37 protein-coding genes (1 of these 37 running past the window's edge) are annotated in these 57,671 nt (G+C 62.8%); 12 read left to right on the plus strand and 25 right to left on the minus strand.

The window, feature by feature from the left end:
• Positions 1 to 305 precede the first annotated feature (305 nt).
• Complete coding sequence (locus P5205_15680; GenBank protein HSA11801.1) at positions 306 to 1,610, minus strand: hypothetical protein; 1,305 nt, start codon at positions 1,608 to 1,610, stop codon at positions 306 to 308.
• A 49-nt stretch (positions 1,611 to 1,659) separates the two neighbouring features.
• Entirely contained in the window at positions 1,660 to 4,140 is a 2,481-nt protein-coding gene (locus P5205_15685; protein HSA11802.1) for an alpha-galactosidase, read from the minus strand.
• Between the two features lie 356 nt (positions 4,141 to 4,496).
• On the opposite strand from P5205_15685, the gene P5205_15690 reads away from it, so the two are divergent.
• The 4 genes from P5205_15690 (at position 4,497) to P5205_15705 (ending at position 11,453) form a co-directional block, all read left to right on the plus strand.
• Complete coding sequence (locus P5205_15690) at positions 4,497 to 5,528, plus strand: peptidoglycan recognition family protein (GenBank protein ID HSA11803.1); 1,032 nt, start codon at positions 4,497 to 4,499, stop codon at positions 5,526 to 5,528.
• Positions 5,529 to 5,614: 86 nt separating this feature from the next.
• Complete coding sequence (locus P5205_15695; protein HSA11804.1) at positions 5,615 to 7,219, plus strand: hypothetical protein; 1,605 nt, start codon at positions 5,615 to 5,617, stop codon at positions 7,217 to 7,219.
• Between the two features lie 310 nt (positions 7,220 to 7,529).
• The gene (locus P5205_15700; GenBank protein ID HSA11805.1) at positions 7,530 to 8,303 is read left to right on the plus strand and encodes a hypothetical protein; all 774 of its coding nucleotides are present in this window, start codon (positions 7,530 to 7,532) and stop codon (positions 8,301 to 8,303) included.
• Positions 8,304 to 8,351: 48 nt separating this feature from the next.
• Positions 8,352 to 11,453, plus strand: coding sequence for an N-acetylmuramoyl-L-alanine amidase (locus P5205_15705; GenBank protein HSA11806.1), 3,102 nt, complete (start codon positions 8,352 to 8,354; stop codon positions 11,451 to 11,453).
• 548 nt (positions 11,454 to 12,001) lie between these two features.
• Here P5205_15705 and P5205_15710 read toward each other — a convergent pair.
• Entirely contained in the window at positions 12,002 to 13,504 is a 1,503-nt protein-coding gene (locus P5205_15710; GenBank protein ID HSA11807.1) for a sulfatase-like hydrolase/transferase, read from the minus strand.
• A gap of 191 nt (positions 13,505 to 13,695) precedes the next feature.
• On the opposite strand from P5205_15710, the gene P5205_15715 reads away from it, so the two are divergent.
• Entirely contained in the window at positions 13,696 to 16,947 is a 3,252-nt protein-coding gene (locus P5205_15715) for a family 10 glycosylhydrolase (protein ID HSA11808.1), read from the plus strand.
• Positions 16,948 to 17,039: 92 nt separating this feature from the next.
• Here P5205_15715 and P5205_15720 read toward each other — a convergent pair whose 3' ends face one another.
• Together P5205_15720 and P5205_15725 are read right to left on the minus strand one after the other, a co-directional pair.
• A complete protein-coding gene (locus tag P5205_15720) occupies positions 17,040 to 17,363 on the minus strand; it encodes an isoamylase early set domain-containing protein (GenBank protein HSA11809.1) in 324 nt (107 codons plus the stop codon).
• 13 nt (positions 17,364 to 17,376) lie between these two features.
• The gene (locus tag P5205_15725) at positions 17,377 to 17,661 is read right to left on the minus strand and encodes a hypothetical protein (protein ID HSA11810.1); all 285 of its coding nucleotides are present in this window, start codon (positions 17,659 to 17,661) and stop codon (positions 17,377 to 17,379) included.
• 126 nt (positions 17,662 to 17,787) lie between these two features.
• Here P5205_15725 and P5205_15730 point away from each other — a divergent pair, with 126 nt between their 5' ends.
• Positions 17,788 to 18,318, plus strand: a complete 531-nt coding sequence (locus P5205_15730; GenBank protein HSA11811.1) for a nitroreductase family protein — start codon at positions 17,788 to 17,790, stop codon at positions 18,316 to 18,318.
• 6 nt (positions 18,319 to 18,324) lie between these two features.
• Here the strand turns inward: P5205_15730 and P5205_15735 are convergent, their stop codons facing one another.
• From P5205_15735 to P5205_15765, 7 genes are all read right to left on the minus strand, one after another.
• Positions 18,325 to 20,493 carry a prolyl oligopeptidase family serine peptidase gene (locus P5205_15735; GenBank protein ID HSA11812.1) on the minus strand — a complete coding sequence of 723 codons (2,169 nt, stop codon included), beginning with the start codon at positions 20,491 to 20,493 and terminating at the stop codon, positions 18,325 to 18,327.
• Between the two features lie 138 nt (positions 20,494 to 20,631).
• A complete protein-coding gene (gene dgoD / locus P5205_15740; GenBank protein HSA11813.1) occupies positions 20,632 to 21,819 on the minus strand; it encodes a galactonate dehydratase in 1,188 nt (395 codons plus the stop codon).
• Positions 21,820 to 21,845: 26 nt separating this feature from the next.
• Complete coding sequence (locus tag P5205_15745) at positions 21,846 to 22,736, minus strand: hypothetical protein (protein HSA11814.1); 891 nt, start codon at positions 22,734 to 22,736, stop codon at positions 21,846 to 21,848.
• 18 nt (positions 22,737 to 22,754) lie between these two features.
• Positions 22,755 to 24,938, minus strand: coding sequence for a beta-galactosidase (locus tag P5205_15750; GenBank protein ID HSA11815.1), 2,184 nt, complete (start codon positions 24,936 to 24,938; stop codon positions 22,755 to 22,757).
• A gap of 2 nt (positions 24,939 to 24,940) precedes the next feature.
• Positions 24,941 to 27,103: a DUF6259 domain-containing protein gene (locus tag P5205_15755; protein ID HSA11816.1), complete on the minus strand. Its 2,163-nt coding sequence runs from the start codon at positions 27,101 to 27,103 to the stop codon at positions 24,941 to 24,943.
• 53 nt (positions 27,104 to 27,156) lie between these two features.
• A complete protein-coding gene (locus tag P5205_15760) occupies positions 27,157 to 28,434 on the minus strand; it encodes an MFS transporter (protein ID HSA11817.1) in 1,278 nt (425 codons plus the stop codon).
• Positions 28,431 to 29,204, minus strand: a complete 774-nt coding sequence (locus P5205_15765; GenBank protein ID HSA11818.1) for an SDR family oxidoreductase — start codon at positions 29,202 to 29,204, stop codon at positions 28,431 to 28,433. Before P5205_15765 ends, P5205_15760 begins: the two co-directional genes overlap by 4 nt.
• Positions 29,205 to 29,301: 97 nt before the next feature.
• Here P5205_15765 and P5205_15770 point away from each other — a divergent pair, with 97 nt between their 5' ends.
• Positions 29,302 to 30,441: a DNA-binding transcriptional regulator gene (locus P5205_15770; GenBank protein HSA11819.1), complete on the plus strand. Its 1,140-nt coding sequence runs from the start codon at positions 29,302 to 29,304 to the stop codon at positions 30,439 to 30,441.
• A 44-nt stretch (positions 30,442 to 30,485) separates the two neighbouring features.
• On the opposite strand, the gene P5205_15775 is transcribed toward P5205_15770, so the two are convergent.
• Complete coding sequence (locus P5205_15775; GenBank protein ID HSA11820.1) at positions 30,486 to 32,369, minus strand: glycoside hydrolase family 97 catalytic domain-containing protein; 1,884 nt, start codon at positions 32,367 to 32,369, stop codon at positions 30,486 to 30,488.
• Positions 32,370 to 32,549: 180 nt separating this feature from the next.
• Here P5205_15775 and P5205_15780 point away from each other — a divergent pair, with 180 nt between their 5' ends.
• Complete coding sequence (locus P5205_15780; protein ID HSA11821.1) at positions 32,550 to 34,715, plus strand: DUF6259 domain-containing protein; 2,166 nt, start codon at positions 32,550 to 32,552, stop codon at positions 34,713 to 34,715.
• 91 nt (positions 34,716 to 34,806) lie between these two features.
• Here P5205_15780 and P5205_15785 read toward each other — a convergent pair whose 3' ends face one another.
• The 7 genes from P5205_15785 to P5205_15815 form a co-directional block, all read right to left on the minus strand.
• Complete coding sequence (locus tag P5205_15785; GenBank protein ID HSA11822.1) at positions 34,807 to 35,610, minus strand: alpha-galactosidase; 804 nt, start codon at positions 35,608 to 35,610, stop codon at positions 34,807 to 34,809.
• Between the two features lie 14 nt (positions 35,611 to 35,624).
• The gene (locus P5205_15790) at positions 35,625 to 37,103 is read right to left on the minus strand and encodes a beta-galactosidase (GenBank protein ID HSA11823.1); all 1,479 of its coding nucleotides are present in this window, start codon (positions 37,101 to 37,103) and stop codon (positions 35,625 to 35,627) included.
• A 38-nt stretch (positions 37,104 to 37,141) separates the two neighbouring features.
• Entirely contained in the window at positions 37,142 to 41,041 is a 3,900-nt protein-coding gene (locus P5205_15795; protein HSA11824.1) for a hypothetical protein, read from the minus strand.
• Positions 41,042 to 41,074: 33 nt separating this feature from the next.
• Positions 41,075 to 42,739: a hypothetical protein gene (locus tag P5205_15800; GenBank protein HSA11825.1), complete on the minus strand. Its 1,665-nt coding sequence runs from the start codon at positions 42,737 to 42,739 to the stop codon at positions 41,075 to 41,077.
• Between the two features lie 221 nt (positions 42,740 to 42,960).
• Positions 42,961 to 44,415 (minus strand): hypothetical protein, encoded by a 1,455-nt coding sequence (locus P5205_15805; GenBank protein HSA11826.1) that lies wholly within the window; start codon positions 44,413 to 44,415, stop codon positions 42,961 to 42,963.
• Positions 44,416 to 44,461: 46 nt separating this feature from the next.
• Complete coding sequence (locus P5205_15810) at positions 44,462 to 45,826, minus strand: endo-1,4-beta-xylanase (GenBank protein ID HSA11827.1); 1,365 nt, start codon at positions 45,824 to 45,826, stop codon at positions 44,462 to 44,464.
• Between the two features lie 239 nt (positions 45,827 to 46,065).
• On the minus strand, positions 46,066 to 46,785 hold the full coding sequence (locus tag P5205_15815) for a Crp/Fnr family transcriptional regulator (GenBank protein ID HSA11828.1): 720 nt from the start codon (positions 46,783 to 46,785) through the stop codon (positions 46,066 to 46,068).
• Positions 46,786 to 47,080: 295 nt separating this feature from the next.
• Here P5205_15815 and P5205_15820 point away from each other — a divergent pair, with 295 nt between their 5' ends.
• Positions 47,081 to 48,004 (plus strand): hypothetical protein, encoded by a 924-nt coding sequence (locus P5205_15820; protein ID HSA11829.1) that lies wholly within the window; start codon positions 47,081 to 47,083, stop codon positions 48,002 to 48,004.
• Between the two features lie 3 nt (positions 48,005 to 48,007).
• Here P5205_15820 and P5205_15825 read toward each other — a convergent pair whose 3' ends face one another.
• Both P5205_15825 and P5205_15830 read right to left on the minus strand, forming a co-directional pair.
• Positions 48,008 to 48,466 (minus strand): response regulator, encoded by a 459-nt coding sequence (locus P5205_15825; protein ID HSA11830.1) that lies wholly within the window; start codon positions 48,464 to 48,466, stop codon positions 48,008 to 48,010.
• A 66-nt stretch (positions 48,467 to 48,532) separates the two neighbouring features.
• Positions 48,533 to 50,173, minus strand: a complete 1,641-nt coding sequence (locus P5205_15830) for a formate--tetrahydrofolate ligase (GenBank protein ID HSA11831.1) — start codon at positions 50,171 to 50,173, stop codon at positions 48,533 to 48,535.
• A gap of 148 nt (positions 50,174 to 50,321) precedes the next feature.
• On the opposite strand from P5205_15830, the gene P5205_15835 reads away from it, so the two are divergent.
• Both P5205_15835 and mtnA read left to right on the plus strand, forming a co-directional pair.
• Positions 50,322 to 50,741 (plus strand): hypothetical protein, encoded by a 420-nt coding sequence (locus P5205_15835; GenBank protein HSA11832.1) that lies wholly within the window; start codon positions 50,322 to 50,324, stop codon positions 50,739 to 50,741.
• Positions 50,738 to 51,859, plus strand: coding sequence for an S-methyl-5-thioribose-1-phosphate isomerase (mtnA, locus tag P5205_15840; GenBank protein ID HSA11833.1), 1,122 nt, complete (start codon positions 50,738 to 50,740; stop codon positions 51,857 to 51,859). Before P5205_15835 ends, mtnA begins: the two co-directional genes overlap by 4 nt.
• A gap of 7 nt (positions 51,860 to 51,866) precedes the next feature.
• Here mtnA and P5205_15845 read toward each other — a convergent pair whose 3' ends face one another.
• Entirely contained in the window at positions 51,867 to 52,346 is a 480-nt protein-coding gene (locus P5205_15845; protein ID HSA11834.1) for a hypothetical protein, read from the minus strand.
• Between the two features lie 199 nt (positions 52,347 to 52,545).
• On the opposite strand from P5205_15845, the gene P5205_15850 reads away from it, so the two are divergent.
• Entirely contained in the window at positions 52,546 to 56,127 is a 3,582-nt protein-coding gene (locus P5205_15850; protein ID HSA11835.1) for an AsmA family protein, read from the plus strand.
• A gap of 32 nt (positions 56,128 to 56,159) precedes the next feature.
• On the opposite strand, the gene P5205_15855 is transcribed toward P5205_15850, so the two are convergent.
• Both P5205_15855 and P5205_15860 read right to left on the minus strand, forming a co-directional pair.
• Positions 56,160 to 57,134 carry a hypothetical protein gene (locus tag P5205_15855; protein ID HSA11836.1) on the minus strand — a complete coding sequence of 325 codons (975 nt, stop codon included), beginning with the start codon at positions 57,132 to 57,134 and terminating at the stop codon, positions 56,160 to 56,162.
• Between the two features lie 373 nt (positions 57,135 to 57,507).
• Positions 57,508 to 57,671: the 3' portion of a dihydroxy-acid dehydratase gene (locus P5205_15860; GenBank protein ID HSA11837.1), read on the minus strand. It continues 481 nt past the right edge of the window; the window shows 164 of its 645 coding nt (coding positions 482-645); its start codon lies beyond the right edge, outside the window — the gene reads right to left on this strand; the stop codon is at positions 57,508 to 57,510.

A 57,671-nucleotide genomic window follows, 5' to 3' on the forward strand; every position in this document is an offset into this window, starting at 1 on the left:
TGACTCCCAATACGACAATCTGGAACCCACCAAAACTCCCTGAGCTGAACTAAAGAAGGGTTCAGTGGAAAAACGCGTTTAACTTACCTACTTTGTGCTCTGAGTGCCACTGGACACCCAAAAGCACGAATTGACCGGCCGAACCGCCCGCTGGTGGCACCGCGCCATGCTTGGTGAGCCCCAAATGCATCTCTCCCTCACCCGCACAGCGCCCAGCACAGGCGGGCGCGAAAGAGGCAATTCGTGTCATTTTAAGGCTATCCTCCAGGGCTTTCGCCGTGGTGAATCCCTGCGAAGCCTCTTGATCATTCCCGGAGCAAACGCACCGCCGCATCCACCAACAATCGCCCGCACTCATCGGCGCCCAAGCTTCGTGCGCCCATCTCGTAACCGCCGCGGGCTCTTTCGCCCGGCATGCCCACATATTGCACGCCGTACCCGTTCGAGTAGCCGAGAACGATTGTGTGCGGAAGGGGAGACTGATCCAGAATTGCGGTCGAAAGCGCGCTCAGCGGCTCGCCAGGCAGCGAAACGATCGCAAGTTGACCGCATCTCAAGGCCTGAACCTCGCAGGACAGGTGTTCGCACCCGAGTTCGGCACGGATGCTTTCCTTAACCGGCGCTTGGACAATCGTGCTCGCCACCTGAAAGCTGTTCGTTACCGGCAGGGGATGGGTCACGCGCGCCGCCTTTAACGCGCGCTCGATTATCGTCTTCGATATCGCATCACGAGCATCCAGGCCCCGCCGAATGGGATTAATGTCACCCGCGCACCCCTGAAGAAAAATGGACTCGCCGCCAAGTTCCCTGGAGAGCGCAGACGACACCGGCCCGTGCCAGTCTCCGCATACACCGTCGTATTTCGGGTAGGCGACCACGGCATGACATGCGGTGTGATAAAGCGACGCCACCGTGCCACCCTGCTCATCCCGCAGCAGCAGAAGCGTGAGCGTGGGGTCCACCTTTCCATACCGCAGGCCTGAAGGCATGGCATACGGGTCCGTGGCACTGGTGAGGGATTGCACAGTCCCGTCCGGCTTGATCGGACGGCGGTTGAACATCACATCGCCGATGTACGCGCGGCTGATCGAAAGCGTCGCAGGTTTCAGCCTTCCGGCTGCCTCCGCGACCGCCCGGGCGGTGGCCCTGATGAGTCTGTCTGCCCACGCGGGGTATGCCGGGTCGGTTAAGAACGAGTTCAGCACCTTCTGTTCCGCGAGAGTTAAAGGCGTGCCTAAAATCGGCGACCACGGCGCGGAATGGTTATGAGTGGCTGTGATCATGACGTCACTCTTCGCAATCCCCGTCAGCTTGTGGATGGCTTCGCGCGCTTTGGCGACGGCGCCTTCCATCGGGTACAGAAGTTCCCAGCTTACGATTGCAAAGCGTTTGCCCGAGTGCTCCAGGACCACTGCCCGGGTGTAAATGGGCTCCAGGATTTCTCCGTAGGGCTTATGCGTGATCCAATTGCTGAGGTTGGTGCCGGGAGTAATGTCCGCTCGCGCGGCGCCCGCGCTCAAGCCCGGCACCCCAAAGGCCGGTCGTTCACAAACGAACCATGCCAGGAAACCAGTCAGCAGAATGCAGTGAATTACGGCTCGATGTTTCATTCTCGAGCATACTACAAGAAACCTCTACGATCGGCAGCAACCAACTCGTTCACTGGCGCTCGTAGACCAGCAGGGAGGAGCCGGGCTTGCGCGGGATTACCACCTCAAGGCCCTCGCGCGTCAGTTCGCTGCCGGGGCGGGTGAACTGCTGCTTGCTGTCGAGGTTGGTGATGCGGTAGGCGGCGCGCGCGTCCAGGCCGTGCAGGCTGAATCGGGCCGTGTGGTAGGGGCTGTCAGGTCGGCGCAGGGCGACGACCAGGCCCTTGCCGGGGGCGGGGCCGTCGAGTTGATAGGCCATCCAAACGTCGGTTGCCTGGGAATAGCCCGTCAGCGGGTAGTAGTCGCCGTAGTAGTAATCACGCAGTCCGATATACTGGTCCAGCGTTGCTTTGGCCCACGCAAACGGGAAGTCATCGGGGAACTTTTGGCAAGGTCCATCTCCTGAGTGGGCCCAGTTGATGCACAGCGCGCTGCACATGCTGCTGCGAAACTCGTAGTCATCCCCCTCGCGATCCTGGCTGGTGGAACTCAGGGGCACCCAGGGCATCAAGCCGTAAGTGTGGCATTGGTGCGCGATGGGATCGCGGGGGCCATCAGTGCGCCAGAAAGGAGTCGAGCGGCCGGTCATTTCGAGATCAATCCGGCGGCCGCCGGAGGCGCAGTTGTCAATTAAGAGGTTGGGATGGCGCTTGAGCAGCTCATCCCAGAACGCGTAGAGCCCCTCGATGTATTTGCTTTCCGCAATCCCCTGGCGGTCCGGAGCGTCGGCGGCATGCCAGAAGCCGAGAGGATCCATGTTGAAATCCTGCCGATAGCAGCCCAGGCCGAATTCGACGATCCTGTCCGAGACGAAGTCGGTGACGAATTGGCGCGCCTGCGGGTTGCCGAGGTTAAAGAGCGCGGTATCGCCGCCGGCGTGCAGCATCCAGTCGGGGTGCTGTTTGTGCCACTCGGTGCCTTTCATGACGCGCTCCGGCTCGAACCAGAGCATGAGCTCGCGACCGGAAGCCCGCAGCACGTCGCTGAGGGGCTTGAATCCGGCGGGGTAGAGTTCAGACTTAACCCCCCAGTTGCCGACGTTGGCCGCCCAATTGCCCTGGCCATACCATTCAGCGTCAATCCAGTAATACTCGATGGGCAACTGATGCCGGATGAACTTCTGGATGTTGTCCATGTGCACCTCGGCGGCGGTGCCGCCCCAGTTGCCGCAGGTGACAGGAGCCAGCAGAGGTTGGCCGCCGCGGCTGGGGCGGTGGTGCGCGAGGATGAACTGGCGCAGGAGGTTCTGGCCCCGCCAGCGATCTCCGGAGTAGAAGAGCAGCAGAATTTTCGGCGTGCGGATGGTCTCACCGGGGAGCAGGCGCAGGTGAGTCCGGGCCAGACCGGCCTTGAGGCTTACCCGGCCGCCTCTATCGCAGGCGAACTCAGCGGCCCATTCGCCGGTCCAACCCACGGCGGCAACCACCCCGCCCTCGGCACCTTGCAGGTTAAAGAAAGGCAGCACTGCATTCGAAGACCGCCCCCCGCCCGGCTGGAAGCGGTGTTTCTGGCCAACTTTCAAGGTGCTCGTTTCGGGCGCAAAGTCGTCAAAGGAAGCGACGCCGCCTTTGGCCCAGTGCAACGTAGGTTCGCCGATGGAGTGCACCGGCAGAACGTCGTCGAGCACTTGGAAGTTCGCGATGATGGGTGTGTTGGTGGCTTCCGTGTTGGCAAGAGACATTACCCACTCGATCACCGGAAAATCGGTGAACCGCTCGGTTTGGATACGGATTTGAAGTCCGCTAGCCGGGTCGCGATAGACGACATCGCGGCGAATCTTATTTCCGGTTGCCGCGGGCTCTTCGGTCTTTCTGGACCAGTTGCCCAGGAGATTTGCACTGTCGGCAACGTCATATTGAAACGAGAAGGCGAACGGGTTGCCCTCCCAGGGCAGCGCGTGCAGGGAAACCGAGGTGCCGTCCTCCAGCAACACAGTCGCCTCGGCCCACAGGGCCTGGTCCCAGCCGCGACCGTCGCCGCCGTCTTTGACCCGGATCTCAAATTCGCGCGCGCCGTTCAGAGGCACGTCGAGCGGCAGGGGGCCATCCTTGCGCCGGCGAACCGGGGAGGCGTAGGTTTCCTTGCCCCCTGCCAGCACATGGAAGGTAACCGAGCCCTGGCCTTGCATTTCACCCCGGCGAGTGTCGTCGTTGTTTTCGATCCCGACGTGGGCGGTGAGACGACGAGCCGGCTTGCTGAGGCGGACCAGGATGTGCTTGGTGGAGTTAAAGGCGAGCCCGTTGGTATAGGTCTTCTCGCCAAGCGCAAAAGGGGTGCCGCGCCAGGAGCGCACTCGCGCCACCGTATCGGCGGCATCCTCATAAACCACCTTTAGGCAGGAGCCCGACCGCGTCTTGTCGCCGGCGGGGAAGGCGTTATCGGACCAGGTTTGGCAGGCGAGGAACTCTTCCGGCTTGGGCGTGACAGCTCCGGCAGTCCAGAGCCAGCCGCTCAGAGCCAGGCCAAGCGATGATTGGTAGAGGTAGCGCATAAAGCAATATTGTCAATCTGCCGCACCTTACAATCCCAAAGGTGGCAACGCCCGCAAGATGAGCGCTCCGCGGGTGAGTTCTTAACAGGTGGTGCCATCTGGCCGAGCGTGAACATCGCATTCGTATTGGTCGCTTCCCGCGCCGGTTGCGAGGGTGCGGGCGACATAGTTGGACCAGTCGCCTTTACTTGCCGGATTTGGTTTCGGAAGGAAGCGAGTGAAACAACCCCCATATGCTTCCAATCGTGAGTTGAACTTGACGGATGGGCTTTCCGCGGGCAATTAGTCAGATTATTGGTATGCGAAGTCCTTGCCGTCACCTCTTCCCAATTCCTCAACCTCAATCGGTTTTCGGCATGGTCCTGGTCGCAGGCCTTGTTGTTGGCTGCAAGACCGCGCCCAAGCCCGGCACTTTCGCATCCCGGCAGGGCGACGAGATCGTGGTAGCCGGCCAGTTCGTGCACACGGGCGCGCGGGTGGTAACATGGATGGATCCGGGCGGCTATGACGCTTACCGGGTGGAGCGCCGCTTCAGCGCGATGGACAAGGCCGATTGGAAGACGTCGCAGGAAGAGGTCAAGGACCTGGACATGCCGAACCGCTACAACTTGCGGCGGCATGGACTGTCGGACGAGGAAATTGAACGGGTGCGGGGAGGCGGGTGGGACTTGCCGCTCTTGCAGCGCGTGGTGGACCAGTTTGTGATTCACTATGATGTTTGCGGCACCAGCCGGCAGTGCTTCAAGATTCTGCACGACATGCGCGACTTGAGCGTGCATTTCATGCTCGATCTGGACGGCACGATTTACCAGACGCTCGATGTCAAAGAGCGCGCGTGGCATGCGGGCTCCGCCAACAGCCGTTCGGTCGGGATCGAGATAGCGAATATGGGTGCGTATCCCATCAATGGGCAGAATCCCTTTGAGCAATGGTATGCCAAGGCTGAGAATGGGCAAACCCGCATCACCATCCCCCAGCAATTTGGTGACGGGGGCATCCGCACCAAAGACTTTGTGGGCTATTCCGCGCGGCCCGAGCCGGTCACCGGCATGGTTCAGCATCGGGAGTTGATCCAATACGATTACACGCCCGAGCAATATGAGGCGCTGATCAAGCTGACTGCGGCGCTCTGCAAGGCGCTGCCGAACATTAAATGCGAGTATCCAAGGGATGCTGAAGGCAAGCTGATTCTCCAGAAGCTGCCGGAGGCCGAACTGGACGCCTACCAGGGCATCCTGGGCCACTATCACATTCAGACCAACAAGGTGGACCCTGGCCCGGCGTTCCAGTGGGATTATGTGATTGGGAACGCGCGGCGTATCGTCCACCGAGGTTTGTCCGGGGGCGCATACGAAACCAGCAAGGGGCATCTCCGGCCGAGGTTCTAATTCTTTACAGCGAAAAGCGGCGTCGAGCCGATGCTCGTGGCCGCGGAGTTGCCTTGATGTGGGCGCTGGCTGGATTATCCTGGGGAATGAGCAATACTGGTTTCGGTCTTCAGGTATTCAAGCTGCGGCGCATTTTGCATCATTCGGCGGCAGTAGGGTTTATCGCGACACTGGCGGGTGGTTTGGCAGCCGCAGAGGTGGAACCGTTGAATATTGGCAGCGCGCGGCAGGTGTTTCTGGATGGACGCTTTATGGCGGAAGCCAGGAACGTGACACTGGAGGTGCACTCACCGCGCAAGACGGGCGAGTGGACGATCAAACCGGAGCATCCTTGGGAGCGGGGCGGCGTGGGGCCCTATAGCAATGTTCTGCACGACGGCCAGACGTATCACTTCTGGTATCACGTGATGGATGACGTGCAGTGGGACCAGGGTCACACCAATGGCTGCATCTGTTACGCGCGGTCGCAGGACGGGATTCACTGGGAGAAGCCCGCGCTCGGGTTGATCGCCTACGGCGGCTCCCGGAGCAACAACATCGTGGTGGGGCACGGGGCTTCAGGGCTGACACTGGGGCAGGACGGCGGCATGGTGTTCCTGGACCCGACCGCGGAGTCGGCGGAGCGATTTCGGCTGGTGTGCCGGTTTGGCTCACTGGGCAGAGGATTGCACATCTTGTCTTCGTCGGATGGGATTCACTGGCGGGTGACGCACAAGAGCATCGTGAGCTACCGGGCGGACGACAATCGTCATCACCTGGACTCGCAGAACATCATGTTCTGGGACGACCGGATAAGGAAATACGTGGTTTATGGGCGAAGGAACATGTTCGAGGGGGGAGTGCAAGGGCGAGCGGTGGCGCGGGCGGAGTCGGAGCAACTGGGAGCTTTTAGCGGAGTTCAGGAGATGCCGGTAGTGATCGGCCCCGAACCGGGCGACCGGTGGGTGGACTATTATTCCAGCTCGGCGTTGAAATACCCCTGGGCGCAAGATGCTTATTACATGTTCCCACAGGCTTATTTTCATTATCTGGGGGGTGAGATACCCGAGTTTCCGAAGCAGACGCCGGCCAACGCGGGGCCACTGCACACACAGTTCGCCGCGAGCCGGGACGGGATAAAGTGGAACCGCTACGACCGGCGGCCATTTGTGCGGCTGGGAATGCGTGGGGAGTTCGATTGGGCGTCGGTGCGAATGATGCATGGACTGGTGCCGGACACGACCGGGCGGGAGATGTACCTGTATTACCGCGCGAGCGATTGGCTGCATGGCTGGGACCGCAACGCAAACAACAAACGCCTGCTCACGGAAGCCGGGCTGGGTGCGGACAGGAACATCGCGGTGGTCAGCCGCGTAGTGCTCCGGCGGGATGGATTTGTTTCCGCTTATGCGCCCTGGACGGGCGGAGAGTTTACGACGGAACCCTTGTTGTTCGAGGGCCGCAAACTGGTCTTGAACGTGGATACCTCCGCCGAGGGAACCCTCCGGGTAGCGCTGCTGGACGGGGAAGGGAAGGCAATCGAGGGGCTGGGATTGAAGGACTGCGATTTCATCCACACGGCGAACGAGATCAACCGCGTCGTGAAGTGGAAAGGCAACGCCGACGTGAGCCGGCTTGCCGGCAAAGCCATTCGGCTGCGCTTTGCGCTGAAGAACACCCACCTCTACGCCTTCCAGTTTGCCAGGGAATAGCCGCAAAGTGGCGGCCCTGGCTTTTTAGGTTGACTGCAATATTGGATTTTGTCATAAAGTCCATGTAATGCTTCCGCTTAAGTCGTCAGCTCCGGGCTGTATCCTCCCAGGGGTAGCTGCTATCACGCTTGGGCTGGTTCTGTGCAGTCCAGGGACTATCTGCGCGGGCGTTGCGCTTTCTCCTGCCGAACCGGTTCGAGCTGCGGCACTGCAGGTTCGAAGGTTGGAGCTTCTGTCCGGCGACAGGACCGGATTTGCAGCGCCAGTCTGGTCGCCAGATGGCCGGTGGCTGGCGCTTGGACGCGCGGGCATGGCGGGCATCGAGCTTCTGCGCCGTGACGGGAAGGAATGGAAGACGCTGACCCGGGACCCCGGCTCCGGCTACAAGTTTGCCTGGTCACTCGATGGCCGCGAGATCGCTTATCGGAGCATGCGCTCCGAAAGCAACGCAACTTCGTATGTCATCAAGTCCGTGGAGATAGCTGGAGGACGAATCGTCGAACTGAGCAAGCCGGCCAACGAGGTCTCGCCCCCTGTATGGGTAGGGTCGAACGGGACCCAGCGCGTTTCCTTCATGGCTGGCACCAATCGCGTGGATACGCCGTGGGAAACCGTGCAGAGCAAGCAGGGTCCATCCCGGACCGCCAACCCTGGCGCGATTCTCTACACCGACCGAGGCCAAGTCTGGAGCAGCGGCCCGGCCCGTGGCGCCCGAAGGCCGCTCACCGACGCGGGCGGCATGGAGGCGGTTTGGTCGCCGGATCGAAGCAAGGTCGTTTACTCGCAAATGGGGACACTGATTGTCATGGAACCGGACGGCTCGAAGAAACGAGTCCTGGCGCGCGGCCACCATCCTTCATGGTCGCCTGACGGCACGATGCTGGTTTATGATGTCAGCCAGGACGACGGCCACCGGATTCTGAGTTCGGACCTTTATGTCATCAACGCTGACGGCACCGAGGCGACCCGTTTAACCAACACCCCTGGGATGCTGGAGTGCGAGCCGGCCTGGTCTCCCGACGGCAAGTGCATTGCCTGCCGCGCGGAGGATTCGGGTCAGGTTTATTTGCTTTGGCTGGAATAAAACCTGCAAACCCTGGCGACACCACAACACAAGAAGCAACCAAAACGTATGAGAACCAACCGCTTAAACCTAATGATCCTGGCATTGACCCTGACCTGTGCGACATCGCTGACGGCGCTCGAACTGAGCGGCCGCAAGGTAGTCATTGACCCCGGGCACGGCGGCGGCGACCCCGGCGCGCTGGGCTACAACGGGGCCACTTACCCGGATGAAGCCGACTTCAACCTGGCGGTAAGCTTAAAGGTGCGCGACTCGTTGCAGGCCGCGGGTTGCAGCGTGGTGATGACCCGCTCGACCGATGTGAATGTGGATCTCTACGCTCGCCGCGATATCGTCAACGCGAATAACCCCAACGCCTCGCTGTGCATCCACTGCAATTCGTTCTCGGATCCTGCCGCGCATGGCACGGAGACGTTTTGGTGTTCGTCCAACTGCAACGGCGATTCCGGCGCGGACCAGGATTTGGCCACGAAGGTGCAGAATCGGCTGATCCAGTTTCTGGGCCTGACCAGCCGCGGTGTGAAACAATACAACTTTGTCATGTGCTCGCCGACGCCGCCTTCGTGCCTGGCGGAGATGTTATTTGTGTCGAACGAGGCGGAGTTCAACCTGATCAACAGCACCGCCGGCCAGAACAGCGCGGCGGCGGCGTTTTTCTATGCGGTGTGCGACCGGGTCGGGGTTGTTGATCCTTCAACACCCAGCGGACTTTCGGCGACCGCGGTTTCGGCCAGCCAGATTAACCTGTCCTGGACTGATAATTCCGGCCTGGAGGACAGCTACAAGGTGGAGCGAGCCACCGCCAGCGGCGGGCCCTGGACGGAAATCGCCACCACGGCTGCCAACGCCACGACCTACGCCAGCACCGGGCTGAGCGGCGGCACCACCTATTACTACCGCGTCCGCGCCTACGACGGCCAGCTCGGCAACTCGGCCTATTCCGGCACGGCCAGCGCCACCACCGAAGTCAGCGGTGCGCCCTCCATCACCAGCCAGCCTGCCGGCAAGACCGTTGATCCCGGTGCCACCGTCACTTTCACGGTTGTCGCCACCGGCAACCCGACGCTGACCTACCAGTGGCGCAAGGACGCCGTCAATATCTCCGATGGCGAGAAATACTCAGGCGCGACCAGCGCCACGCTCACGATTGCGAATGTCCAGCAGACCGAAGTAGGCAATTACTCCGTAGTCGTCGCCAATGGTGTCGGCTCGGCCACCAGTTCCGGCGCCGCGCTGGCGGTCAATGCCGTGATCGCGTTCTACGATGATTTCGAGTATGATGCCATCAACTGGACCAACTTCGTCAGCCCAGCTACGGAACTGACTGTATCGACAGCGCAATCCGTAAGCCCGACCCGCAGCGCCTATGTGAATAGTTCCTGGGATCGCATGTACCGGAACCTGGGAGTCAGTGTAAATGGACGCCTACGGATTACGGCTTGGATCTATGACAGCACCCAACCCCGGTCTTTTGTGGATGTGCGTGGCTATACCGGAGGCGGCTACAACCAGGGCTCGCTCGTTCAACTGTTCTGCGCCGGCAAGTACAATACCGTAACGATGCCCGGGGAGGACAGTACCGTGAGCTACATCAACAGCCACTATCAAGGGAGAGTGGTGTCTGGCTCCAGCACCGGCTGGTTCAACCTGAATAATGCGGGCGCGCCGGGCCGCTCGACGGGCTGGCACAAGTTTGTCATCGAGCGCCGGGCGGATGGCACGACGGTGGATTTCTACGTGGACGACATCCTGAGCCGCACCGTCACCGGGACAACGCTCTCCAGCCTGGATTCGGCGGCGATTGGCTCGGTGGGGTCTGGCGGAACCGAGGTGCTCGGAGACTCGTGGATTGATAATGTGAAGGTCGAGTATTTTGACCTGCCGGTGATTACGACGCAGCCGGCAAATCAGACGGTTGCCGCTGGCGGCACCGCCACCTTCTTCGTTGAGACGGCCAATACCGTCACCGCCTACCAGTGGCAGAAGAACGGCACCAATATTGCCGGCGCTACCACATCGGCGCTGACGCTCAATAATGTTCAGGATAGCGACGTTGGCAGTTACGGCGTGACGGTGAGCAACGGGGCCGGGCCGGTTGTCAGCAGCACGGCCACCTTGTCCGTCTCACCAGCGATCGTGGTGCAGCCGCTGAACCAGACGAACAGCGCCGGCACCACCGCCAGCTTCACGGTGACCGCCGCCGGCCAGCTCCCGCTCACTTACCGGTGGCAGAAGAACGGCGCGGACCTGGCTGATGGCGACAACGTTTCCGGCGCCACGACTCCGGAACTCACGTTGAATGCCGTGAGCCAGGACGATGCCGGCACCTATACCGTGGCGGTGAGCAACGCGGTTGGCGGCGTGCTCAGCGCGCCGGCGTTACTGATCGTGGCAGACCCGCCGGGCATCGTGACCGCGCCCGTCGGCCAGGCGGTAGCGGCTGGGAGCACGGTGTCGTTCTCCGTGGTGGCCAACGGCACGCCGCCCTTGAGCTACCAGTGGCGCTTCAACGAGGTCGCCATCGCCGGCGCGACCGACAGCAGCTATTCCCGCGCTGACGTCCAGAGCGCGGACGCCGGGAACTATTCGGTCGAGGTCGGCAACGCCGCGGGTTCGGCTATCAGCCCCGATGCCGTTCTGGCGGTCAACACCCCGCCCGTCCTGTCTTCCATCAGCGACATTACGGTCCACGCGGGCGCAACGGCCACGGTTACGGCCTCGGCGTCCGACATTGATGCCGGCCAAGCCCTGGCCTACAGCCTGGGGACCGGCGCGCCGGCTGCGGCCGCTATCGGTGCCACTAGCGGCGTCTTTACTTGGCCGACCGGCAGCGACGACACCGGTGCCAGCCAGTCATTTACCGTCAATGTCGCCGACGATGGCACCCCGAGCCTGGGCGACTCCACCACGTTCACCGTCACGGTCGCGGCACCCCCGAGCATTGTTGGGATTGAGCTCGCGGGCACAAATGTCGTGCTGACCTGGACGGCGATTGAAGGCCACACGTATCGCGTCGAGTATAAGGACAATGTGGATGGCTTGAACTGGAGCATCCTGCTTCCAAACGTGACCGCTGACGCTTCGACTGCCTCGAAGGAGGATTCGTTTGAAGCCCCGCAGCGGTTTTATCGGATCCTGAGTCTGGATTAGCCGGCGCCTGGAAGCGCGAGGCCGTCGAGACCGGCCATACGACTGCCCCTGCGGAGGAATTCGCGGGCACGTGTTGATCTGCCCTCCCCATTAAGTGGGGAAAGGGTGGCGTCGGCCGGGCAATGGGCGCCGGCCGATCACCTCCACATACGGGTACTACAGCTGTTCATCCGTCATAAGTGCATCAACCGCAGGCAGTTCCAAAGGCCTTGTGCCTGGACTTAGGACTGGTGCCCCGGGTGAGCGGCACCATGGCCTGGCCGGTGCGGTCCCCGTGCTACAACGGCTATATCCCAGTGTGTATCCCATGGGGAGCGCTCCCCATGGGATACACACTGGGATAGCACCGCCCCGACGTCGTATTCTCACCCCTAAGAGGTTGCATTCCCTTCCGTTCCTCACGGAACCTGGCCGGGCTCCTATCCCATCGCAAACAGTGAGAAACCACTTCCACTAACCTGGCGGGGTCTTGCCAGCAGATTTGAGGTCAGCCCCAGCCGGGGCCGGCAGAAGCAGCCCTCCCTCGCGGAGGCCAGGCGGGATGTCGCCTATTGCTTGGCGTTACGCTTCTTCCTGGGCTTGGTCGCGTTCCCATAGCCTTTGGCGATGTCGGCGCGGCACCGTTTCTCCGTTAGCTCCGGGTCTTCGCCTATTTCCTTTACCATTGCCGTGTGCAACTTTTCCATCAGGGCTTTCTGTTCCGGCTGTCCAGCGAGGTTGTGCAACTCGCCTGGGTCGGCCTGCAAGTCGTAGAGTTCACGCTGGGCGGGGTGTTCTGCGTCGGGCGCGGTGTGATAGACGTATTTGTAAGGGCCCGATCGGATCATGGCGAAGCCCGAGGCGATGTGGTGCGCGTAATACTCGCTCACCGCGCGGTCTTTCCAGGGGGCGTCAGGGCGGTCCAGCCAGGGGATCAGGGAATCCCCGTTCCAGTCCGGCGGGGTTTTGGTTCCGCCCAGGTCCGCGATGGTCTGCACCAGGTCCGCCAGCGAGCAAGCCCCGGCACGCCGCTGGCCGCCCGGCCAGCGTGCCGGGTACGACACAATCAACGGCACGCGGGCCGCGTGGTCATACAGCGCATTCTTCCACCATAGTCCATGCTCGCCCATATTCTCGCCGTGGTCGCTGGTGTAGATGACCACCGTATTGCTGGCCGCCACGCTCGCCGCCAGCGCAGCCAGCACCTTGCCGGCTTCCGCGTCCATCCACTCGGTCAACCCGTAATAAAGTTCGCGTCCTTTCTTGACCAGGTCCGGAGGCACGCTGTCGTAATGAAAGCCGACCCGCAGATGCTGGTAGTTCAGCGGCAGCGAATCGAGGTAACCCTCGGGAACGACCGGCATGGGTACTTTGTCCTTGTAGTGCGCCCAATATGATTCCGGCACGATCAGCGGGAAATGCGGCGTGAGGTAGCCCGCCAGCAGAAAGAACGGCTTGTCAGCCGGCTTGCGATTCTTGAGAAACTCCAGCACTCCAGCCGTTACTGCCCGGTCGTGGTTCATCGGTCCGGAGCTTTCTCCGGGGTAAAAGTCCATGAAACGGTCGGAGTAACCCTGCGTCCGTTGAAGTTTCCCGGCCGGTCGCCGATTGCCCACTCCGGTCATTCGGGACCGGTTCATATTGCCGCCGATCTCTGTGAAGCCGTAGCGGCAAGCCGCGTCGTAATGCATCTTGCCGCAGAGGAACGATTCGTAACCGGCGGCATTCATCACGCGCGGCAGCGAGGGGGAATCCGCCGGCAACCGGCAGTTGTTATTCCAGGCGCCGACGCGCGAGATGTACTTGCCCGCGGTGAAGGAGAGCCGCGAAGGCACGCACAACGGCGAATTGCAGTAGCAGTTCTCGAACACCACCCCCCGCGCGGCCAGGTTGTCAAGGGTCGGTGTCCGAATTATCCTGTTGCCGCAGCATCCGAGCACACCGGCGTTGTGCTCGTCGCTCATAATGAGCAGGATGTTTGGTTTGCTCGGAGGCACGTTCGTAGTGGCGTTGACCGGTGGTGCAATTGCCGGGGCCAAGCCGGCGGCGACGGTCAGCAGAGTTGGGAACAATTTGCTTCTGCGAATCGGAGTGCTCTTGAGGCTGCCAGCCCGGCTATGATCTTGCGTGGACCCGGTTCTGTTCATTGGTGCGGAAATGTGCCAGCGAGAGTCGGACAAGGCAATCGCGGGTTGCAGCTGAGCCGGGTAAAGCGGTTGTTTAGAATTGAAGATCAGGCAGATCCTGCTATCATCGGATCTTGATGAGCCGCAACGTTTCAGGCTGCGGGGCAATCCGCCTGTTGCCTCGCCTCTCCGCGCTGGCGGTTGGTCTGATGTCCGCCTTCCTGTGGCCGGCGGCATCGGCGGCGGAGTTTCGCGGACTCTGGGTGGATAGCTGGAGTTCAGGGCTGTATACTGCGGCGCAGATCTCGCAATTGGTGAGCGACGCCCGCGCAGGCCATTTCAATGCATTGGTGGTTGAAGTGAGGCGGCGGGGGGATGCGTTCTACAACTCCAATTACGAGCCCAAGAATGCGGGCGTGGCGGAGGATTTCGATCCGCTGGCCGATTTGATCGCCAAGGCACACGATACGAGCGCCGGACAGCGGCTGGAAGTTCACTGTTGGATCGTGGCCTATCCCATTTGGCCAGTGGCCGAGTTTCCACCGCCGCAAACCAACCACCCGCTTAACCTTCACCCGGAATGGCGGAACAGGACGAGCACCGGCGCGTTTACCGATGGAGGAACTTACTACTTTGACCCAGGGCATCCGGAGGTGCAGCAGCACACCTTCAATGTGGCGATGGACATAATCTCACGCTACGACGTGGATGGATTAAACTGGGATTACATCCGGTATCCGGGGACCAGTTGGGGCTACAGCGCTATCGCGGTGGCGCGCTTCAACTCCAAATTCAACCGCACGGGTCAGCCGTCCACCAGCGACCCGGATTGGAGAGCGTTTCGCCGCGACCAGGTCACGGCGCTGGTGCGCAAGGTTTACCTGTCGGCGATAGCCATCAAGCCGAATGTGGTGCTATCCGCCGATGTCTTCACCGGCTCGCCAGGCATCACCAGTGCGGCGGACTTTCCAACCACGAGCGCCTACAGCAGCGTGATGCAGGATTGGCTGGCGTGGATGCAGGAAGGGATCCTGGACCTGAACATCCCCATGACCTACTTCGATCAGTCCACCTCAGGGCTGGCCTATTCCAGGTGGAACAACTTCATCAAGAATCACCGTTACAATCGGCAGGCTGTGGTTGGCCCCAGCATCAACAGCAACACAATTTCCAACAGCGTGGTTCAGATACGCCTGACGCGCGAAGCAACACCCGAGGGCAACCGCGGGGATGGAGTCTGCTGTTATAGTTACGCCAGCAGCAACAATGAAGGCCTGCCGGTTTCGTCGTTCCTGAGCGCTCTGACGCAGCCAACAGGCCATGATCCGATATCGCCGCCAGTCTTCAGCGCACTGGATGTTCCGCCGGACAGGCCGTGGAAGAGCTCCCCGACCCGGGGATACCTGAAAGGCTTCGTTTACGACGATCTCGCCAATGGACTGGATGGGGCGGCGATTGCGCTGAGTGGCCCGGGGACGAACGAGCTGGCAAGTGATGCCACAGGCTTTTATGGGGCCGTGGATTTAGCGCCGGGCCTTTACACGGTGAGCGCGTCTTTCCCGGGGTATGCAATGGCGACGCAGACGGTGTCGGTCACGGCCGGGACGGTGGGGCATCTGGATTTTACGCTGACGCCAACGGGTGTGGCAATTGTGCTCCAGCCGCAGGATGGATCAGCCCTCGTCGAAAGCAATGCGGTGCTGAGCGTCAGCACGGCGGGAGTGAAGCCGCTGAGTTATCAATGGATGGTGGGCGGCGTGCCGCTCGCCGGGGCAACGGCCAGCAGCCTGGTCCTGACCAATATCCAGCTCACGAATGCGGGCGCCTATCAGGTGGTCGTCTCGAACACCACAGGTTCGGTCACATCGCTGGTCGCCAAGTTGACGGCGCTGCTGCCGATCAGGACTTCGGTAACCGGTAGCGGCGCGGTGCGTCTCATGCTCGACGCACCGGGCTACGCCCCCAACAGCACCGTGAGCCTGGCGGGCGTTCCGGCTGCCGGGTGGGTCTTCACGAATTGGTCGGGCGATATCTCCAGCACGCTGAACCCGCTCACCATACTCGTGACCAACAGCCTGTCGGTCACAGGTAATTTTGTCGCCTCCCCGCACGATTTGATTCTGGACAACGCTCAGGCTGTTTACACGGGCGGTTGGACCGCAGGCAGCTCGGCCCCGGGGTACTACGGGGCTGATTACCGCTACTCCGGCACAACTGGCGGGCCGGCCACCGCGACAGCTACCTATCGGCCCATGGTGAGCGTGGCGGGAACCTACGATGTGTACCTCTGGTATCCCCAAGGCTCGAATCGCGCGACCAACGCACCCTGGGTGGTGTCGTATTCGGGCGGTTCGGTGACGTCGCTGGTGAATCAAACGACCGGCGGCGGGGGCTGGGCTCAGATCGCCAGAGGGAAATACTTCGCAGCGGGAACCAACGGTTACGTTCAATTGGCGAATAATACGGGAACCAGCGGGAAGGTTGTCATGGCCGATGCTGTCCGCTTAATCCGCTCCAGCGCGCAAACCTATGTCCCGCTGAGCTTCGGGCCGTGGGACTGGGATAAGACGGGTTGCCTCAGGTTGCCAGTTCTAGGCAACCGAGATCAAACATGCCTGGTGGAAGGCACTACCGACTTCAAACAATGGCTGCCGGTGGCAAACGTGCGGGTGGGAGACAGTCCCGGGCAGGTGATGGATGCTGACAGTCATTTCTACCCGTATCGCTTCTATCGTGCGCGACAAATCAACGTGTTTCCGCTGGCTGATTTTGAGGCTAATCCTGTCGGTGCCGCGGTTTTGTTTCGCGCCCCGGGGACTTCCGGTACCACCTCCGAATTCGTGGATAAGAGCAGTCCGAACTTCACGCGGGTGACCAACACCTTTCCTGCGGGAAACGCGAGTTCGAAGGTGTTGCAGGCAAGCTGGAATTTCGTCTCAGGGTCAAGCGGCCAGAGCCCCTGGCTCCGTTTTACGACCCATGCGGCCGCCGTTTTGCCGAACCCAACAGTGAGCTTTCATCAAGGAATCGGTTTTGCCGTCTGGGCCGACCGGGACATCTACCTGGCGGCAGGGTTGCGGGAGACCTCTCCGACGGCAGCCATCGGGGCGGATGGCGGAACGACCGGGACACTTGAGTGGATCGGCGGCATCTCCGACAACACTACCGATCCACCCAAAGGCCGGTTCATTCCCGCCGGTCAGTGGGTGTGGGTGAGCTTCTGCATTCCCGCAGAGCCGGTGCGCGCCTTCAGGGATAATGGCAATGGAATTCTGGAATCAACTACCGGCAAAGGAGTTTTCGATGAGTTGGTTGTTGTTCCCGCAGATGGCCTTGGCCGCTACAACCTGTATCTCGACAATTTCCAGTTCCTCGCGTTTGACCCTTGATTAAGCCTGAAAAAGGTTCGCCGCTACTGAGATCAGTGCAATCGGCGGGGCGCGCCAGCTCCCTGGAAGGTTGTGGGTCGTGCCTCCGGGTATTAGCTAATCGCGATCAGGGAAACTTCCTCGTTCCGCTCGTTGTGGACCTTGCCCATCGCGTTGGGATCGAGCATCGGTTTGCCATCCACGATGAACTGATACTGGTGGTGGCCGTGGGGCAGTTCCAGGCGAATAATCCAGCCACCGTCCGGCATTCTGGTCATTGGATGGGCATTGGGGTCCCACTGATTGAAGTCGCCAACTAACGAGACGCTCTTGGCCAGTGGTGCCCGGTAGATGAAATCCACCAGGTGGAGCGGTCTGCGCCCCGGCTGCCCGGAAGACGGTGCAGCAGGAGCTGGTCTGAAAGAAGTGCTATCCATAATCGGGTCAGCCTCAGCAGGTCTCTCTGCCCTGTGCCAAAGTGTGGGGGCCCCACGGGAAGAAGTCAAAGAATTCGGCAAGCCCCTCCCTGGTGTTCGCGGGATTGCCGTTGCCGCGAACAGCAACCTTCATCTTATGAGGATCGCCCATCGCAAACCCCAGGTTGTCCCAAACAAATTCCGCGAGCCAGCGCCAGCGGTTGGCGGCTTGCCCCGTAGCGAGAGCCGTTATATCAATGACGGCTCCTGCCGCGTTCAGGATGCGGTTCTGGCGATCCGGTTCGGTCGGGTGGGGCATTGATGCATTGGCTCTTGTTAAACGCGCGTTAGAAACCGCGCACCAGCCGCGGGCGGCGTCAGACAAGGTTTGAATCTCGCGGGCGGACAGGCTACACACATTGGCTCTGATTTGCCTAACATATATATGAATACTACCACGAATCAGCAACTGGACCTTATATTTGGACGGCGCAGCATCCGCGCATATTCGCCGGGGGAGGTAAGCGAGGCAGCGGTGACGAGACTGCTGGAGGCGGCCATGGCCGCGCCTTCGGCCATGACCAGGGATCCCTGGCGCTTCGTCGTGGTGCGGGACAAGCAGACACTGGCGAAGTTAGCCGCGCTGCATCCAGGGGCGGCCATGCTCTCGACCGCCGCGATGGCGATCGTGGCATGCGGAGACCTTGACGCCGCTTTCCAACGCAACATCAGCTACCTGCTGCAGGACTGTGCGGCAGCCATCCAAAACCTATTGCTTGCCGCTCATGCACAGGGCCTGGGCGCTTGCTGGGTGGGTATCCACCCGGGCGAAGCGCTGATCAAGCGCGTAAAGGAACTCCTGGCCGTGCCGGCCTCAATTGTCCCGGTGGCCGTGGTTTCCCTCGGCCTACCGGGCGAGCAACAGCCTCCGCGCACACGTTACAACGAGGATTACGTTCACCGCGAGAAGTGGTGATTGTCCTTACTGAAACGACCACCTTGAGGCATCCACGCCGAGTTGATCGAAGAGAAAGGCCAGGATGTCTGCCTGCTCGGCGATCTTGTGCTTGAGGGCGGAACCGATCCCGTGGCCGGCGCTGGCAGTGCTGCGGAAGAGAATTGGCAGGTCGGAGGCCGTGGCAGCCTGGAGGCGAGCGGCCATCTTCCGGGACTGAGCCGGGTTGACGCGCCCGTCGTTTTCCCCAGTGGAGAGCAGCACCGCGGGGTAATTCACGCCGTCACGCACGTGGTGGAACGGGGAGTAGGCAAACAACGCCTTGAACTGTTCGGGGTTCTTCACGGTGCCGAACTCGGTGACGTTGAAAGCGCCGTTGGGGTCCAACTCCACGCGCAGCATGTCGAAGATGCCGACGCGGGCAACGACCGCGCGGGCCAGGTCGGGGCGCTGCGCAAGGAACGCGCCCATCAGCAAGCCGCCGTTACTGGCACCTTCGACTGCCAGTTTCGACGTGCTGGTGTAGCGGCGCTTAATGAGGTGTTCCGCCGCCGCGATGAAGTCGTCAAACACATGCTGCTTCTGCGTGAGATTCCCAGCTTTGTGCCATTGCTCGCCGTATTCACCGCCGCCACGCAAGTTGGCAACGACATACACGCCGCCCGCATCGAACCAAATGCGGCGGGTTACATCGAAACCGGGCGTGAGGCTGATCCCGTAGCCACCGTACCCGTAGAGCAACGTGGGATTCCCGCCGTCCCGCCGAAGCCCCTTCTTGCGCAGGATGTTCAGCGGCACTTTCGTTCCGTCCTTCGAGGTCGCGAATTCACGCACAACCTCGATATCGTCGAAGGCCACGGGTGAAGTCATGTAGAGCGCGGTGCGGCTGACCTTGTTGGCGGCTGGGTCGTAGGTGAACCAGGCGAAGGGTCTCAGGTAACTGACATTGCCGAAGACAAGGTCATTGCCATGCCAGGAATCGAGACCCGACGCAGTTGATATCGGGGGAACCGGGATGAGGCGTGCCCGGCTACTCCCGCGCGGATAATACAACAGCTCCGATGGGCCGCCGAGAATGCTGGCCACATACAGGCCGTCGTCGCTTGGCACGAAGCCTTCCACGACGCCCCGGCTCTCCGGGGCAGCCACGGTGGCCCTCGCCAGTTCAAGCCTTTCCAGAGGCAGACGCAGCACCTGTCCGCGCGGCGCGTTCTTGCGCGAGAGCAAGTAGAGCGCGCCATCGCGGCCAAACACCACGCGCTTGATGCCGTCTTCGAACCGTGTGAGTTGCTGCCATGTGCCCGATGTGTCGCGCAGGTAGTGGGCGTAGTCGCCCCCATCGCCATTGGCCACTGTGGCCAGCACCCAACGGCCGTCTGCGGTGGCTGCCAGCTCAATTTCGGCGATGCGGGGGAAGTCCTTGCCGATGACATATTGGTCGTCGGTGACCGGCGTGCCGAGCCGGTGAAACCAAACCTGCTGGTAGAAATTGATGTCTGCCTCTGGTCGCTCCCCCTGGTGCGGGTAGCGCGTGTAGAATACACCCGTGCTGTCCGCGGTCCACGCTGCGCTGCCGCCGCCCGTTGGGTATTGCACCCGGGGGATTTCGTCGCCCGGCATCTTGCCAGTATCCACCTCGACGAAGTGCAGCGCTCCCTGCTCGCTGCCGCCCTCGGAAAGGCAGACAGCCACCAACCGTCCATCCGGCGAGGGCACATACCAGTCAATCGCCGTCGTGCCGTTGGTGTTATAGGCATTGGGATCGAACACTGTCCGCCAGAGCGCGGGCGCGTCGAGGGAGGAAAGGCGGACGAGGATGGGTTGCTGTGCCGGCGGTTTGAAGCGGAGGGCAAATATACGGCCTTTGCGCTCCTGTAAGTCGTAATAGCGGGCTGACTCTTCCCCGCGCAATTGCGCCAACTGCTGGGCGATGCCATCGCGGTAGGGCAGCCGCGCGAAATAGACGCGGGTTCGCTCATTCTCCAGCCGTGTCCATTCACGCACGGCTGGGGCGGCGGCGTCTTCGAGCCACTGATATCCGTCCACGACCGCCACGCCCTGGTAGAAGTTGGTCACCGGTTGAGGCTGGGCGGGAACCGACGGAAGCGACTCGGCCAGTACAAGTCGCGGCAGCCAGGCAACGAGAAGCAGTGTCGTGGTTACACGGCGTGTCAGGCGGCAGATCGGCTCACTCATGCGGGCAAAGTAGGTTCGGCTGACGTCGGCGGCAAGGCCTTTGGCTCCCTCTAACCGATCTCGGTAATTCCAATTGAGCCTTGGGGAGACTCCGTCAGGCGGGTCATGTTTGAGGAGCGGCGGGCAGCTGCTCCTGCCCTATGCGCCTGCCAGGTCGCCCTTGGGCTGAAAGTAGTCCGTGGCGTCGGGCGGGCGTATATCAGTAAGCTTGCCGGTGTAGTGGCGCAGTTCGCGCGGTTGGAAAGGATGCACGGCAATGGCTTCCTCGTTAAGATCAATGCCCAGACCAGGCGCGTCAGGTATCCGCATCTGGGCCTGCTGAAAGTCAACGGTCTCCGTGCTGATAAGCCGGCGATGCGGCACATCGGCGCTCATGGTTTCGAGGACGGTGAAGTTGGGCACGCAAGCGGCAAGCTGAAGATTGGCGGCATTGGCCACCGGCCCGCTAGGGTTGTGCGGACAAATAGCGATGTGATTGGCCTCGGCTTGGGCGGCAATCTTTTTCACTTCCATGATGCCGCCAACATGGCTGACATCGGGCTGTGCAAAGTCCGCGCAGCGCAGCGCGAAGAAACGCTGGTAATCCCAGCGGCTATAGAGCCGCTCTCCGGCGGCGATGGGCACGCGCGAGCGGCGCTTGACCTCCGCCAACGCTTCCAGGTTGTCCGGCGGGACGGGTTCCTCGAACCAGTGGATGTCGAATTCTTCCAGCGCCCGGGCGATGCGCACAGCCGTCGCCACATTGAACCGCCCGTGACCTTCGATGAGAATATCCACCTCCGGTCCGACCGCTCCGACCACGGCCTCGATGCAGCTTAACGCGTCGCGCATGCCCCGCTTGTCTATTTCCAGATAGGCCGAGCCAAACGGATCCCACTTTAAGCCGCGGAAGCCAACTGCCACTGCCAAACGGGCCTTTTCCGCGAACTCAGCGGGTGTCTTGGCCGGGGCGAACCAGCCATTTGCGTAACAAGGAATCGCATCGCGCACCTTGCCGCCGAGCAGTTGATACACCGGAACGCCGAGTGCCTTGCCTTTGATGTCCCAGAGGGCCATCTCCACGCCGGACAGCGCGCTCATCAGGACCGGGCCGCCCCGCCAATAGACGTCGCGGTAGGCTTGATGCCATATAGCCTCAATGTTATGTGGATCGAGCCCGACAAGCGTGCGCTCCAGTTCCTTGACCGCCTGAGCGACACTCTGCTCGCGATATTCCAGGGTGGCCTCGCCAACGCCGTGCAGGCCGTCGTCAGTCAGTACTTTGACAAATACCCAGTTGGTCCGGTAAGCGTGGCAGAGGAAGGTCTTGATGCCGGTAATCTTCATAATTAAATGGTTCGGATTGGGGATGGTCAACAGGGGGAGGCGGGCGGGGCTGCGGGATCGCCGCCCAGGTGATACTCGATACCCCAGCTTGCTTCGGCGCCCCGGTTCAATGTGCGCTCGAAGTAGGGCTCGAACGAGAACGTTCGGTCATTGCCCCAAATCGGCAGGAAACTGGGCACAAAGTCGGTTGTCACGGTCAATTCGCCGAGCCGGGGATGCTTCTGAACCGCGAGCAGAGTCTTTCCCTGCGGGTCGAACTCGAGCTCCTGGCGACAGCCGCGCGGCCAATCGTGCGCGGGTTTGCGCGCCACGAATCCTTCCGCATTCAGGAAATAGCCCGGGCTGCCGGCTGGCAGACCGACTGGGAAGGAGAACCGGCATAGGACATTGTCGGAAGGGACGGGGAAGAACGGATGCGCAAACCAGCGCACCGGCAGCGGGGCGCTCCCCAGGCTGCGAATCCCGGTGCGGGAACGGATCACGCGGTCCTGGAGACTCACCGTGCGCGCCAAGTGGTAAGCCCAATCGCGGAAGGTGTGTTCTGTTCGCATGGCGATAGTATCGCCCGAGCAGTCTATTTCCCACTTCACGAACTCGATGACTTCAGGGTTGTAGCGCACATCGAACGGCTCGCGCGAGCTGGTCCGGCGCACACGGCCCACTCCAATGCAGGCCACCTCCCCGCCCACCGGCGCGGTCTCGGCTCCCAGGGACTGCAGGAACATGTCTGGGGCGCCCTGCCCATCAAAGGTGTTAGGTGCGTGCGGATATTCCGGACCGGCAAAAACCTCTCCGTGGCGTGGGTCCAACACCTGCCAAATGTAGCCCCCGGTGCAGTAGCGTGATCCCAGGCGCGCGATATCGGCCGCCGGATCGAGAATCAGGATGGTAAGGTTGGGATTGCTGAGCGCGTACATAATCGGGTGACCTGCTGATCAGGGCAGGGGAAATGCCCGGGCCCGAACTTCGTAGAGAGCGCGGCCGATCCGGCGGCAAGCGGCGATGCTCTCCGCGTATGGGGTGTCGCAAATATCGAGCAGGCCGGTCAGATAGTTCTCCCCGTCAAACCGCCCCGTCGCGGGCTGATCGTAGTACTGGAACCAGTGCGTGCCGATCACCGCCGGGTTCTCGAGGGCGCTCTTGACGTACGTCACATAGGCGCGGCCCCGATCCGCATGATCAGCCACCAGCACCAGCCCGGCTGGCTGCATGGGCGCGTCCACAGGCGCGAAATGGAATTCGCCGATGAGAACAGGGCGATCCAGCCCTGCCGGCAGCCGCAGGTCGGAGACTTCAGGCGCGTAGCGGTTGATGCTGACGATGTCGCAATGCTGCGCCGCAATCCGCATCACCAGCGCGTTGCCGGAGCCCGCAAAGCGGCAGCCGAGGTAGAGATGGTTGGGGGCGGCGGCCTTGATCGCCTCGCGGCAGCCGCGGAAATAGGCCGCCAGGTATTGCTCGCTGAACGCCTCAAGATCGGCGCGGACCGCCGGGCGCTCTCTATCCGGAGCAACGACATTCGTTCGCAGCGCCTCCCAACCCGCAAACGCCGTTCTCCAGGAGGCATTCAGTGCCTCCACTCGCTTGTATTGCTTCTCCAGGCCCGCCATCATCGCCCGCCGGGCCGGCTGCTCCGGCGGCGAGCGCAGCGTCGCCTCACCCAGATAACCCGTGTCACCCCAGTGCAGTTCATTATCCACAAAGAAACCCAGGCACCAGGGATCACGGAGCGATTCCTTCAATTCCGCCCGAAGCGTTCGGTCCATAAGCTGACGCCAGCCCGGATCAAAGGGGTCCGGCAGCTTTCCCCAGTTGCCCTCGGAACCCTGGAGACGGAACTCGGACGTGCCCAGCGGCGCCGAATACATAATCGCGGTGTAAGGCGTCTGCCGTTTGGAGTAGATGCCGGGGTCGGACGAATTGGCGATGGTATTCAACCCCCAACTGGCCAAGCGCCGCTGGGCCTGGGCTCCGTAAGTGAACGACCAATCCTGGCCGTACTTGCGAAAGAGATTGGCTTCGAGAAAGTCATAGACCGGGTGATTGTCTCTGCCCACGTAATAACGGCGCGTGGACTGCGGCTCCCGGCCGTAGAAGACCCCCAACGCCGACGCGGGATCCGGCAGCCGGAAGTAATTCTCGCGGTCCAGCAACGGCGTGCCGTGATAGACGGACCCGACCCGGATCCGCGTGCCGACTCGCACTACCCCGTGCGACCAGAATAACCTGCCCTCCGGGTCCACCATCCACCACGCCCCGTTCAGTTTCTGAGTTCGGAAATAGCCCGTGGCCGCGAGCTTTGGCCCGTCGGCCCACCCGCCGTAGCGGTTCCAGTCGGCAGGCCGCGCATGCGCGGACAGGTCGGCATCTTCACTCCTCCGCCTCTCGCCAAACTCCGCCGGCATATGAATCTTGTTCGGCCAATCCCGATGCGCGTATTGGCCAAACTCATCCACCAGCGGAAACACTCGATTGGCTGGCCAGTCGCGGAACGGCGCAGGCGTGCCGCGGGCAATCACCGGGCCGATGGCAAACGCGTGTTCCGCATCCGGGTCCGGCGTGAAAATCGAGATGGCCGTGACATTGGCGCCATTGATGCTCCCGCGGCGCGCAAAATCGGTCGGCTGTCCCACCATGGAGATAAACCGGCCACCCGGCGGGGAAGAATTCCTGTCGCCCAGCGGCACCACCAGCCACATGGGCTCCGGGCCGGGAGAAACCTGGATTTGGAAGATGCCCTTGCGAGTTTGCACGGTCGGCAGGCTCTCGGTTGAGTCGTCATCCACTCGCAATATGAGCCGCAGGTTGTTAGTCCCCCGGTTGCAGACCGGCACGGCAATTTCCGCAAAGGCCTCCAGGTCCCGGCTGACCGGCGCAAGCCTAACCTTCAGGCCAACGCGGCCGGTTTCCTTGCGAGTCTTGACCTCCAGCCAGCCGTTCGTGTCCGGAGATGCCGACGCTCCCTGCAGTTGCACGTTACCGGCCGGCCACGCCTTCCACTCAACTATTGTTCGCTGCGGTTGCGCAGCCGCAGCGATCGCGCCCCCTTGCGGACCTGCGGAGAACAACACCAGTTCTGCGAGCAGCACGCGCGGCAGGAAATGGCGTCGTCCGTCCATCCTTACCGTTCGTAAACCAATACGGCCACCGACTGCGCGGGCAGGCTATCGCCCGGCTGGAAATTGCCGTTCAGGGTGGCGCCTTCGACAAAGCGCAGCGGTTGGATGAGCTTGGGGGTGAAGGCTTTTGCGCGAGACGAATGGTTGCAGACAACAATCGCCGCGAGTTTGCCCGCCGTGTAGCCTTTGGCCAATACCCCCGAAGCAGGAGGCAGGCAGAAGTCTTGATCCACAAACCGGCCCGTCATCAGCAGGTCGGGCCAGCGATTGCGCAGGGCAATCAGTTTGGCCATGTAGGCGCCATACTTCGGCGCCTGGCGCAGGTCGCCCCGGCAGCGCCAGATCTCGACATCGAACCGCCAGCCGTAGAGGAACCCCCAGTTCATGCGCTTCTCGTGGTCGCGCTCATCCCGGATGCCGCGTGTGCTCAACAGAATCTCCGGAAAGGTGTAGCCGAACACTTCCGGCGCCGCCTCCGGAGTCTGTGCGGCGCCAAAGTCGGCGACATGCACAAAGTCCACGTGCCGGTCGAGGCAGTCGCTGACCTTTTCCGTGCCAAAGGCGCGCCCCGGGTGACCGGCAATCAACGCTTGTCGCATTGCCTTCAGAATCGCGTCCTTTCCCGGGCCTTGGGCCAGGCCCGGTCCCGCATGCGGATGCGACTTATCAAAGCACAGATAAGGCAACCGGCCGCCCATCTGGTCGAAGAACAGGCAATCGGGCCCGAACGATGCCATGTATTCCCCTATCTGGATCAGCTTCTCACGCCACTCAGGCGTGGACTGACACGCGGCGACAAAGTCCCGGGCGCCGAAGTTGCGCAGGTAAGTGCCATCTCCCGCGAACTTGTAGGCTTCGCGATACTCGCTTCCCTGGGCGGTCTTGAGGCAAATGCGCGAGCCGGTCGTTGTGTAATAATCAGATGCGGTGTCAATCAGGTGGCCGTTGGCATACAGTATCACCCGCCCGCCCCGGCGCTGGATCTCGGCAATCGCCTCGCGCAACCCCGCCGCCCCGCCCAGGTCCTCCGCCACTTCGTAGTTCGGATAATCATTGTCCATGCCGGCCTTGAACCAGCCAAAGACCATCAGCGTGGTGATCCCGTAGGGCCGGCCGCCTTCGAACACATCCACCAGGTCCTTGTAGCGCAGGAAGACCTCGCCATACTGGTGCTTCATGATGATGCGCTGCCAGCCGTGCATCTGGTTCACCCACTCGGGTCGGGGCGTCTGGCTCCACCAGCTTGAATCCGCCCACCGCCGGTAGGCGCGCGCGTCGGCGTGCCAGTCTTCATGATGCAGGCGCAGGACCGAGCGTGGCGCGATCCACCTTCCCCGGGCCAGGAATGGATAGCGAACAAACCCCGCGAACAGTCTCCCCGTGTCGCTTTCCCGCGCGAGATTCAAGCCTGTGGTCTGGAAACTCGGGTCCTCCGAAAGCAGGCCCAACCCCTTGCCGCCGCCGTAGAGCCCAAACCAGTCCATCGTCATGGTGCCGCCCGGGTAATGGGAGCAGGCCACAACGCGCTTCTGGTCGGGCGCCATGTAGAGGGTGTGCTGTTCTTCCACATAGGCCGCCGGGTTCTGTATGCGGCGGCCCAGCCCGTGCGGCAGAATAAGCGTGTCGCTTTCCTGGTCCGGCCCCAAGCTGCGGAATGGCCCCACCCAGGGAAACCAGAACTCCTCGATCACAATGTCGGATTGGTTGTTCAACTGCGCCTCGCAGACAACCTCGTTCCCGTCGAGCGTGAAGCGCAGCTCGAATTGTGCTTTGTGTTCCTTGCCGGCATGGCGGAGCGTGGCGTAGCGCGCCACCAGGGTCTTGTCTTCCCGGGTCACACGGGCGGACTGTTCTTCCGGCGCGATGCCGCATTCGCGGCGCTGGCCCACCCCGACCATCATGTCAAACAACCCCCGATCCCCAGCAATGGTTGGCGCTTCGTCGGCAAACCCCAGCTCGAACTTCCGCCCGTCGGGCGAGAGCGAAAAATAGATGCGCTCGTTGGCGATGCGTTCCAGGCCGCTGCTCCGGGCCGTTGCCGCAGGTTGCTCAGCGCCGAACAGGCCGCTCGCGCAGACCATGAAGACGGCAGTGAGACTCGCTGCCGGCTTGCGGACCGGGCGCATTTTCGAGCGGAAGAATCGCAGCAGGTGATTACTCTTCATAGTCAGTTGAGTGCTTCGGCGGACACTGGGCGGTTGATGGCTGTCATTCCAATTCAGGCTCCCGGCCCGCGGTAGTAGTCGCGCTGGAAGGTGAGCAGCACCGCAACCAGCAGTGCCAGGCCTCCCAGCAAATACGCGCCGGACAAAGCGGAGAAACCGTAGCCCAACCCGAGGCCCTCGGCGTACGATTCCCGCAGCCGCCCCAGCAGCCAGGGGGAAATCGAGCCGACCAGGAACGCCAGCATCGTCATGATCCCTACCGCCGAGGCACGATGTCGCGGGGCGATCACCTGGAACAGAGCCGCGTGAGTGTTGGCTTCATAAAGGCCGCGGAACAGGCCGAATCCCGCCATGGCCGCGCAAGCCCCGACCAGCGTCCCCGCCTGCCCCATCAGGAAGATCACCGGCACGGCCAGCAGCATGGTCGCGCCCATCATCTGGGGCCGGAACACCGGGCGCATCACCGCCACGCGATCCGAAAGCCAGCCGCCGATAAGAATACCCAGCAACGCCGCCAGGTGATGATAGAACATCGCGAATCCGCCGGCTTTGGTCAGCGAGAGATGGAACCGCTCCTGCAAGAACACCGGCGCCCAAACCACATAAGCGTTATTGACGAAGACGATCGCGGTAAAACCCGCCGTCAATAGCAGCGCGGTCGGCGAGCGAAACAGCACGCCCAGGGCCTGCCAAACCGAGTCGCGCGGTCCCGCGTCCGTGCAGGCCGCCGGAGCCGGGGCATCGAGCAGGCGCCACATCAATATCAGGCCGAGCACGATGCCGCCGCCGCCAAAGGTGAAGAAGGCCGAGCGCCAGCCCCAGCGTTCCGCGATGAACCCACCCAGAAACCCGCTGACCATCACGCCAATGTAGAGGGAAGATTGATGAATGGACAGCGCGATGGCGCGGGTCCGGGTGTGATATGTGGCCAGCAGCGGATAGGCCGCCGGAGCGTAGAAGGACTCGCCTCCGGCGGTGGCAACGCTGCGGAACGCAATCAGCGCGATCAGCCCGCCCGCCAGCCCGGTACACATCGTGGCCGCGCTCCAAAACAGCAGGCAGCCGATGATGATCTTCTTCCGGTTCCACACGTCCCCCAAGTAACCCGCCACCGGCATCATGATCGCCAGCGTGAAGAACAGCACCGAGCCCACCAACCCAAGCTGGCTGTCCGCCAGGTGCAGGTCGGCCTTGATGGCGGACAGGACGACGCCGAAGATGGCTCGGTCGCCCTGGTGAAAGAAGAAGGCGCAGAACAGCAGCGCCAGCAGCTCCCACTTGTAGCGCGGGCGGCGTCCGGCGCCCCCGGCATGATCAACCCCGCCGCTCACACGTCAACGTCGGCGGGCATGTGCTGCGCCGAACACCCGCCGTCCACCACCAGCCTGGCCCCGGTAATACTCGACGCTTGGTCGGAAGCCAGGAAAAGCACCGCCTGCGCTACCTCCTCCGCGCTGGCTTCCCGGCCCAAAGGCACGTTGGCCCGGCGCCGCCTGGCCTTGGCTGGGGCCAGCACCTCCCAGCGGTCGGTGTGGATGTAGCCCGGCGCCACGGTATTGACCCGGATCCCATAAGGCCCGAGATCCGTCGCCATCGAGAGCGTCAAAGCGTCCACACCGCCTTTGCTCGCCAGGTAGGCAGTACGCTTCCGGATGGCCCGCGTCGAAACGTTCGAGCCGATGTGGACGATCGCCCCGCCGCGCTGCCGTTTCATCATCCGCGCGGCGTGCTGCGAGACGTAGAATGCCCCCGTCAGGTTCACCCGCAGCACCGCCTCAAAGTACCCCAACTCCAGTTCCAGGAAGTCCGGCCCCACGCCCAGGTGCGCCGCGTTGTTGACCAGTACGTCCAACCGCTTGCTCCGCGTGGAGATTTCACGGAACATCGCGTCCACGTCGCTCGGCACCCCCACGTCGCCCGGCAAGCCCCGGACTTTCTTGAAACCGCGCCGGCGCAGCGCGTCCACGGCCTGATCCACCCCTTCCTGAGTTCGGCTGTTGAGATAGACGGTTGCTCCTTCCGCGGCGAAAGCCGCCGCAATGCCCACACCCGTATTCCGGGCCGCCCCCGTCACCAGGACTATCTTCTTGCTGAAGCGCATAGGATGACGCGGCCCAGTCTAGGCCCGCCGGTCATTTGCCGCAATTGCCTTATTTCGTCATTGTTATTGCAATTTTGGACAGGCAGCCTGCCGGTTTATGAAACGGGCACCACTGCCGCGCCGGGCGGTCGCCGTTTGCATTGACACGCGGGACGGTGCCGGGCGCAACCGGCTGCATGGCGTGGCGCAATACCTGCGCCGCCTGGGCTGGCGCATGATGCTGGTGCGGCACGGCGGCGAATCGGCGGCGGCTGAAGTGGCGCGCCTGGCCCCCGGCGGGATCATCGCCTACGTGGCCGACCGCTGGCTGCTCCAGATGGCGCGGAAGCTGGGCGTGCCCCTGGTGGATACCGCCCTCGGGGAGCTGGAGGTCGCCATGACCGTTAGCCTGGATAACCATGCCGTCGGCCGCCTGGCGGCCGAGCATCTGGCCCAGGCGGGGCTCAAGAACTTCGCCTATTGCGGTGTGCGGCAGCGGGCGGCGTCGGAGCAGCGCCGGGCAGGCTTCGCCGCGTGCCTGGAAAACCGTCCGCTGGCGGCCTTCTCCGAACGGGTCAGTGAAGGCGAGTCGCGCCTGGAGCCGCTGATGCGCTGGTTGAAGCAGTTGCCCAAACCGGTGGGGCTGCTGGTCTTTGACGATAAGTTGGGCGAGCGCGTATTGACCGCCTGCCGGTGGGCGCATCTGGCTGTTCCCCATGAAGTGGCGGTCCTGGGCATCGGCAATGATGAGCTCATGTGCGACGTGAGCTGGCCTACCTTGTCCAGCATCAGCCTGCCCACGCCCCGCCTCGGCTTCGAGGCGGCGCGGATGCTGGCAAACGCGATGGTCGGCAAAAAAATCCGGCAGCCGCATCTCAAGGTCCAACCCGCTGGCGTCGTGACGCGCGGCTCCACCGATCTGGTGGCCGTCGAAGACGCGCTGGTGAAATCCGCCGTCCAATTCATCCGCGCCCAGGCCGGCAAGCTCATCGGGGTGGAACAGGTTGCGCAAGCGGTTGCAGTCTCACGGCGCACGCTGGATCGCCGCTTCGCTGGGGTGCTGGGGCGGACCGTGCACGCCGAACTGGCCCGCGTGCGAATGCAAATGGCCCGCAGCTTGTTGGCCGACAGCTCGCGGGGGATTGCGGAGGTGGCTCGCGGATGCGGTTACGGGACCGCCGCCTCGTTCAGCCGCGCCTTCCGTCAACACTCCGGCCGCTGGCCCTCCGAATACCGAGACGACCTGAGGACGCTCTAACGCGCCTCCGATGGGCTGTTGAGCGTTGGTCCAAACGAGCGGGTTCAACGGCGGAGGCGGGCGACAAAGCCGCCACCCGGGCTGAGGGAGATGGCACGGGAGGTTCTGGCTTTAACTTCCACGTTTCTCTCAATGGCGAATTGCGAGCTACCGCCCGGCGCATCGGCGAAGTAGTCGGCCTTGAACGTGCCGCCGCCGAGGAACGAGAAGTCCAGCGTGCAAGTTCGCGCCGTCTCGCCGTTCACCATGCCCACATACCAGTCTTTGCCGCAGCGGCGGGCCAGGATGGCTACCTCGCCGATTTGGCTGCCGGGCAGCACTCGGGTCTCGTCCCAGACCGCCGGCATGGTCCGGATCACATCGACGACCGGGCTGGCTAAGTACAAATCCGGTTTGTCGGCCCAGCAGAGGATGGGCGAGGTGGTCACCACGGCGCAGGCGAGCTGCTGGACGACGGTGGTGCCTTTCTGGCATTTGGCCTGGAAGGTGGTGGGGGTGAAATCACCGTGACCGGCCACGAAACGAGTGAATGGCAGGGTGGCGTAGTGCCCCGGGGGCAAGGTGCTCCACTTGTTGTATTCCAGACCGCGGATGCCTTCGCGGGTCATTTCGTTGGGCCAAGTCCGAGCTTCGCCGGCAGGCTTGTTGGCGCCGTGGAAGTTAACCATTATCTCGTACTTCGCCGCCGTGCGCAGGCAGTCCTCGTAAAAGGCCAGTCGGTCGTGCGACTCGCTATCCATAAAATCAATCTTCGCCCCCTTCACTCCCGCCTCGGCGCAGCGGCGGAAGAAGTCCTCCCGCTTTTCCTGAGTCTCCAGCCCCGGCCACTGGCGTTTTTCTCTCCGGGTCCAGCCGCGCCAGACCCAGATGCCGACGCCTTTGACGGCGGCATAATCGCAAAGCTCTTTCATGCGTTGCCAGGCGGTCTTACCCTCGGCCACCCATTCCTGGTTCGTGTGCTCCCAGCCTTCATCCACGAGGTAGTATTGACAATTCAGGGCGGCCGCCTGGTCGACGAACCACTGTTGCTTGCTCCAGTGCGTGCCGGGATAGTCGTAGGCCCACCATTGCCACAGGCACCGGCCAGGTTTAAGATAATCCGTTCGGATTCCGCGCGGAAACAGCGCGCGGTCCGGAGGCGGGCACAGGGCCGGGACGACATCGCAATTGACTAATCCGTTAAGGTCCGCCGCCACCATCAGGACGCGCCAGGGCGTTCGAATCTCGCCGTTCATCGTCCAGCCCTTCGGGTCATCGCGAAACGAAGAGGTCAGACGCCAGGCGCCGGTCGGTTCGAGAGTCATGCCGCTGTAACCCATCACGTCGGCTTCCGTTATCGCGGCGAAGCCGCCTCCGGGCAACTCCAACGTGACCGGCATTGCGATGCCATTGGTAAACCGTCCCTTGGGGACCTTATTCACCGCCCAGCGCTCGTGAATGCCTTCGTAATTGGCGGTATCGGGATTGCACCAAGCCGCCGTTCCCTTCGGCAGGACCCAAGCGGTGGCCTCACCGGTCACCCGCCGCGCACCGCTGCCGGGCAGGGTAGCGCGCCAGGCCACCGCATTGTCAAAGCAGCGGAATTCAAGTTGCCAGCCGCCGGCACGGTTAAGCACCGCCACTTGCGCTTGTTTACCGCGCAGCTTGATCTCGGACTTGGCCCCGCGCCAATGGAATTTCTCTGTAACGGAGCGGGTTACCACTTTGCCCAGTTCATCCGCCAGGCCATACGTCGCGCCGTCCACCGTCACGCCGAGCGGAGACGGGGGCAGCACCTGCCGGCCGTTGAAATTGACCGACCACGTGAGCCGCCCGGCATCGGCCGCGACTGTGGTTTGGATCTGGCCGTTGGGGCTGTGCACGATAACCTGAGCATGCGCCGACACCACCAGGGTTGCGGCGAGCCAAAGAGCAAAATGATTTCGCATAGGGATTTTGAAGCTGTCCGACGACCATCGTCTCTACCCGAAGTCAAACCCGCGCGCAACTCGAAACGCCTGCTCTTGGCCTTGAATTTCGGCCTGCGCCTCTGATGTGACATTTTGCATCGTGCCTTGTCTCCCCGCGAGGCTTATTGTCCGCTCATGAACCAAAGGCGAATACAGGCCTTGTCACAGCTGCTCCTGCTGCTCATCACTTCACAATCAGGGCTTTGTGCGTCGGTCGCGGGTGAACAACTCACGCGGGTGATGGCCGGGGAACTGCAGCTCACGCTGCTCAGCGGCGCCGGTGGCATTCGGATTGACCGCTTGCTCGACAGGAAGTACGGCCAGGACCTGCTCACCACGAATCCGCTTCCCCTGTTCTCGCTCACACTGCAGCGGGCGGGCTCCACCAATCGCCTTAACCTGAGGGCTGATACCGGCTGGAGCCAATGCAGCATCCAGCCGCACGGTTCGCGCCTCAAAATGCACTGGTCGTTGCCCCTGGAAAAGGGCCTGGCCGGCCTCTCAGTCACAGCTGAAGTCTCACCTGAGATCCGCACCGGCGCCTTCCGCTGGAAGTTGCGCGTGGGTAACACCAGCACCAACTGGAGTGTCCGACGCACTGTGTTCCCGCAAGTCGCCCTGGCCGACCTGGGTACTAACGCGGTGGTGCTTGTCCCGCGCGGCCCGGGCGTTTTGGAGCGCGGCGTCTGGCACCGGCCGTTTGGCTTCGGAGGCACCTACCCCAACGGTTGGTGTTCCATGCAGTTCATGGCTGCCTACCGCGATGGTGACAGGCCGGCGGGGCTATATGTGGCCACCCATGACCCGTGGGGAAGCACCAAGGACCTCTCCGTGAAAAGCGAACCGACCACTCACACCATGAGGTTGAGCTTCGACCACCCGGCGCCCGATCTGGGCCGGGCCGGAAACGACTTCGTACTGCCCGGCGAAGCCGTCTGGCAACTTCTGCGCGGCGACTGGTTCGATGCGGCGATGATCTACAAGCATTGGGCGCAACGCGAGGCGAAGTGGTGGCCGCGACTGGCGCGCGACGGCCGCAAGGACACGCCGCGTTGGATGCGCGATTTGAACGTCTGGGCCATGAACCTTGGCGCGCCGGATGAGTGTGTGCCGGCCATAAAGCAGTTCCGCGACTTTCTCGGTATGCCGTTGGGCTTTCACTGGTATAACTGGCACCAGATTCCCTTCGACAACGACTATCCGCATTACTTTCCCACCCGGGCGGGCTTCGACCAGGGAGTCGCCGACCTGCAATCTGTTGGCGTTTTCGTGATGCCCTACATCAACGGCCGGTTGTGGGATTCACACGATCGTGGCGCCGACGATTTTCAATTCAGCCGGCTCGCCCTCGCGGCTGTTGCGAGGCGGGACGATGGCTCGCCTTATCTCGAAACCTACAACAGCAAGGAAACAAACGGCGAACCGGTGCGCCTGGGTGTGATGTGTCCCGCCACCCCGCTCTGGCAGAATACCGTCAGCAACATCGTCCTGCGGCTGCTGAGCGAGTGCGGGACCAGCGCGGTCTATATTGACCAGGTGGCGGCGGCTTCACCCGTACTCTGCCAGAATCCCGCGCACGGACACCCGCTTGGCGGGGGGCACTGGTGGAACGGGAGTTACTGGAAGATGCTCGGGGCCATCCGCCAGGTCATGCCGCCCGGGGTCGCGCTGACCACCGAGTGCAACGCCGAGCCGTTCATCCGCTGGTTCGACGGTTACCTGACCTGGCATTGGCAGTTCCCGGGACAGGTGCCCGCGTTCCCGGCGATTTACGGCGGCGCCATCCAGATGTTTGGCCGCGCCTATCGCGGCGGCGCCACTAAAGACCTGGCCCTCCGCATGAAGGCCGGACAACAACTGGTCTTCGGCGAACAACTCGGCTGGCTTGACCCCGGCGCGGTGAAAGAGCCCGAGAACGCCCGCTTCTTCCGTGAAATGGCGCGGCTCCGCTCGCAGCTCAGCCGCTACTTCTCCGCCGGCGAAATGGCCCGGCCCCCGCGGCTGCTGGACTCCGTTCCCACCGTGCGCGCCGATTGGCAGTGGTCGGGTGAGTGGTGGGTCACTACTGAAGCCGTCCTGACGGGAGCCTGGAAACTGCCCAGAGAGAAGCGGATGGTGCTGCTCTTCGTCAACGTCGGCGACAAGCCCGTGCCCAATCGAGTGCAATTCGACGCGGCAGCAAACGGCATTCGCGGGCGCATGCTCCGCGCGCAGCGGCGCACCGCTGACGGCCACAAGACCGAGTGGGAGAAGTGGCCGGCTGTTTTTGATCGTGCAGTCACTTTCCCGCCCCGCCAAGCGGAAGCGTGGGAATTAAAGTGGTAGGCCACAGCACGATCCATGGTTCTCTCTGGTTTGAGATAACGCGCGACACGCCAGATTTCCCCATTACCGGCCTTCACCACGCCGGCTATCCTCAGGGTTGGTCGGGCTTCGCGCGCGGCGCTACCGTTAGGTTGGCCCCTGCGGCCTGGCTGGCGCGGACCCGTCGCTGGCTGTTCAGTGACACCATGTCAATAATCAGTCCCGGATGCCGCTTCAGCAGGCCGTCCCAGAAGGCATACAGCCCTTCGATGTAAGGGATTTCCGTGATGCCCTGGCGGTCGGGGGCGTCGGCGGCCTGCCAGTAAGGCAACGGGTCCATGTTGAAATCCTGGCGGTAACAACCGAGTCCGAATTCATCCACTCTCGACGAAAGGAACTCGGTCAGGAACATGCGCGCTTCGGGGCGGCCCAGGTTCCAGAGGAGGTTGTCCTGGCCGGGATCTATGAGCCAATCGCCGTGCCCTTGGTGCCAGGGGGCATTCTTCCTCACCCGCTCCGGCTCAAACCAGAGCATCAATTCGCGGCCCGATTTCCGTAGCGCATCGCTCAGCGGCTTGAAGCCGGCTGGGTAAAGGTCCTGCTTCACCGCCCAATTGCCGACATTGGCCCACCACGCGCTGCCAGGCTGGCCGAGCCGGACGAGGATGTGCTTGGTGGAGTTGAAGGCCAGGCCGTGCGTGTAGGTCTTGTCGCCAAGCTGGAACGGCGTTCCCCGCCACGAGCGCCCGCGAGACAATCCGTCGTTGGTGTCCTCATAGACAACCTTCAGACTGGCGGCTTGGGCGGGCTTGGCGGCGCCCACCATCTGTTCCGCCCAGTGACGGCAGGCAGCAAATTCGCCCGCTGAAGGAGTGACAGCCTGAACGGCCAAGGGCGCGCCCGCAAGCAGGAGCAAACTGACGATTCGAGTTAGAGTTTTCCCTGTGGTTTGTCGGCCGATTTCATCAGCATACTCTTGTCGGTGATGAGCGTCGGCGCGTCATAAACGGGGATGTCCTTGAAGACCACCTTCCCACCATCAACAGCGATTCGATCCGCCGGGATAGCGTAGATGCCGCCGGTGATCAGGTCCACCCAGACCGGCTCGCTGAATGAACCCTTAGTGATCGTAAACGTGGCGGCCACGGTGTCGTTCCGGTCGGAGGGCACGCCGCTCTTGTCCCAGAAGACGAGCATCTGCTGGCCGCTTTGCCTGTGCTTGTAGGCATACCAAGCCGTCGCCTGCTCGCACTGGATTTCGCACGGATAATCCGGCACCCGCTCCAGTGTGTCGTCGAACACGGCGACCACATTTTGCACGGCGTAGTAGGCCAGCTTGACCTTCAGCACCCGGTAGGCCTTATCGGTTTTGACCAGCCCATAGCGGTCCATGTCGCCGAGGCGGTAGCCTTCCCAGCGGTTGTAGTCCAGGTCCGCGATGCAGAAGACCAGCGACTCGACGTCGTGCCCCAGGTCGCCCAGCATGCGCCGGGTCTGCCACTTGGCCTGCGTCAGCTCCGTCCACGGATACTTGCGCAACGCGCCGCCCAGGCAAAACTCCGACTGCGCGCCGGCCTCGCCCTGCCACAGCTTGATCGCCGGCGCGTATTGTTGGATCAGCGCCTTGACCTTCTCGACATTCTCGTAGTGGCCCTCGTCAGGATTGCGGGTGTAACCGTGATACACGAACCATGTGAACAGCGATGCCTTCTCTTGCGCGGTGACCCGTTTCAGCCACCCCTCCGCCCAATCCGGCTTGGGCCCGCACAGCACCGCGCCGGCAATCCGCGCGTCCGGGATCAAGCGCCGGATGATCTCCGCGGTGCGAATATTGAGGTCGGCGGTCATCTCGGGCGTGTGCGCCTTGTTGCCGTCCGGCTCATTCCACATGCCCCAATCGCGCACCTTTCCCTTGTAGCGCGCGGCCATGGTCTCGACCCACTTGTCCCACGCCGCCAACGCCTCTTCGGAATTCGGGAAGCCGCCGGACAGCCCTCGGCCGCCGCCGTCCGGATAGATGGGATTGCCGTAGGAAGTCTCCAGGAGGATTTCCAGGCCCCGGCCGCGGGCGTCCTCGATCACCCGGTCCAGCCAGCGGAAGTCATAGCGTCCTTTCTCGCGCTCGGTCGTGGCCCATCCGCCCTGGAGCCGGATTTTCTTAATGCCGAGCGGAACCAGGTAGTCCTTGTAGGAGTCGTAATTCGCGAAGCCGCGGTCCAGCGTCTCGCAGCCCAGCGACCAGTTCTGCCCGGCGATCTGGCCGACGCTCCGCGGCGTGATGGTGCCGATTCGCTTGAGCCCGGGGTCCAGGGTGGTCTGCACCCGCGTCTCTGACGTGTCAATCACCTGCGCTGAAGCGGCGGTCAGCGCAAACATTGCTGTTACTATCCACGTTCTGCTCTGCTTCATTCTCATTCTCATACGGTGCTCATGGTTAGTGCTGGTCTTCACGGTTCGTACACCTTGACAAGCTTGACCATGGCTCGATCCGGCGCCCCGCAGGTGAACGCAACGCGATTCGATCCCTCGTTCAAAATGGGCGGTGCGGCCTCGAGGTCGCCTTCCGCGACTTGCGCGCGCTGCGCGTCGACGATTGCCCAATGACGCTGCCCGCGGCAAGTCAGTTTGTGGCCAGGCTTGAGCGCGATGGGGAAACTGAGCTTGTGCCCATTCACGGTCAGCACGGGTCTGTCCATGCCGCCGCTGAGTTCGATTTCAAGCCTGGCTTCTTCCCGCGGACGGACCAGCACGTCCCAGACGTTGGTGGCGGCCTGCGGCGCGGTGATCCAGCGAGGCATCTCATATTCGCGCGCCAGGCACCTCCGGCCAATCCGGGAGGGTGGATTGGGCGTGCCGAACGGCGTGCCGGACGCAATGAGGGTGACCTCGGCGCGCGCGCTGGCGCCGGCCGGCCTATCACAGTCGAACGCAAGCGCGTTTTCGCCGGCGCGCAGCACCGGCCAGGCCTCGACAGCAGTGGGGCGAACCAGCGCCAGCAGGTCCCCTTTGGCGTCGTAATGCGTGCAATCGCCGGCTGGCTCGACTTCCAGGTAATCCCCCGACTTGAGCGTGATGGGAAGGGCAAGCCTCCTGCCGTTGACGGTGAGCACCGGGGTTTTCAGGTCGGCCGGCATGATGGGAAGCGCCATGACAGGGCCGATGACTACCTCCGTGCTGTCTCCCGCCGGCAGGTCGTTGAGGTAGAGGTTGAATCCGGAGATATGGGCCATGTCCAGCTCATTGCGGTAGATGTCGTAGGCGCCGCCGTAAGGCCACTGGTAATCGGACATCCGCTCCACGTCGCGCTCGCGCACAAGGAGTTCCACATAACGCCAGCCCATAAAATCGAGGGTCACATAGTGGTCGGAAAGCGCGTGCATGTATTCGCGCGGGGTTCCGAACTGGAGATTCAACAGCGCGCTTTTGCCGTCGCCTTTGACCCACACGCCCAGCGCGCCGGCGCCGGAGAGACTTCGGTAAGGGGCCGGGAAGGAAAGCGCTGCCCTGGCCCAGGCGCCGCGGCGCGCCGCGTTCTTGTTTTCGGCGCGCAGGCGCAGGTTGCGGCCGCCGCCGCGTGTCTCGCCGGTCGCTTGCTCCAGGCTCAGCGTCACCGCCCCCGAACTGGTCGTCTGCTGGAATGCGGCCAGATCGGCGTACTCCGTTACGCAGACGCGTTTGGGACTGTCATAGGGAGCCACCGAGTAGAGCGCCTCGATGCGGGCGGCCACCGGCTGCTCCCCGAACGGATTCCGGCTTGTCCAGCGCTCGGAGCCGTTGCCCAGGGAGCTAATGCGGTGGGAGGACATTTTGACGGGCGTGAACCTCCAATCGCCGTCGCGGTCCTGTCGCAGGCGGAACTCATCGCCGGGCACAGCCACGCGTGCGATGGTCTGGGCGTCAAAGTAGCGCGCCAGCCGCAGTTGCTCGTACCAGCCCAGGACGGTGAACTGCTTTTCCATATGGAAGCCAAGCGGCTGACGCGACACGTTCACGCCCTGGATTGCCATCGCGGAGTCGAGGCCGAGATTCTTGGCTCCGAAATACTCCATTTCGTCCACGAAATGGCCGCGGGCTTGCGCGCTCGGTTGACGCGGCGCCCACCAGCCCATCTGCGGCTCGAGCAAATTGGAGTCGCGGAATTTCGCGGTCGAGGCGATGTGCAGGTCGTGAAACCGCTTGGCCGCCCACACCGGATGGTCCCACGCGCCTAGCCGTGAGTGGAACCACCAGTTGTGCGCGCCCCATTCGCTGGCCTCGACCAGCACCTCGCCGCGCAGCCGCTTGAAGATCGCGTGCCGCATGAAGTCAATGCCGTAGCGGCTCATCATGCCCTCGGAGCCGTCGAAGTAGATCTGGTCGAGTTGGCAGGTGTTGAAGACATTGGCGATTTGGTCCGCCAGCTCATCGGCCAGCGGCGACCCGGCTTCGGGATAGAATGCGATGTAGCGCTGTTGCAGGTAATCGGCGCGGTCGCCCGCTGCGTGCGCCGCCGGGCGGGTCTTGAACGCGCCGCGCAGGCATTTGGCGAACGCGTAGGGAGGCACCGAAACGACTTCGCCGTATTGCACGATCTCCGTGCCGATGCGAATCGCATTGCCGTTGCCCATGTAAGTGAAGACCACATCGTGCTGGGCGGCTGGTTTTTCGTTCACATAGATCACCGTGTCGGCTGGCGTCATGGGCCGCGCGAGCGTATAGGACGCAGAGGCAATCAGGTGCGGACTGGTTTCAGGCGTCACCCAGGCATCGCGCGGATCAATGCAGGCGGTGAGTGTGTGGATGCCGGCTTTCAAGCCCGCCGCGTGGATGCGGGCCACGGCGGCTTTCATGTCGGCGAGGCCATCCGGAAAGAGGTTCGTATTGACCCCGTAATGGCCAAGCGTTTCCCACCAGCCGTGCAGGTGAATGTGGGTAAACCCGCCGCGCCGAGCGAGCTCGATCCAGTCGTCCACGGAGGCGAGCGAGAGGTCGGCGAACAGGTAGGAGCCGCGGTTTGCCTCCGCGCCGAGTGACCAAGGCCCGCCCAACTTCGAGACGGGCACCCCGGCTTCCGTGGCCATGGCCCGGAGCATCGCGGGCATCTCCGGCTTTGGGCCGGCCGCGAGACCGGCGCGCCACCCGGTCAGGCCGTGTTCCAGCGTGGTCCACACCCGCAACCCGGCGGGGGTGCCGTCCGCTGCCATTTCGACTGGCAGGTCATACCCGCGCAGGCAGACGGCGTCCGCGTCGTCCGAAAGCATGTTGGCCATGCCGCCGCAGTACTTTGCGACTGTCACCGGCAGGTTAAAGAATGTGAGGGCGCTTACATTGGACACGCTCAATGAACGAATCGCGAACGTGAAGAAGTCATCCCGCGTGTCCACCGCCAGCACCGCCGCACCCTGTCCTCGCGGAAACTTAAAGGTCAGAGCACCGTTGCTGAACGAGGCTTCGCGAGCGGTGATCCGGCGTCCATCCTTTAACCGAGCGGAAACCAGCTCCTGCGAGCGGGCCACCAACTCGCGGCCCGACGCCTTGCTGCGAAGGGAGACGATCCGGCCCCGCACATCAATCGCCAGCGTCGCGCGGCGATTCTCGAACGTCGCGGCGAGCGGCGGCGTGTCCGTGGACTCATCCACCAGCGTGTAATCGGCGCTGGCACGCGCGGGATCTTGCGCGAGAATGGCCACTTCCCGCGCCGTGAGCGCGCGTCCATAGATGCGCACGTCGCTGATAAGGCCATGGTGGGAAACCGGGCCGGACCAGCCGCCGATGCGAAGGCCGTCCGCCTCGACCGGATAGGGCCAGGTTCTCTGGTCAACAGGTTTGCCGTTCACGTAGCAGGTGATGCTTGGCAGAGCGAACACAACGCAAAGGTGAAACCACTGCCGCAGCGGGAGCGAGCTGAGCAACGAAACGCTGGTTTCTGCCCAGGCGTTGCCGGGCACCCCCGCGCGATGGCCGGGACGGCCCATGCGAAACGAACAGGCGTTGTCGCTCACAAATAGCATCAGGCCGCCGGGACTCCAGTTATGCGTGGTGAGCAGATTGGGATAGCGTCCCGTGCCTTCCCACGCCGCCCAGACCGAGATGGTGCATTGCGTTGCGCCGTTTAGAGAAGGAATGGGTGGAAGCTCAATGAAGGCATTCGTGCCGCCGAAATGGGCGGCAGCGCCGAAGGCTCCACTCGCCCATCGGACATTGGTGAGTTCGGCTTCGATCTGGTGCGGCGAGCGGTCAACCGCCAGCGTGCCGGCGCCTTCGTCCAGCGGTAACCAGAGCAGCAGCGAGGGGTCGGGCGCCGGCGCAGCGCGCAACGGCATGAGCAGACCCAGGACAATCAGCGAGGTCAGCAATATTCGTTTCATTTTGGTTCGGTCGGCATGTCATTGATGCCGCCCTCAGAAAGTAGCGGCTTCCAGCCGGTAAACTTCGACATTGTCAAACCAGCAAACATCCTCGTCGGTCATCTGGCCGCGGACATCGAGCAGCACGACGAGTTGGCCCGCTTCGGGCGGGACCGTGACGACGCCACAGGCGATCTTCCAGTCACCCACGCTGGGCTGGAACGTGAACGGGCGGTCATCTGCTTCGTGCGTCCATCTGTTGTCGCTCGTTTGCCACCGGATGGTCAGCCCTGGAGCTGTGGCGCCTTCCGCGCGGCAGCCGGCTTTCACGAGAAAAGCCTGGCCCGGCGTGGCGGCAACCTTTTGGATAAAACAGCCCCACGCGACTTTCGCCGCCCGCGCCGCCCCGCTACCGACGGTTTCATCCCACGTGAATTTCCCGGTGGGATGCGTTTCGTCCTGCCACACCGACCAGCCCGGCGGCAGGGTGGCGCCGCCTTTCGGTTTATCCCGGAAATCCGCGTTCACCGCGAGATTTGTCGCCGCGCCGCGCTTCTTCAGCGCGGCGATTTCCCCGCGGGCCGCTGCGTTTGCGTCGCGCGCCCACTCGATGACGCGCGTGATGCCGGGTAGCGCCTCCTCCCACGTTCGGCCCTTGCCGGCAGTCTTCCTCAGTTGTTCCTCGCGCCATGGCTTGTCTTTCGCGAGTCCGCTCCACCAGCGGCATTGCTCGCCGTAAATCCAAATGTATTCGTCCGCCGCATCGCGCGCCGCGCGCAGATTCCGCGACAGCCGCTTGAGACGCGAGCCGTCGAGCGGCGGGCGGTAGTACCTGTGACCCGGCTCGTTCTCGAACATGTCGAGGTAAAACCCGAATCCGGCCTGGACGTGCTGCCGGTATTTCGCGTGATTCTCCGGCGCCACCAGCTTGATCGCGGGACCGGTCCACGAACGGATGTCGAGCGCCGCGCGCTGATACGCCTCGACGCTGTCCAGGTAGTAGCCATTCTCGCAGCCATCCACGATGACCATGCCCGGCGGCGCGGCGTCGAGCATCCCGTTGAAGAAAGCCGGCAGCAGGCCGTAGTGCTCGCGGGCGAGCATGCCAGCCGGATCGTCCGAGCGGCCGGCGCCCAGCACGACGCTATTAAGAAACAACGCGAGAATGGTCGCGCGCGGCATTTCCGCCGCGATACCACGGATGAATTGCGCGCCGCGCTGGCGCGCCAGCGCCGTGGTTGCGGCAAACGCGCGGTGCTGGGCCGGATCGAATTTCCACTGATTGTCGCCGTAGGGCTCGAAGTCGGGCGCCACGCCTTTCGCGCCGCCCGCGCGCGCCAGCCAGGCGCAGATACGCAGCTTTTCTTCGAGCGCGCTCCAGCCTTCGTCGTCATCCCACGCGATGATTTTCGGCGTCGCGTTGAATTGAACGAAGTTGTGAGTGTACTTGGCAAACCGGCAGGCCTTGAGATCGGCCAGCGCCGCATTGAACCATTCCTGCTTCCACCGCTCGCGGTTCCAGCCGGCCTGCGTACTCACCTTCCGCCCATCCTCGGTCGCTGCCTCAACGCGGAAGATAACTCCGTCAAACGGACCCTCCTTTTCCATTTCGCGCCAATGCGCGCGCAGGAAGGTTGTGTCCGGCATATCCCAGCCGAGCTCGATGAACTTCTTGTCGGCTGCGCGCGCGGAACAAACACCCATCACGAGAAGGAGCAAACATAGAATTTCGCGAGAGCTTTGCCTCTTTACGGCCGGAGGCCCAGGAAATATCATGCGGGTATATTCATCCTGCGCAGCTCGGAAACAAGCACCGATTATCCTCCAACGCGGCCTTTGTGACGGGCGACAGCGCGCCGCAGACTCCCAGTCAGGCGCCAGCAGGGACTATCTTCGGTCTGCGACTACACAAGATGGGTTTGAAACCTCAAGGCTCGCGTTCAAGGTTTCGGTTGCGTCGCCGCCGGTTTGCTCCACAAGTTGTTGATGAGTTCCACGGTGCGATCCACCAGTTCCTGCCCGCCTTCGGGGCCCACTTTGTTGCTCTGGACGATCGCGCTGTAACCGCCGCCCGCGACGGCGCGCGCGGTCGGCAGATACCCGCCCGAGCCCCCGGTCAGCTCGATGACAAACGTTTGCAAGGCCTTGCTCCGGCTCTTGATCTGCACCCCGTAGTCCTGGAACAACTCGAACGGATTGGTGGCGATGGCGATATCCCCGATCCGCAGCACATGCACCTCGGCGGTAAACGTCGGCGCGTTCCCCTGTGTTCGATGGCGATCAATCGTCGCCTGGTGCCAAGCCGCACGATGGGAGGTGTCGGCTTTCTGCTTCAGTGCTTCGATTTCCCTTGCCGCCTCTGCGGCTTCCTTCTCGGTAACTTTGCGCGCGGGCAGGACGAGGTCCACAACCTGGTGCGCGAAGGGCGCGTCCGTCCGAATGTCGTTTCGGGCCAGTTCGCTGCTCTCGATGACCTCGTGTGCAATCCGGCGTCCGATATCCTGGGTGCGGTTCAGCCCGCGCAGCTTGAGCATGCGTTCCTCGGCCGCTTTGCGATACAGGAAGTGCGGCGAGAGATCGCCGGCGGCGCCGGGCCAGCCGAGCACACCCAGCTCCGCGCCCGCGTCGGCGCGCAACTGCTCGCGCACGTCGTGCCAAAAGTCCGCGTTGACGGTCGAGCGGCCTTCCACTTCCTGCGAGGTGCAGGACAGGTTGATGCCCGCCGCCAGCAGCCGCTTCTCCGGAGTCCAAAAGAACAGCAGTTCCATGCCGTGGTCTTCGCCGCCCTCGATGCCGCGGAACTCGGGCACGCCGGTGGCGCCGTACATTTTGGCCGTGCCGTCGGCATAGACCGCGCGCCGGTTATGGCCCACGACGGCATGTCCCAGTCCCCAGCTCACACCGCCCGGCTGCCGCTGATTCCATGCGCGGGCGACGACCTCCGCCAGCCGGTCCACCAGAAACTCCACATAATCCCGGGGCCGCATCACACCCTCTTTGGGAAGGTCATATTTTCCTTCCTCGGTGACCGGCCCCGTGTGGGTGTGCGTGGCGGTCAGGACCAGTTTGCGCGGATCGAAGGCGGGCAGCTTGGCGCGCAAACGCTCGCGAACCATTGGCGGTACTGACGCGCGAAACGCCACGATGTCGGCGGAGAGCAGAATGGCCTGGTCAACCACTCGGTCGCCTTCGCGGGCCTCGATGGCCACGGCGGTGGCTGTGATTGGGTTATCCACACCCCGTGAGATACGCGTCTCGAATTGCCCGTCGAGCGCAACGGGCATGTCGGGCGTGATACTGATGCTGGCCGTGCCGATGTGCAGCTCAGCCGCGCAGCAGTTCATGGCTGCGGCAGCCGCCAGGGTCAGCAGGGATTTCGCAACGCGTGCCTTCATGGTCTTTTGGTTAATGCCTGATTGAAGCGACCCCGAAACATGGCTCTCATTGGTCATGCGGGGCCAACACAAGCCGATGGGCTTTTGCTTCACCTCGCCGGTGATTCAGCTGGAACTTGCGAGCGGCGGCGCCGCTGGTGACTTCAACTTCGTATTTGCCGTAGAACCCGCGCAGCCGCGCGGTGCCCCGGACGTCCGTCTGAAATTCAGCCTGAGTCTTCCAGGTATGATTGACGAGCTGATCCAGCGCCCGATAGGCAGCTTTGGGCTGGAGTTGAGCGTCCATCAAGCCGCCCATCGCCTCATTCTCGCCTTTGACTGCGGTTCCATCGCCCAGGTTCCACCACGTGATGCCGGCCATCATGGGCGCGCTGAACCAAAGACGATAATGATCGCGGACCACCGCAGCCTGAACTTCTTCTCCGCCCGGACCTGCTGAGGGAAAGGTGATCTCCGTGATATAAAGCGGCAGACCGAAGCGGCCAGCCTCCTCGTACAGATCCAGCAACCGCTGCGGATTGCAGTCCTTGCCAGCGAGGTATTTATCCAGTGCCTCACGCCGCATAAAATGGTATTGAAAGCCAATTCCCCGTACGGTGGCGCCCTGGGCGAGCAGTTGCTTGATTTGGGCCAGATACCGGTTGTTCCCGGCGGGTGGAAAATTGAAGGGAGTCACCTCATTGATCATCAGCGTGGTTTGCGCGGGAAACAAAGGCGCCACTTCCTTGAACGCCCAGCCCACGTACGCCCGTTCCGGCGTGTAGAGAGGGTAATTGGTGGTGCACACCAGTGATTCGTTAACCACGTCCCAGATGGGAATCTTGTCGGCGTAACGGCTGCTGATTTCGCGAAAGCGTTTGCGGTAGAGGTCGCGCAATGCGTTCGCGTCCTGGGGCAACCAAGCCGGATTATAAGCGTGCCAGAGCAGCGGATGCCCCTTGAGGGTAATGCCGTGCTTCGCGGCAAAGGGCAGGAAACGGTCCGGCGGTGGCCGGCGCCAGATATCGCGCGCGGGCTCCGCATACCGCAGTTCGCCCCGTGCCGGCTCGATGCCCTCCCAGTAGAACGGCACGGTGAGGAAGTTGAACAGCCGCACAAATCCGGATTCGTAGCGCTCTTCCAGGTCCTCCGGCTTCAACTGGCCCAGCACAAAGCCGTTGCAGCCAAACAGAAACTCATGGCTTACCTGGCGCGCCTTGATCCTGGCGCCCCCCACCGGCTCCCCGGCGGCGTCCACCACTTCCAGGACACAATCCCCTTTGCGAAACCGTTCAATGTTCTGTTCGACGCGTGCGTTAAGACTTGGATCGTCCCATTGCTTGCGCCAGGACTCCGGCGCGGCGGCCCAGGCATTGAGCAGGATCAAGGTCGTCGCCATCGTTCCCAGCAGCATCGAATTCCTGCCTGTCATGGTGTCACCGCGTTCTCCAACGTTGGCACGTTCACGGGCCAAGTTCTAACTTCCACACCTGTGCAGCGCAAGCTGCAAACGGGCTTCATTTCCCCAAGCCGTCGCCAAAGCCCCCAGTCGCGCAGCGAAGTTCGTGCGGGAATGCCTCCCGGTGGCATGAACGCGTGAAGCTCACGCGCGCGCAAATTGAACGGGAAAGAGACCCATAGGATGGAGGGTCCGATGCGGAATGCTGACGCCTACTCGCCGAGGTTGCGGCGGAGCAGCTCGCGCAACTTTTGCGGGGACAGGACCGTGAGGTGTTTGCCTTTGACCGCGACAAGTTTCTGTTGGCGGAACTTGGCCAACGTGCGAGAGAAGGTTTCGCTGACGGTGCCCAGTTCGGCGGCGAGCACTCGCTTGGTGGTCCTTAGTTCGATGGTGACAGGTCGGGGTGACGCAGGGTCGGGGCAGCGCTTGCTGAGCCAGTTTGCGAGGCGAGTTTCGACGTCCTTGAGCGTCAGATCTTCAAGCTGGGCGATGAGCGTGCGCAGGTGCAGGCTCATGGAACCCAGCATCCGCAGGGCGAGATCGGGCTGGCGCTTGAGCAAGGCGAGGAAACCGGCCTTCTCCACCAGCAGCACCTGCGAGGACTCCAGGGCACAGGCGTCGGCCGGGTAGCCGGACGCGGTCGCCAGGGCGGCCTCGGCAAAGGACTCGCCGGTGCGAAAGATATGGATGACCTGCTCCTTGCCGGCAGCGTTGACGCGATGGACGTTGATGGCACCCTTTTGCACAATGTAGAAACCTTGCGCGGGGGCGCCTTCGCGGAAGAGATAGTCGCCCTTGCTGAGCGACTTGACGAGGGTGATATCCGCGACGCTGTTCAAGTCCCCCGCTCCAAGGCCCGCAAAGAGCTGGCAGCCACGGAGGGTGTTGACAATCGCGGCTTGTTTGAACTCTGTGAATGAATTGGCCATGCCAGCCTAGAAGGTATTTCAATCGCTCTGAAAGCCAAAGTAATCTTTTCAGCCGCGCCTATCGCGCCCCGCGCCTTGAGACTGTGCTTGGCGGCTGGCCGGCGCCCCATTCTCAATGGGGCGCCGCAGCGCCTGCCGCGCGAGCGTTCGGGCCGGTTCACTCAAAACGGCGTGAATTGCGCATCAGAATTGCTAATGATATTTCGTCTTATGCAGGGCCGCCAAAAAATGTCCATTTTTTGACAAGCATCGTGTAGTTGGCGGCTGGCCGTGGCGCTAACGTGCGGTGGAAATTGTGGAAGAAGCCGCTCAACGAGCCTCAGCGTTAGCCGAACCGGCGGAGAAGAGAAGAACCCTCCCGGATCGGACCAACGGTCTCCCGGCGACCGCCTTCGGCTGCCCGCGCGACTTTCTGGATAACCATTTCGTTTATGCGGTGGTGTCAGCGCGGGCGCGCGGCTTGTCGGTGGGCGTCAACCTGAGCCCCGGCAAGAACTGCAACTTCCACTGCGTGTATTGCGAAGTCCACCGCAACGGGGGCAAGGGCGAGGGGCAATTGGATGTGGAAGCGATGGCGGCGGAGCTTAAGAAGACTCTGGCTTTTGTTCGGGGCGGTCGCCTGCGCGAGCGGCCCTGGTATCGCACTCTCCCGGACGAGTTGCTGCAAATGCGGCACGTGGCGTTGAGCGGCGACGGCGAGCCCACGCTCTCGCCGCGGTTCGCCGACGCGCTCCAGGCGGTGGTGCACGTCCGGGCCCTGAGCGGATTTCCGTTCTTCAAGCTGGTGCTGTTGACCAACGCCACCGGATTAGACCAACCCCACGTTCAGCAGGGGCTCAAGCATTTCACGCGCAGCGACGAGGTGTGGGCCAAGCTCGACGGCGGCACACAAGCCTACATCAACAAGGTCAACCGCCCGGAGGTGCCGCTGGAAAAGATCTTGTCCAACATCCTGATGCTGGGGCGCCAACGCCCCGTGGTGATCCAGAGCCTTTTCCCGGCTATCAATGGCGAGGAACCGCCGCTGGAGGAAATTGAGCAGTACGCTCAGCGCCTGCTGGAATTGAAGAACGGCGGAGCCCAAATCTCCCTGGTGCAGATCTACTCGGCCACGCGCCCGGCGCCGAACTCGGAGAGCGGGCACTTGCCGCTCAAGGTCCTTTCGCGCATTGCCCAGACGGTGCGACAGACGACCTCTCTTCCCGCCGAGGTCTTTTAAACTTCAAGAAGCGGCGCGGGCTTCGTAGTCCAGCCAATACTCCTTAAGAATCCGGATCTTCTCCCGCAGTTCGGAGTAGCTCAGCGGTTTGACGATGCAGGCTTGGATATCCATTGCGTAGGCCATCTGGGTTTCGTTGGGCAGTTCCGCCGAGCTCAGCACCACCACCGGCAATTTGCTTGGGATATCAGGATGCTCGTGCAGCCACCGGAGGACCTCGAGGCCGTCCTTGACGGGCATTTTCAGGTCGAGCAGGAAGAGGGCTGGAAAGGGAAAGGCGCTCCGATCGGCGAATTGTCCTTCACCGGCCAGGTATTGGATTGCCTCCTCGCCGTTCCCGACCGCGTGTACTGGGTTGAGCGTCTGGTTCTCCTGGAATGCCCGGCGCACGAGCAGCACGTCATTCGGGTCGTCTTCGGCCAACAGTACAGGACTCAGATTCGACATTGTAAACCTTGCCATATTTATACCTTATCTTGGGAATTCTGGCAAGCGCGGCAAGCCGTCGGCGGCGCGATCACGGCCTGTTTAGGAAAGTCCGATTGCCTGGCCGGAGGGTAATATCTTGATGCGCGCGGCGGCCGGGACTTTGGGCAGGCCGGGCATGGTCACGATGTTCCCGCAAATCACCACCACGAAGCCGGCGCCGGCTGAGATCCGCAGTTCGTTGACCCGAATGCGAAAGCCGCTTGGCCGGCCGCGCCGAGCCGGATCATCCGAGAGTGACATGGGTGTCTTGGCGATGCAGACCGGCAGCCTGGCAAACCCGTGACGAGTAAGGAGTTCAAGATTGTGCCGGGCGCCTGGCTCGAAATCCACGCCCGCCGCCCCGTATAACTTGCGTGCTACCGCCTCAATCTTGCGGTCCAGCGGCATCTCCAACGGGTACGCGAAGCGCAACTTGCGACGATGATTTCGACCGATCATCCGCAGCACGGCCCCTGCAAGCTCCACCGCGCCTTCGCCCCCGCGCGCATAGTGCTCGGCCACCACCGCCTCCACCTCCTGCCGGCTACAGAATCGGATGATGCGATCCAGGTCTGCCGGCTTGTCGTCGGGAAAACGGTTGAGGGCCACAACCGGCTCCAGGCCGAAGCGGCGAATATTCTCAATGTGCTTGGCGAGATTGCCCAGACCCCCGGAATCGGTGAAGCCGCCGTGGTACGCAACCGCCTTCGCCGTCGCCACGATCACGGCGCCCGCCGGATTCAACCCCGCCAGCCTGCATTTGATGTCGAAGAACTTCTCCCCGCCCAGCTCGGTGGCAAACCCCGCTTCGGTTACCACATAATCAGCCAGCTTGAGGGCCAGGCGCGTAGCGAGGGTGGTATTGGTGCCTTGGGCAATGTTGGCGAACGGTCCGCCATGGACAAAGGCCGGTGTGCCTTCGTGGGACTGGACCAGGTTCGGGTGGATGGCATCGCGGAGCAGCACCTGCATGGCCCCCACGGCATTGATTTGGGAGGCCCGCACCGGCTCGCCTTGGTAATTGAAGGCGACTACCATCTGGCTGAGCCGCTCTCCCAGGTCACCATAATCCCGTGCCAGGCAAAGAATGGCCATTACCTCGGACGCGGGCGTGATGTTGAAGCCGTCGCGGCGGGGGACGCCGTGTTTGACGCCGCCCAGGCCGATGATGATGTCGCGCAAGGCGCGGTCATTCAGGTCAATCACGCGGCGCAGGACAATCTGGCGGGGGTCAATGCCCAGCTCGTTGCCGTGCTGGAGGTGATTGTCCACCATTGCCGCGAGCAAATTGTTGGCCTTGGTCACGGCGTACATGTCGCCCACGAAGTGCAAATTGATCGCCTCGGCCGGGACCACCTGGGCGCGACCGGCTCCGGTGCCGCCGCCCTTGATGCCGAAGTAGGGCCCCAGCGAAGGTTCGCGGACGCAGAAGATTGCGCGGTTGCCCAACCGCCGCAGCGCGTCGGCCAGCCCGATGGTGGTGGTCGTCTTGCCAATCCCCTCGGGCGTCGGGGTCATGGCGCTGACCAGGACCAGGCGTCCGTCGGGTTGGCCCTGACGGTCCCGCAGCTCGTCAATGGGGACCTTGGCAATGAAATGCCCGTGTGGAAGGATGTTGTCCGTATCCAAATGCAGTTCCCGCGCCACTTCCGCAATGCGGCGGGGCGGCAGGCTATGGTTAGTTGACAGCACTTCAGGCATACACCGCTAATAGCACCAAACAGGGAGCCAAGGCGAGCCCCGTTTTGGCGGGGCCAGGCGCGGCAGCAGCGATTCACCGCCGACGATCGAAATAATCATGCGGACGCTTGACTTGCCCCTCCCATTCTCAAACAATCCACACTGTTGTATGCCGGATAAGTGTAGTGCGAAGAGCAAGCCATTGACCCGCAAAGAAGCACGGGAGCTGGAGGTTGGAATCGCATTCCTGGAGGGCCTGGTTCGCCGCGACCCTGAATACGTCGAGGCGTGGCAGATCCTGGGAGACTACTACACGCTGCGCGGTGATTACAGCCACAGTCTCCAGGTGGATCAGCGGTTGTCCCGGCTCCAGCCGCGCAACCCGCTGGTTTTCTATAACCTTGCCTGCAGTCATTCCCTCAAAGGTGAGTTCGACGACGCGGCCTCCGCGCTGGAGAAGGCCCTGCGCCTGGGCTACCGCGATTTCAACTGGCTGGCTCGGGATCCCGACCTGCGCCAGCTTCGCCAGCATCCGCTCTACCGCCAAATCGAGCGCAAGATTCGGAAGATGAAGGTCAGGATCGCTTGAACGTCACCGTCCACGGTCGCGCCAGGCACTTTCGCACCGTGACCTTTGATGTCCGGCGCAACGCGGTGCTGCTTATCGAGCAGCGGCTCCTCCCCCACGAATTTCGGATCGTCGCCGCGCGGGATTTCCGCCAAACCGCGCGTGCCATTACCGACATGGTTGTCCGCGGGGCCGGCGCGATTGGCGCCACAGCGGCTTACGGGCTGGCGCAAGGGGCCCGCGCTTTCCAGGGACGCAGCCTGGCGGGTTTCCAGCGGCACGTTGATTTGGTTTCCGCAACCCTCGAATCCGCCCGGCCCACCGCGGTGGACCCGGTCAATGCGGTCAACTATGTGCACCAGGCCATGCGCGCCGGCCAGACGGTCGAGGAGCGGCAAGGACTGGCGCTGGCGGCGGCGGAGGAGTTCGCCAACGACGACGTGCGGCATTGCGAGGCCATCGGGCGGCACGGCGCCAGGCTCATCCGCGGCGGCATAAACGTTCTCACCCACTGCAACGCCGGCTGGCTGGCCTTCGTGGACATCGGCAGCGCCACGGCACCCTTGTATGCCGCCCAGGCGCGCGGACGGAAGTTCCATGTCTATTGCGACGAGACCCGGCCGCGCTCACAAGGCGCCACTCTCACGGCGTGGGAACTCGCGCAGCAGGGCATTTCCCACCAGGTCATCGCCGACAATGCCGCCGGCCACCTCATGCAACGCGGCAGGATTGACCTGGTCATCGTGGGCAGCGACCGCACATTGGGCCGCACCGGCGAGGTCGCCAACAAGATCGGCACCTACACCAAAGCGGTTCTAGCCCGGCGGCACGGCATTCCTTTCTACGTCGCCATTCCTCTCTCCTCCATTGACTGGAACTTGAGGACCGGCTTCGACATCCCGATCGAGGAACGCCACGAGAGCGAAGTCCTCGGCGCGTGGGGGGTGGCGGCGGGTCGCGGCCGATCGGGTCCCGCACGGCGCGGCTATGTGCGCGTGGCCAATCCTGCCAGCGGGGCGCTGAATCCGGGCTTCGATGTCACTCCGGCAGAACTGATCACGGGCATCATCACCCCGGTGGGCATCCTCAAGCCGCGCGAGCTGTGGACCCGGCGGCGGGAGCTGGGCTGGCCGGGCTGACGCACGGTCAACTCGATTTCCAGAACTGCCACCAGCGCTTGCGCGGGCGCGGATTCTTCCACGCCTCGTAGCGCCGGTTGATCACCGCGGCAATCTTCTCGTAATTCGCCCAGTTGTCCGCGACATGCCAAAAGCTCGGCAGGCGGGCGGCCAGCACCTGCTTGTAATCGGCAAAATATTCCCCTCGCCGCCCCGCCGCGTCCACATAGTAATGCTGCGCGAACTGATTGCCTACCTCATTGAGGTCCTTCTCGGAGAACCTTTCCTTGCAGGCGGCTTCGAAGAACTGCCGCCCCGTAATCTCGCGCCGGCGCAACCTGGCTAGCGGTTCCGCTGAATGCTGACGGTGGAAGTCGCTCTCCAGACCGCTTTCCACCGCCCATGCCAGGAACATCCCGATGTGCGTCCCGGAGTGTCCCTTGGGCAGCGGCTCGGCATCCGTGCTGTAATCAAAGTCTGCGCGATCGTAGGACATGGTGAAGACCATACTGCCCAGCATTTGCCACCAGTGCAAGCCAGCCGGGCGTAATCCCTCAGTCTGGCAGGCGTGGCCTTCGCCATGGTTGAATGGCGGCTTGCGGCGGAGAGTCAAATCTGCGCTATATTACGGTCAAGAGGCAGTTCGGCGAGTCTGGCCGATGCCAGCACCTTCGCCCACTGCGCAACGTATTTCGCATAGGATCCATATGACTGAAGCATCACTTGGTTCACCGGCAACCGGGAAACCCCGCCGCGGGCTCCGGGCACTGGCCTGGGGCGTCGGGGGGGTGATCGTCCTGCTCGTCGTGATGTATTTCGTGGCGACCAGCTCGGGCTTTTTCAAAGGCGTGATTTTGCCGCGCGTGGGCAAGGCGATGAATGCCCAGGTCACGGTGAGCGACGCCTCGATCAGCCCGTTCAGCAAGGTGGTCCTGCACAATCTCAAGGTCCAGACGACAGGCCCGGAACCGCTGGTCACCGCCCCTGAGGTGCGCTTGCGCTACAGCCTTCTGGCCATTCTCGGAGGCAATATCCGCGTGGACGAAGTGGCGCTGGTTTCACCGACGGTCGCGCTGGTCGAGAATCACGACGGGAGCAGCAACCTGGACCCGATCATGCAGGCACAAGCCGCCGAGGCGCCCGAGAAGGAGCCTGCCTCGCCGGCGAAGCCGGGCAAGCCGATGCAAATAGATCTAAAGAAGTTCACGCTCACGGACGCGACGATCCGGCAGGTGAAGAACTCCACGAACGGCACGCGCGAGCTAATCGAGCTGTCGCATGTCAACGTCACGATGGATGACTTGAAGAACGGCCAGACGGGCAAGCTCGCCCTGGCGGCCGATATGCGAGCCGAATACACCAATGGACTGGTGCAGGCCAAGCTCGGCGGCGATTTCACTTTTGCCCTGCTGGCGGATTTGAAGCCGGCTACGATCAAAGGCAGCACACGCCTGGACGTGAGCCGCGCGGAAGGCGCGCTGGCGGATTTCGCCGCGGTGGGGGCCGTGCTCGGCGTGGACGTCACGCCGACCGAAATCAAGGACGCCGCAGTGCGCTTCCAAAAGGGCCAGACGCACCTGGGCGAACTGCGCGCCAGCGGGCCGTTCGACATGGAGAAGCTCGAAGGGCGGCTGAGCATCGTGCTCTCCTCTATTGACCAGCGGTTGCTGGACCTGGCCGGGGCCCAGAGCGGTCTGAATTTCGGCCCGACCACCATCGGCTCGACCAACCTGGTCGAGTTGACCAAAGGCGGCTCAATCATCACCGCCCGCGGCCAGGTGGACGTGAAGCAGTTCCAGGTGACGCGCATGAATCAAACTACGCCCCGGCTGGACCTCCACAAGGACTACGACCTCACCGTGGATCGCGGTCAAAGCCTCGCCACGCTGCGCGGCCTGAACTTGATGGGGACGCAAAACGGCAATCCGTTGCTCACAGGCGCGTTGACCAGCCCGATGCAAATCACCTGGGGCAACGCCGGCGGCGCCGCGAGCGATTCGGCGCTGACCCTGAAGGTCTTGAGCTTGAACCTTGCCGACTGGAAGCCTTTCCTGGGCGAGATTGCGCCCGCGGGATTGGTGGCGGCCAACGCGAGGCTGCTGTCGCAGCAAGGCGGCCGACAGGTGACCTTCGACTGCGACTCCCGTATTGATCATCTGACCGCGATCATCGGCAGCAACCAACTGTCGGACGCGACCATCACTTTGCAGGCCAACGGCAAAGCCATTGACCTGAGACAATTCAACCTCGCCAGTTTGACGCTGGAGGCCGCCCGGCAGAGCCAGGCGCTGGCGACCATGTCCGCCTCGGGCACTTATGACATGGCCGCCGAGACCGCCGATATGCGGTTCAATGCCCAAGCGGCGCTGGCGCCGCTGCTCCAGGCCCTGCCGCAGCCGGACACGAGCGTTTCGGCGGGCACGGTGGACCTCAAAGCCCACTTCACTCAGAAGCAGAAGGCGCAGACCGTCACTGGCACCTTCGCGCTGGCTGATTTCACGGGGCGGTATGGGAAGAATGAGCTGAACCGTTTCGGCGCGACGGCCGATTTCGACGCGGGCATGACGCCGCAGGAGGTCCAGGTGCGGAAAGCCGCGGGTAAGGTGACCCAAGGGGCGAATGCCGGCGGGAGCTATGATTTCACCGCGAAGTATAATTTGTCGAAGCAGACCGCCGAATTTAAGGCCCGGCTGGCGGATTGGAATCAGCACGCACTGGGACCGTTCCTCGCGCCAATGCTGGCGGGCAGGCAAGTCGTCTCGGCCGGCCTCAATGCGAACGCCGCGGGGCAATACGACCCGCAAGGATCCTCGGCCCTGAAAGCCGACATGCAGTTGGCCAACCTGATAGTGAAGGATTCGAAGGGGCAGTCCCCCGCCACCCCGCTGGAGGCGAAGATGCAGGCGGATGTCTCCCTGCGCAAGCAGGTGGCCGACGTGCGCCAGTTCCAGGTAGCGCTGACGCCGACGGCCCGCGCGAAGAATCAGGCGCAGTTGAGCGGCCAAGTGGATATGTCCAGGACCAACGCCATCACGGGTGAACTCAAGCTCACGGCGGACTCGATTGATCTGACCAGCTACTACGACTTGTTCATGAGCGGCGAGCCGGCGGCGGCCGGGTCGGCGACGTCTCCGAGCGCTCCTGCGCCCGCCGACGCCAACCAGGAACCCGAGGCCATCCAATTGCCGCTCCGCAATTTCACGGTTAGCGCGGCCATCGGCCGGTTTTACCTGCACGAGGTGGATATTGCCGACTGGCAGACCACGGTGAAGATGGACGGCGGGCGCGTGGTGATGAACCCGATCAAGTTGACGCTCAACGGCGCGCCGGTCAGTTCAACGGTTGATCTTGACCTGGGGGTGCCGGGCTGGAAGTACGACCTGGCGTTCAACGCGCAGGCCGTCCCGCTGGCGCCGCTGGTCAACTCGTTCCAGCCGGAGATGAAGGGGCAGCTTGGTGGCACGGCGACCGCCCAGGGCAAACTGACGGGCGCGGGGACCACCGGCGCCAGCCTCCAGAAGAACCTTGCCGGGCAGTTCGATATGACCTCGACGAATCTCAACTACAGCGTGGTGAACCTCAAGAACCCGATGTTCAAAGGCGTTGTTAATGTCATCGCGGGGATACCCGAACTGTTGCGCAATCCCGCCGCGGGCCTCGGTTCGCTGCTGGGCAACCTGACCGGGGGCAAGGCCGGCGCCAGCGGCGGGCTGGCGGATGACTTGCAGCGGTCGCCGATTGACGCGCTCAACGCCAGCCTGACGGCCGGCTCGGGCCGGGTGGACCTCAAGCAGGCGGTGGTGCAGAGCGCGGCGTTCCTCGCCAACGCGAGCGGCACGATCACTCTCGCTCCCGTGCTCACGAACTCAACCCTGCGGATTCCCGTCGCGGTCTCGCTGAGCCAGCCAATCGCGCGGCGGATGAACCTGGCTTCCGCCGACACCAACGCCACCTACGCCAAGCTGCCCGACTTTCTGACCATGAGCGGCACGGTGGGCGAGCCTAAGGCCGACATCAAGAAGGGGGCGTTGGCCGGCACGGTGCTGAAGAGTGTGACCGGATTCGTGCCTGCGGCGGGGGATACCGCGGGCGGGTTGCTGGGCAGCATTCTGGGCACCAAGCCCGCCGGGACGACGAATCAAACGGCCACGAATCAGCCCGGCGGCGCGGTGGGCGGACTCTTGCAAGGCATCGGCGGCATTCTGGGCAAGGGCGCGCCCGCGGAAACCAACGCCTCGGCTACGAATAAAGCGCCTTCCAGAAACCCGCTCAAGGGCATCTTCAGGTGATGGGTTAGCCGGGAGGGGGAGGGTTCCTGCTGCTATGTGCGCTTGGCTCGATGGCTGCGGCGGCGGGACCTGAGCTTTGCCCCGTTCGCGTCTGCCACCCGGAAGAAGGCGGCGTGAATGACTTCGTTGTCGTGAACCAGCGCGGTTCCGGTCAGGGCTTTGGCTCTGAAGCGGACATCGGCGCCATAGCCAATGGACGGGAATCGTCGTGCCTCAGCGGCCATGATTTCGGCCAGGAATTCCCGGCTCCGCGTCTCGGCCGCGTCCGGCGTAATGGTCTTGGGCTCGGAAGCCAGCAAGCCTTCCAGGGAGTAGCTCTGCACCAGCTTGGGATGCAGTTTGGCGTAGGCGGAGGTGCGGGAGACGACATCCGCGCCGGCGGGTTGTCCGTTGATGATGGCGAGCAGGCCGACCTGGCCGGGGAGGCACGGGAAGGCTTCGATGCAACGCTGCAGGTCGCTTTCCCGGGCTTTGAAGACGTCGCTCATGGCGGAGGTAGGCGAAGGAATGCCGGCTTTGACCACACACTCGGCGACACTTTCCCAGACCTCAGCCTGGTTGGAATGGTGAACTCCGGATTTCTCCAGTGAACGCAGGACCGAATGGGCCTTCAGGGCCCTGCTCTTGTGGGCCATGACGTGGCCGGAGTCTCTCAAGGCACTCGACGAATACGCCCAGCGACCTTGTTCGGTGCTGCTGACCGGGATTCTGGCCGCGCATAGCTCGCGGAGCAGAATCGAACAGTTGACGGCGCGGTTTTGCCTGGCCCCGGCAAGTTCCTCGCCATCAATGAGCAGCACGGGCATGTGCCCGCGGTTGACGATTTTCAGTTCTGGAACCGAGCCGGCAGCCGAAACCTCAGTGATGGCGACGTCCCAATTCGCAAGCGCCTCGTTCAGGGTGCAATATTGGAACGTGCCGTCAGTCTTGGCTATAAGCGGCACCAGAGCGATGTTCCTATGCGTCTGAACGGCTCCGCACCGCATCGAATCGAGTCGGTTTCTCACTGTTTTTCCCATTCTCCTGGTTTGTGTGTAATTGAAGCCGCTTACACCATTTACGGGCGAAGAGGTCCAGTTCTTGCAGGGAATCTTAGTGGAAAGGCGGGGCTAACGGCGCGAATTGCCGGCCAGAAACCGGCATAAGTGCCTGTGCCGGAAAGAGTTATGCGGTTTTCCGAATGGGTGGGGTTGGTGTATTGGCGTAAGTTCCACGGCCGTAGTGGGTTACGGAAATGAACCTACGGTGTGTATCCGGTGAGGATACGGTGAGGATACGGAGGGGCTCCTTTGGGGGAAGGGGCCCGAGTCCGGACAACAGGCCGGTACGGATACGCTGTGGGCGCTTAGCCGCCTAAGTCAGCCGCCGGTTGGGGGCAGGCTATCCCGCCAGGATGCCGCCCTGGCTGGCGTTGGTGACCTGCTTTTGGTAGCGGGCCAGCCAGCCGTTGAGGTCGCGCTTCACGGGTTGCCACGTCTGTTTGCGTGCGGCCAGCTCGGCTTCCGGCACCACGATGTCTATGCGGCGGTTGGGGAAGTCTATGC

It is taken from the genome of Candidatus Paceibacterota bacterium, from assembly GCA_035452965.1.
Taxonomy (GTDB): domain Bacteria; phylum Verrucomicrobiota; class Verrucomicrobiia; order Limisphaerales; family UBA8199; genus UBA8199.

Coding starts and splice junctions, on each gene's coding strand:
- P5205_15680 (HSA11801.1), bottom strand. CDS start 1,610: ATGAAACATCGAGCCGTAATTCACTGCATTCTGCTGACTGGTTTCCTG.
- P5205_15685 (HSA11802.1), bottom strand. CDS start 4,140: ATGCGCTACCTCTACCAATCATCGCTTGGCCTGGCTCTGAGCGGCTGG.
- P5205_15690 (HSA11803.1), top strand. CDS start 4,497: ATGGTCCTGGTCGCAGGCCTTGTTGTTGGCTGCAAGACCGCGCCCAAG.
- P5205_15695 (HSA11804.1), top strand. CDS start 5,615: ATGAGCAATACTGGTTTCGGTCTTCAGGTATTCAAGCTGCGGCGCATT.
- P5205_15700 (HSA11805.1), top strand. CDS start 7,530: ATGGCGGGCATCGAGCTTCTGCGCCGTGACGGGAAGGAATGGAAGACG.
- P5205_15705 (HSA11806.1), top strand. CDS start 8,352: ATGAGAACCAACCGCTTAAACCTAATGATCCTGGCATTGACCCTGACC.
- P5205_15715 (HSA11808.1), top strand. CDS start 13,696: ATGAGCCGCAACGTTTCAGGCTGCGGGGCAATCCGCCTGTTGCCTCGC.
- P5205_15720 (HSA11809.1), bottom strand. CDS start 17,363: ATGGATAGCACTTCTTTCAGACCAGCTCCTGCTGCACCGTCTTCCGGG.
- P5205_15725 (HSA11810.1), bottom strand. CDS start 17,661: ATGCCCCACCCGACCGAACCGGATCGCCAGAACCGCATCCTGAACGCG.
- P5205_15730 (HSA11811.1), top strand. CDS start 17,788: ATGAATACTACCACGAATCAGCAACTGGACCTTATATTTGGACGGCGC.
- P5205_15735 (HSA11812.1), bottom strand. CDS start 20,493: ATGAGTGAGCCGATCTGCCGCCTGACACGCCGTGTAACCACGACACTG.
- dgoD (HSA11813.1), bottom strand. CDS start 21,819: ATGAAGATTACCGGCATCAAGACCTTCCTCTGCCACGCTTACCGGACC.
- P5205_15745 (HSA11814.1), bottom strand. CDS start 22,736: ATGTACGCGCTCAGCAATCCCAACCTTACCATCCTGATTCTCGATCCG.
- P5205_15750 (HSA11815.1), bottom strand. CDS start 24,938: ATGGACGGACGACGCCATTTCCTGCCGCGCGTGCTGCTCGCAGAACTG.
- P5205_15755 (HSA11816.1), bottom strand. CDS start 27,103: ATGAAGAGTAATCACCTGCTGCGATTCTTCCGCTCGAAAATGCGCCCG.
- P5205_15765 (HSA11818.1), bottom strand. CDS start 29,204: ATGCGCTTCAGCAAGAAGATAGTCCTGGTGACGGGGGCGGCCCGGAAT.
- P5205_15770 (HSA11819.1), top strand. CDS start 29,302: ATGAAACGGGCACCACTGCCGCGCCGGGCGGTCGCCGTTTGCATTGAC.
- P5205_15775 (HSA11820.1), bottom strand. CDS start 32,369: ATGCGAAATCATTTTGCTCTTTGGCTCGCCGCAACCCTGGTGGTGTCG.
- P5205_15790 (HSA11823.1), bottom strand. CDS start 37,103: ATGAAGCAGAGCAGAACGTGGATAGTAACAGCAATGTTTGCGCTGACC.
- P5205_15795 (HSA11824.1), bottom strand. CDS start 41,041: ATGAAACGAATATTGCTGACCTCGCTGATTGTCCTGGGTCTGCTCATG.
- P5205_15805 (HSA11826.1), bottom strand. CDS start 44,415: ATGAAGGCACGCGTTGCGAAATCCCTGCTGACCCTGGCGGCTGCCGCA.
- P5205_15810 (HSA11827.1), bottom strand. CDS start 45,826: ATGACAGGCAGGAATTCGATGCTGCTGGGAACGATGGCGACGACCTTG.
- P5205_15815 (HSA11828.1), bottom strand. CDS start 46,785: ATGGCCAATTCATTCACAGAGTTCAAACAAGCCGCGATTGTCAACACC.
- P5205_15825 (HSA11830.1), bottom strand. CDS start 48,466: ATGGCAAGGTTTACAATGTCGAATCTGAGTCCTGTACTGTTGGCCGAA.
- P5205_15830 (HSA11831.1), bottom strand. CDS start 50,173: ATGCCTGAAGTGCTGTCAACTAACCATAGCCTGCCGCCCCGCCGCATT.
- P5205_15835 (HSA11832.1), top strand. CDS start 50,322: ATGCCGGATAAGTGTAGTGCGAAGAGCAAGCCATTGACCCGCAAAGAA.
- P5205_15845 (HSA11834.1), bottom strand. CDS start 52,346: ATGGTCTTCACCATGTCCTACGATCGCGCAGACTTTGATTACAGCACG.
- P5205_15850 (HSA11835.1), top strand. CDS start 52,546: ATGACTGAAGCATCACTTGGTTCACCGGCAACCGGGAAACCCCGCCGC.